Raw genomic sequence first — 55261 nt, forward strand, 5'->3', positions numbered from 1 at the left:
CCGGACTGATCGTGAGGCCGTACGCGCGTGCGTAGTGCGCGGCGATCGCCTCGCGCAGCGGTGCGATGCCGAGCGCGCTCGTATATTGGGTGACGCCGCGGCGCAGCGCGGCCGCAGCCGCTTCGACGACCGGCTCGGGCGCAGTGAAATCCGGCTCGCCGATGCCCATGTGGATAACATCGCGCCCCGAGGACTCGAGACGCTGTGCCTCCTTCATCAGTTCCATCACGTAGAAGGGCTGGATCGCGTCGACGCGTGCGGCGAGTCTGACGAGCGAATCGGTGGCGGTATTCATCGGGCGGGCAGGGCGAGGGAGGCGGAGCAAAAGAAAAAACGGGCGCATGCGCGCCCGTTCCGGACCAACGGATTCAGCCGTTGCGGCGCGCCTGCGTTTCGGCGGGGCGCAGCTTCGCGGCGAGCTTGTCGAGCACGCCGTTGACGTACTTGTAGCCGTCGGAGCCGCCGAACGTCTTCGCGAGTTCGACAGCTTCGTTGATGATCACGCGGTACGGCGTTTCGACGTGGTGCGTGAGCTCGAACGTGGCGATCAGCAGCACGGCGCGTTCGACCGGCGACAGCTGGTCGATCGGGCGGTCGAGCGACGGCGTCAGCGCTTCGACGAGCGTCGCGTGCTCGCGGATCACGCCGTGCAGGATCGCGTCGAGCAGCTCCTTGTCGGCCTTGTCGTAACCGAGCGCGCCGCGCAGTTGCGCGTCGATCTCACCGGAGGACGCGTTCGACAGCAGCCACTGGTACAGCCCCTGCGTCGCCAGCTCGCGCGATTGTCGGCGGGCGCTCTTCTTCATGCGCGCTCCTCTTCGTCGTCTTCGTCTTCCTCTTCGTCCTCGTCGTCATCGCCGAGCTGGTCGAGGGCCATCGTCAGGTTGGCCATCTCGACGGCGACGCGTGCGGCGTCACGACCCTTTTCGGTCATGCGCGCGACGGCCTGCTCGTCGTTTTCGGTCGTCAGGACCGCGTTCGCGATCGGCAGGTTGAAGTCGAGGCCGATGCGGGTGATGCCCGCGCCGCTCTCGTTCGACACGAGCTCGAAGTGGTAGGTCTCGCCGCGGATCACCGCGCCGAGCGCGATCAGCGCGTCGAACTGGCCGCTTTCCGCGAGCTTCTGCAGCGCGAGCGGGATTTCCAGCGCGCCGGGCACCGACACGAGCAGCACGTCTTCACCGGTGACGCCGAGGCGTTCCAGTTCCTCGACGCACGCGTCGGCGAGGCCGTTGCACACGGGCTCGTTGAAGCGCGATTGCACGATGCCGATACGCAGGCCGTCGCCTTCGAGATTCGGTTGGTATTGTCCGATTTCCATGATCTTGTCCGTGGTGTGGATGAACGGTTATAGGGCGAAAGCGCCGTGGCGGGTTACGCGTGGGGCGCCGGGCAGGACTTGGCTTCGGCGCCGGGCATCGGAATGAAGCCCGTGACTTCCAGGCCGTAGCCGGACATGCTGCCCAGCTTGCGCGGATTCGACAGCACCTGCATCTTGCCGACGCCGACATCGCGCAGGATCTGCGCACCGATGCCGAACGTCTTGAAATCGACCGGCCGGCGCTTGAGCGCAGCGGCCTTTTCTTCCTCGTCGAACGCCTTGAAGACGTCGATCAGGTGTTCCTTCGTGTCGCCGCAGTTGAGCAGCACGATCACGCCGAGGTCGCGCTCCGCGATCTCGCGCATCGCCGCGTCGAGCGTCCACGAGTGCGTCGACACGCCCGTCTCGAGCAGGTCGAGCACCGACAGCGGCTCGTGCACGCGCACCGGCGTATCGCCGTCCGGCGACGGCATGCCGCGCACCAGCGCGATGTGCGGCGAGCCGCTCGGCTGGTCGCGGTACAGCACCGCGCGGAACGTGCCGTGCGCGGTCTGCATCGTACGCTCGGCGATCCGCTCGATGATCGATTCGGTGCGGCTGCGATACTGGATCAGGTCGGCGATCGTGCCGATCTTCAGGTTGTGTTCCTGCGCGAACTCGATCAGGTCGGGCAGGCGCGCCATCGTGCCGTCGTCCTTGATGATCTCGCAGATCACCGCGGCCGGCGTGAGGCCCGCCAGCGCGGTGAAGTCGCAACCGGCCTCGGTATGGCCCGCGCGCACGAGCACGCCGCCTGGCTGCGCCATGATCGGGAACACGTGGCCCGGCTGCACGATGTGCTCGGGGCGCACGTCGTGCGCGACCGCCGTGGCGATCGTGTGCGCACGGTCGGCGGCCGAGATGCCGGTCGTCACGCCTTCGGCTGCTTCGATGCTGACCGTGAAGGCGGTGCCGTACTGCGTGCCGTTGCGGTAGGTCATCAGCGGCAGGTGCAGCTGCTTGCAGCGTTCCTGCGTCAACGTCAGACAAACCAGGCCGCGGCCGTACTTGGCCATGAAGTTGATCGCTTCCGGCGTGACGAATTCGGCGGCGATCACGAGGTCGCCCTCGTTTTCGCGGTCTTCTTCGTCGACCAGGATCACCATCCGGCCGGCTTTCAGCTCGGCGATGATGTCGAGCGTGGAGGCGAGCGTCATAAGGGGGCGTGAAAGAGGAAAGTGCGTATTTTACGCCAGCCGGACGACGTTTCGGCTGGCGTGGACCGCGCGCGACCGGCGAGCGCTCCGGAAAGCGCTGCGGCCGGCCTGTGCGGCAGGCCTGGCGGGCCGCCGCGCATTGGCTGCACGCGCATGCGGACGGTGGCGGGCCTGCCCGGCCGCGCGTCAGGCGTGCTGGTCGCGCCCGCCCAGGTAGTCGAGCTTGCCGAGCTCGACGCCGCTATGGCGCAGGATGTCGTACGCGGTCGTCACGTGGAAGAAGAAATTGGGCAGCACGAAGTTCAGCAGGTACGACTGGCCGGTGAACTCGATCGGGCCGACACGCATCTTCAGCACGATCTGGCGCGCCTCGCTGCCGTCGATCTGCGCGGCGTCGAAGCTTTTCAGGTAGTCGATCGTCTTCTGGATGCGGGCGTGCAGTTCGTCGAAGGTCTGCTCGACGTCCGGGTAGCTGGGGATCTCGACATCGGCGAGGCGCGCGGCGCAGCCCTTGGCCGTGTCGGTCGCGATATAGACCTGGCGGACGAGCGGCAGCATGTCCGGGTACAGGCGGGCGCCGACGAACACCGACGGATCGATCTGCTTCTCGGCCGCATGCGCCTGCGCCTTGCCGAGGATGTGCTGAAGATTGGTCAGGCCACGGATCAGGACAGGCACCGAGGCCTGATACATCGAAATGGACATGGGGACGACTCCTTGAGGAAGAGGGTGACCAATACGCGGCCGCGCCATGCGTTGCGGCGCCGGAACCGCTGTCGACGCATCTTAGCGCGGCGGCATGACCCGTGCGCGTCGTTGGCCATTCGGCCAGCTGTCGGGGTGGGCCGGCGAGCGTCGAGCGCAGGCGTCGTGGCTTCGGCCGGCGCCGCGCGGCGAGGAGAGAAATGGGGTGGGAGCAATCCGCGTCGTCGCGGCGCGATGGACGAAATGCGTCGCGCGGCGGGTTCGAGCGGCGGCCGACCGAACGAGGTGGCGTAGTGGCGGCGCCCCGGCCACGACGGGCCGAACCGCCAGTCGGTGGACCTGACGATCAGTCCTGATGCATGCCTTGCGAAGACGAGAGCATCCGCTCCACGTATCGCGCGATCATGTCGACTTCGAGATTGACCTTGTCACCGGCCTTCACATGCTGCAGCGTCGTGACCTCGACCGTATGCGGAATCAGGTTGATCGAGAACTCGCAACCGTCCGCGCGATCGTCGACCGTGTTGACGGTCAGGCTCACGCCGTTGACCGTGATCGATCCCTTGTACGCGAGATAGCGGCCGAGCTCGCGCGGCGCGACGATGCGCAGTTCGTGCGACTCGCCGACCGGCGCGAAGCGCGACACCGTGCCGAGGCCGTCCACATGACCCGACACGATGTGCCCGCCGAGGCGGTCGTGCGCGCGCAATGCCTTCTCGAGGTTCACGTCGCCGGGTGTCGAGAGGCCGACCGTACGGTTCAGGCTTTCGCGCGACACGTCGACGTCGAACGACGCATCGGTCTTTTCGATCACCGTCATGCACGCGCCCTGGATCGCGATGCTGTCGCCCAGCGCCACATCCGTGAGGTCGAGCCCGCCGGCCAGCACGGTGAGGCGCACGCCCGCGTCGGCCGACGCGCCGAGCGGCCGGATCGATTCGATACGGCCGACGGCCGCGACAATGCCGGTAAACATCGTGACGATCCCGTTCAGTGAGGGGTGTCGGACGGCGCGAAGCGCGCGAGGATCCGCAGATCGTCGCCGACCCGCTCGAACCCGTGGAACGACAGCCGCGTACGCGCGTCGAGGTTCGCCGGCGCGGCGAGGTCGAACATGCCGGCCGCATCGGCGCCCAGCAGGCTCGGCGCGAGGTAGACGAGCAATTCGTCGACGCACTGCTCGCGCAGCAGCGAGCCGTTCAGCTTGTGGCCGGCCTCGACGTGCAGTTCGTTGACGCCGCGCGCGCCGAGCGCCGCCAGCATCGCGGGCAGGTCGACCTTGCCTTGCGCATTCGCGATCGGCACGATTTCCGCGCCACGGGACTTCAGCACGTTCGCGCGCACTTCGCCGGCGGCGTCGAGCCGGCCGCAGAAAATCAGCAGCGGCGCGCCTTCGAGCAGCCGCGCGTCGAGTGGCAGGTCGAGGCGGCTGTCCACCAGGATGCGCTGCGGCTGGCGCGGCGTGTCGATGCCGCGCACGGTCAGCAGCGGGTTGTCTTCACGCACGGTGCCGATGCCGGTGAGGATCGCGCAGGCGCGCGCACGCCATGCATGCCCGTCGAGGCGCGCGGCCTCGCCGGTGATCCACTGGCTTTCGCCGGACGGCAGCGCGGTGCGGCCGTCGAGCGACGCGGCGGTCTTCATCCGCACCCACGGGCGGCCGCGCGTCATTCGCGACACGAAGCCGATGTTCAGTTCGCCGGCTTCGTGCGCGAGCAGCCCGCAGCGCACGTCGATGCCCGCGTCGCGCAGCATGCCGAGGCCGCGCCCCGACACCTGCGGGTTCGGGTCTTCCATCGCGGCGACGACCTTCGCGACGCGCGCTTCAATCAGCGCGTTCGCGCACGGCGGCGTGCGGCCGAAATGGCTGCACGGCTCGAGCGTCACATAGACGGTCGAACCGGCGACGTCATAGCCGCGCGCACGCGCGTCCTTCAGCGCCTGCACTTCGGCGTGATCCTGGCCGGCCGGCTGCGTGAAGCCTTCGCCGATCACGTCGCCGTTCTTGACGATCACGCAGCCGACACGCGGGTTCGGTGCCGTCGTATACATGCCGCGCGCGGCGAGCGCGAGCGCGCGCTGCATGTGGGCGAAATCGATATCCGAGAACATGCGCGCGGACCCGGGTCAGGCAGCGAGTGCCGCGAATGCGCGGCGCGCGGCCGCGAGCGTCGCGTCGATCACCGCGTCGTCGTGCGTGCTCGACACGAACCCGGCCTCGTACGCCGACGGCGCGAAGTACACGCCTTCGTCGAGCATCAGGTGGAAGAAGCGGTTGAAGCGCTCGGTGTCGCTCTTCGTCACTTCGGCGAAGCTGGTCGGCACGCGTTCGGCGAAGTAGAGGCCGAACATCGCGCCGATCGAGTCGGCCGCGAACGGCACGCCGGCCGCACGCGCTTCGGCCGCGAGGCCGTCGGCGAGACGCTTGGTCTGCGCGGTGAGCGCGTCGTAGAAGCCGGGCGCCTGGATCAGCTGCAGCGTCTTCAGGCCCGCGGCGACCGCGATCGGGTTGCCCGACAGCGTGCCGGCCTGATAGACGCCGCCGAGCGGCGCGAGGTGGGCCATGATGTCGCGGCGGCCGCCGAACGCGGCAGCCGGCATCCCGCCGCCGATCACCTTGCCGAGGCAGGTGAGGTCGGCCGTGATTCCGTAGTAAGCCTGCGCGCCGCCGAGCGCGACGCGGAACCCGCACATCACTTCGTCGAAGATCAGCACCGCGCCGTGCTTCGTGCACAGTGCGCGCAGCGCGTTCAGGAATTCGGGCGTGCCGCGCACGAGGTTCATGTTGCCCGCGACCGGTTCGACGATCACGGCGGCGATCTCGTCGCCGAACGCGCCGAACGCTTCTTCGAGCGCGGCGACGTTGTTGTATTCGAGGACGGTCGTATGCTTCGCGATGTCGGCGGGCACGCCGGCCGACGTCGGGTTGCCGAACGTCAGCAGGCCCGAGCCGGCCTTCACGAGCAGGCTGTCCGCGTGGCCGTGGTAGCAGCCCTCGAACTTGACGATGCGGCTGCGGCCCGTGAAGCCGCGCGCGAGACGCAGCGCGCTCATCGTGGCCTCGGTGCCGCTCGACACCATCCGCACCTGTTCGATCGACGGCACGAGCTTGCAAATTTCCTCGGCGATCTCGATCTCGGCTTCGGTCGGCGCGCCGAACGAGAAGCCGTCGGCGAGCACGTTCTGCACGGCCGACAGCACTTCCGGATGGACGTGGCCGACGATCATCGGGCCCCACGAGCCGATGTAGTCGATGTACTGCTTGCCGTCGGCATCCCAGAAATACGGCCCTTGCGCGCGTGCGACGAAGCGCGGCGTGCCGCCGACCGAACGGAATGCGCGCACCGGCGAGTTGACGCCGCCGGGAATGGTCTTCTGGGCGCGTTCGAAGAGGATCTGATTGTTGGACATGGACGAAACCTGCGAGAGAAGGGCGCGGGGGCCTGTGCACGGGCCGCGGCGCCTGGGCGGAACGATCGTCCGATTGTACCGGAGACGCGCGCGGCGAGCCCGCGGCGCGGTCTGCGGCGTATCGGCGCGCGAGGGATCGCGCGGGCCGGGAAGCAAGAGGAGGTGATTCCGCCCCGTTATCGGTCCGGCAACGGAGGCGGCTTGCGCTTGCCGGTCAGCTCGGCCCAGCGCTTCTCGAGCGGGCCTTCGACCATCGGCTTGATCACCGTGCCGGAGCTCTGCGCATCCCAGGTCTGCACCGAGTACGGATGGACGCGAAGCGCGTCGCGCGGGATCACGACGTCCTGGTGCGCGTCGACCAGCCAGTCGTACACGAAGTCGATGCACAGCCGGTAGCCGCGCTTCGTCGACGGATCGGGCACCTCGTACGGCGCGCGCGTCACGTAGCCGGAGCCGAACAGGCCCTTGGGCTCTTTCGCGACGCGATGCAGGAACACGCGGTCGCCCGGCAGGATGCCGCGCGCGAAGCCGCAGCCCCACACGTCATGCACGGCCTCGCCGGCCTTCACGCGCGCGGCGACGTCGGGCAGTTCGGGCCACGGCCATTTCTTGGGGCTCCAGATCAACAGGAAAGCGGTCATCGGTTCGGTCGGGCGTCGAATTGGTCAGACAAGAGAGGTGAGGCGCTGCAAGCTTAATCGAATTCCCGCGTGCGATCCCGCGTGGCGGGCGCCACGGCGGTACTTTTCGGCCCGCTGCACACTTACACCGCCAGCACGTAAAAAAGTTGCGCGTACAATCATGGGCCTGGGCGCACCGTTCGCGGCGCGGCCTCCCGTCTTCACCGCCACGTGCGCCCCGATGCGCGCGGGCTCCATTCCGGATACCCATGTCTCACGTCATCCGACGCCGGCCCGACGCCCGGCTGATCCTGTTGCTCGGCGCGCTCGCCGCCTGCGGGCCGATCGCTACCGACATGTACCTGCCGAGCCTGCCGTCGATCGCCGCCGGCTTCTCCGTCAGCCCCGGCGCCGCGCAGCGCACGCTGACGAGCTTCATGGCCGGCTTCTCGATCGGCATGCTGCTGTACGGCCCGCTGTCCGACACGTGGGGCCGACGCCCCGTGCTGCTCGGCGGCATCGCGCTGTTCACGCTCGCGAGCATCGGCTGCTTCGTGTCGACGTCGATCGACATGCTGATCCTCGTGCGCTTCCTGCAGGCGCTCGGCGCCGGCGCGGCGTCGGTGCTGTCGCGTGCGATCGCGCGCGACGCGCACGAGCCGACCGACGCGGCGAAGGTGCTGTCGATGGTGGCGATCGTCACCGCGGTCGGGCCGTTGCTCGCGCCGCTGATCGGCGGGCAGATCCTGCGCTTCTCCGGTTGGCGCGGGGTGTTCGTCGTGCTGGCCGTATTCGGCGCGGTATGCGCGGCGACCGCGTACCTGCGCGTGCCCGAAACCTGGCCGAAGGAGCGGCGCAAGAGCGCGGCCGTGCTCGCGTCGTTCGCGTCGTACGGGCGCATCCTGTCCGATCCCGTCGCCTGGGGGCACATGCTGTGCGGCGGGATGGCGTTCGCGTCGATGTTCTCGTACATCACCGCCACGCCGTTCGTGTACATCGAGTATTTCCACGTGTCGCCGCAGCACTACGGGCTGCTGTTCGGCCTGAACGTGGTCGGCATCATGATCGGCAACTTCGCGAACACGCGGCTCGTCGGCCGCCTCGGCTCATTGCGCATCATCGCGGCCGCGTCGCTCGTGAGCTGCATCGCGTCGCTCGCGGTCGCGCTCGTCGCGCTGACGGGGTGGGGCGGGCTGTGGTCGATCGTCGTGTGCCTGTTCTTCGTCGTCGGCGTGGTCGGGATCCTGTCCGCGAACTGCACGACCGACCTCATGCATCGCTATCCGCACAACGCGGGCGCGTCGGCGGCCGTGTTTGGCGCGATGCAGCTGGCGCTCGGTGCGCTCGCGAGCGTCGCGATCGGCGCACTCGCGGACGGCACGCCGTTCGCGATGGGCGTGACGATCGGCGTGTCGGGCGTGCTGTGTTTCGCCGGCCGCTGCCTCGTGCTGCGCTGGCACGGGCGGCCCGTCAAGGCGGGCGCCTGAATCGCGGCCTGACGGCAGCATGAAAAACGCCACCGCGCGCGCTGCGCCGGTGGCGTTTTTGTTTCGAACGCGGGAAGCGGCTGCCGCCGCGCCGCGTCAGTCCCGTGCGACGTCCTTCGCCGCCGGCGACGCACCGTGGCTCAGCCAGTCGAGCACGTCGGCCGTTTCGTCGTCGCTCGCGCGCGCCCTCGCCTGGGCGACGGCCTCGGGCAGTTCGCCGTTCGTCGACGCACGGCGGATCGCGACGCCGACCGCGAGGATGTCGATCATCAGCAAATGCAGGATCCGCGAGATCATCGACAGTTGCGACTCGCGCATCTCGATGTGGTCGGTTTCGAGCGCGACGGTCGCGCGCTTCGCGAGCGGCGTGTTGCTCGACGTGATCGCGATCACCTTCGCGCCGGCCTGCATCGCGACGTCGAGCACGCGCAGCAGCTCGGGCGCGCGCCCCGACTTCGATACCGCGACGATCACGTCACCCTTGCCGAGCAGCGCGGCCGATGCGGCCTGCATGTACAGGTCGCCGTACGCGATCGTCGGGATCCCGAAGCGGAAGAACTTGTAATGCGCGTCCTGCGCGACGATGTTCGAGTTGCCGAGCCCGTAGAACTCGATGCGCCGCGCGCCGTTCAGGATCTCGATCGCGTTCTCGACGTGCTCGAAATTCAGGTGCTCGCGCAACTGCAGGATCGCGGACACCGTGTTGTCGAGCACCTTCGCGCCGAAGTCGGTGGCCGTGTCGCCGAGATGCACCTGGCTGTGGCTCATCGGGATCGTACCGGTGAGGCCGGTGGCGAGCTTCAGCTTGAAGTCGGACAGCCCCTGGCAGCCGAGCGAGCGGCAGAAGCGGATCACCGTCGGCTGGCTCACGTCGGCCTTGCGCGCGATGTCGACGATCGGATCGTTGATGATCGAGCGCGGATGGTTCAGCGCGAGATCGGCGACGCGGCGCTCGGCCGGCGTCAGTGCGTCACGCATCTGGCGGATCCGCTCGAACACGGCCGACGATGCACCACCCGAGCGGTTCGACAGCTGCTCCGCGAGGATCGCCGATACGCCGAGGAACGCCGGGTATTCGGCGGTGATCAGGTAGGTCGGGACGTTCTCGAGGTAGTGCGTGAAGCGGCCCTTCGCCTCGAAGCGCGCGCGGAACGACGAGCGCGTGAACAGTTCGCCGAGCTTCAGCGCGACGCCGCCGCCGATGTACACGCCGCCGAGCGCGCCGAGCGTCAGCGCGACGCTGCCCGCGAACGCGCCGAGAATCCCGCAGAAGCATTCGACCGTCTCGAGCGCGAGTGCGTCGCCCGCATGGGCGCGCTCGACGATCTCGACCGTGTCGACGGTCGCGGCCACGCGCTTCTTGTCGCGCGCGGCGAGCGCGCGATAGATGATCTCCATGCCGGGGCCCGCGCACACGCGTTCGAACGACACGTGCGGAAACTTCTTGCGCGCGTACTGCAGCACCAGATCCTCGCGCTCGTCCTGCGGCGCGAACGACGCGTGACCGCCTTCGCTGCCGAGCGCGATCCAGCGGTCGTCGGCCGGAATCAGCCCCGACACGCCGAGCCCCGTGCCGGGCCCGAGCAGCCCGATCACGCTGTTCTGGCGGCGCGCGCCGCCGCCGACCTGCACGCGTTGCGCATCGGTCAGCCCCGGCAGCGCCATCGCGAGCGCGGTGAAGTCGTTGACGACGAGCAGCGTGTCGAAGCCGAGCGCGCGGCGCGTCGCCTCGATCGAGAAGCTCCAGTCGTGGTTGGTCATCGTGACCTGGTCGCCGTCGACCGGGTTCGCGATCGCGATCGCCGCGTGGTTCACGCGGCTGATCTTCACATCCTTCAGATACTTGCGGATCGCGTCGGTGATCGTCGGATAGTCGGCGCCGGGATAGACGCGAATCTGCGTGATCTCGCCCGGGCCGGTTTCCAGCGCGAAGCGCGCGTTGGTGCCGCCGACGTCCGCGAGCAGGCGCGGGCCGTCGGCATGCTGACCCGCGACGACCGCCTTACTTTGCGCACCAGTAGACATCGAGCTGGGTCCCCTTGTCGTTGGCCAGTTGGGAAATCGCGTTCTTCTGCAGCGATGCGGCCGCGGCGTCGAGCACCGCGCGTTTGCGTTCGCCCGCGATCAGCAGGAACAGCCGGTCGACGCGCTTGAGCGCATCGAGCGAGAAGCTCACGCGCGCATGCGGCGCGGCGCCGGGATGGACGGCGACGAAACGCTCGGGCGTCGTGATCGCGTGATCCCATTCGGGCGCATCGGCGAAGATCGACGCGGTATGGCCGTCCTCGCCCATGCCGAGCACCGCGACGCTCGGCACGCGGTAGTCGGCGTTCGCGTTCAGCGCGGCGACGTGCGCGTCGAGCGCGGTGCGCGTGTCGACGAGCGGCAGGAAGCGGGCAGGGGCGGCTGCATGCTGCAGCAGCGTGTCGCGCACGAGGTGCGCGTTGCTGGCTGCATCGTCCTCCGGTACCCAGCGGTCGTCGACCAGCGTCACGTCGACGCCGGCCCAGTCGAGCGCCGCCGCGTGCGACAGCGTTTGCAGGAACGGGCGCGGGCTCGTGCCGCCGGACACCGCGAGCGTCGGGCGCGCGGGGCCGGCGAGCGCGGCGCGCAGCGCATCGCCGACGGCGCGCGCGAGCGCTTCGCTTTGCGCTTCCTGGGTGTCGAAAGCGTGAATCTCGATCACATCTCCTCCGGACTGCTTTGTCTGTTCAAATCGTACGAATCGTGGGGCACGTTGCCGCGTACGGTGGCGTGCGCGGCAACGGTTTGCATCAGTTCTCTTCTTCGAGCCAGCAGGTGTCGTGCTGCGCGAGCATCGCGCTCGCCGCGGCCGGCCCCCACGTGCCCGCCGCATACGGCTTCGGCGGCTTCAGCGTGCGCGCCCATTCGTTCAGGATAGGCTCGACCCAGCGCCAGGCGGCTTCCTGTTCGTCGCGGCGCACGAAGAGGGCGAGACGGCCGTTGATCACGTCGAGCAGCAGGCGCTGGTACGCCTCCATCTGCCCTTCCTTGAAGAACTGGTCGAACGCGAGGTCGAGGTGCACGCTCGCGAGGTTCATCCCTTCGCCCGGTTGCTTCGCGAGGCAGTACAGGCGGATCGTCTCGTTCGGCTGCAGCCGGATCACGAGGCGGTTCGAGCCGGGACGCAGTGCGGTGGGCCCGAGCGCCGAATGCGGCACCGGGCGGAAATTGACGACGATCTCCGCGACGCGATCGGCAAGCCGCTTGCCGGTGCGCAGGAAGAACGGCACGCCGGCCCAGCGCCAGTTCTCGATCTCGACCTTCAGCGCGACGAAGGTTTCGGTCTGGCTGTCGGGCTTCACGCCCGGCTCGGTCGCGTAGGCCGGCACCTGCATGCCCTTGATCACGCCCGCATGATACTGGCCGCGCACGGCCACCTTGCCGATGTCGCGCGGATCGACCGGCTTCAGCGCGCGCAGCACGCGCAGCTTCTCGTCGCGCACCGAATCCGAATCCATCGAATGCGGCGGCTCCATCGCGACGATCGACAGCAACTGCAGCAGGTGGTTCTGCACCATGTCGCGCAACGCGCCCGTATTGTCATAGAAATCGCCGCGTGCCTCGACGCCGAGCTCCTCGGCGATCGTGATCTGGATGCTCTCGACCCATTCGCGGCGCCACAGCGGCTCGAACAGCGCATTGCCGAAGCGCAGCGCGAGCAGGTTCTGTACCGGCTCCTTGCCGAGGTAGTGGTCGATCCGATAGATCTGGCCTTCCGCGAAGATCTCGCCGACCGCGTCGTTGATCGCGTTCGACGACTTCAGGTCGTAGCCGAGCGGCTTTTCGAGCACGATGCGCGAGCCTTCGCTCAGGCCGACCGACGCGAGCGCCTTGCAGATCGGCACGAACAGCGACGGGCCCGTCGCCAGATAGAACACGCGGATACCGGGCAGCGATGCCACCGCGTCGCGCAGCACGCCGTAGTCTTCCGCGCGGCCGAGATCGAGGTGCACGTACTCGATGCGCTCGAGGAAGGACTTCCATGCAGCTTCGTCGAACGCCTTGCCGGCGGCCTTGGCCGCGTGCGGCTTCACGTGCGTGTCGACCCATTCGAGATAGGACGCCCGATCCGATTCATGACGCGCCACGGCGACGATCCGGCCGCTCTCCGCCAGCATGTTCGCACGGTGCGCCTCGAACAGCGCGGGCAGGATCTTGCGCATCGACAGATCGCCGGTGCCGCCGAAAAGTACGAAGGTAAAGCTGGAATCGGTATGCATGTGTCTCCGCCGGGTTGGGGGGCTGGGAAGCGGGCCGTAAAGCGATCCGTAGTGCGATAAAAATATTTTTGACACTGAATTGTAGTTTAACTACAATCCGCCGCAAGGGGTAGCACCTGGGTGAAGAAAAAAAGAAGTGCGGTCGATGAACTGCGCGAGCTTCGCCTTCGGGAACGCCTTGTGCCGAATGTTATCGGACATTGACGGCGCGCATCGTCAGCGCGACGTCGGCCCCGGGCTCGCGCCGCATCATTGCGGCGGGCCAGAAACACAAAGAGGAGACACGCCGTTGAATCTCGATTCACGCTTTCTGTAAGAGCCCGGCCGGTCATCGGCCCCGTACGCTGCATGCGTCCCGCGGCTCGATTTCCCCGTCGTTATCAAGAAGCCGGTTCCCCGTCGGGGAACCTCACGAGTTGATTCAGTCTGGAGGAGATAAGTAATGAAAGTTCGCTCGATCATGGGTGCGCTCTGCGCCGCAGGTCTGATGGCTGGTGCCGTGGCGGCGCAGGCAGCCGAGAATGTGACGGTGCTGCACTGGTGGACCTCGGGTGGCGAGTCGAAGGCCGTCGGCGTGCTGAAGGACGACGTGCAGAAGCAGGGCTACGTGTGGAAGGACTTCGCGGTCGCGGGCGGCGCCGGCGCCGCGGCCATGACCGCGCTGAAGACCAAGGTGATCAGTGGCGACTCACCGTCGGCCGCGCAGATCAAGGGCCCGCTGATCCAGGACTGGGCCGACCAGGGCGTGCTCGTCAACATCGATTCCGCTGCCGGCGACTGGAAGCAGAACCTGCCGCCGGAAATCGACAAGATCATCAAGTACAAGGGCCACACCGTCGCGGCGCCGTTCTCGGTGCACCGCGTGAACTGGCTGTACATCAACAAGGCCGCGCTCGACAAGGTCGGCGCGAAGGTGCCGACCACCTGGCCTGAATTCTTCGCGGTGGCCGACAAGCTGAAGGCCGCGGGCATCCAGCCGGTCGCGATGGGCGGCCAGCCGTGGCAGGACCTGACGCTGTGGGAAGACGTCGTGCTGTCGCAGGGCCCGGCGTTCTACAAGAAGGCGCTGGTCGACCTCGACCAGGCGACGCTGACGTCGCCGCAGATGCTGTCCGTGTTCGACACGGTGCGCAAGATCCAGGGCTACTTCGACACCGGCCGTAACGGCCGCGACTGGAACCTCGCGACCGCGATGGTGATCAACGGCAAGGCCGGCATGCAGTTCATGGGCGACTGGGCGAAGGGCGAGTTCGAGAACGCCGGCAAGAAGGCGGGCAAGGACTACGTCTGCGCGCCGGTGCCGGGCACCGCGAATTCGTACACGTTCAACGTCGACTCGTTCGTGTTCTTCCAGCAGAAGGGCGAGAAGAACGCGACGCCGGGCCAACTCGCGCTCGCGAAGACGATCATGACGCCGGACTTCCAGGAGCAGTTCAGCCTGCTGAAGGGCTCGGTGCCGGTGCGTCTCGGCGTGAAGATGGACAAGTTCGACGACTGCGCGAAGAAGTCGTATGCCGACGAGCAGACCGCGATCAAGTCGGGCGGCTTCGTGCCGTCGCTCGCGCACGGCATGGCGCAAAGCGACGCGACCGCCGGCGCGATCACGGACGTCGTGACGAAGTTCATGAACTCGCAGCAGGATTCGAAGAGCGCGGTCGCCGCGCTCGCGAAGGCCGCGAAGGTCAAGTAACGCGCGCCAGGCGCCCGGCCGGACACGCTTCATCGGCCGGGCGTTTTTGCATGTGCAGCAAACGGGCCCGCCCGCGAGCCCGTGTCGTACCCGGCGCCGGCCCGGCCTGCGTCGCCCTCGTTCCAGGAGTCGAATCAAGTGGCTGCCCCTCTTAGCGGAAACGGATCCGGCGCTGCCGCCGCACGGCGTACGTCGCCGATGTCGGCCTTCGCCGATCGCTGGATCCCGAAGCTCGTGCTTGCGCCGAGCGTCGCGATCGCCGTGGTGTTCATCTACGGCTTCATCCTGATTACCGGCTATCTGTCGCTGACCCGCTCGCGGCTGTTGCCCAACTACGAATTCGACGGCTTCGGCCGTTACACGGACCTGTTCCAGAACGACGTGTGGTGGACCTCCGCCGCGAACCTCGGCTGGTTCGGGATTCCGTTCATCGCGATCTGCGTCGCGCTCGGGCTGTTCCTCGCGATCCTGCTCGACCAGCGGATCCGCAACGAAGGCGCGCTGCGCGCGGTCTTCCTGTACCCGATGGCGCTGTCGTTCATCGTCACCGGTACCGCCTGGCAGTGGATCCTGAACCCGGGCCTCGGCCTCGAGAAGGTGATGCACGACTGGGGCTGGACGAGCTTCTCGTTCGGCTGGCTCGACGATCCGGACAAGGCGATCTTCTGCGTGGTGATCGCGGCCGTGTGGCAGTCGACCGGCTTCGTGATGGCGCTGTTCCTCGCGGGGCTGCGCGGTGTCGACGCGGAGATCTTCAAGGCCGCGCAGGTGGACGGCGCGACGCTGCCGACCATCTACCGCAAGATCGTGATCCCGAGCATGCGCCCGGTGTTCTTCTCGGTGCTGCTGATCCTCTGCCACATCACGATCAAGACCTTCGACCTCGTCGTCGCGCTGACGGCAGGCGGCCCGGGCACCTCGTCGTCGCTGCCGGCCATGTTCATGTACACGTTTTCGTTCAACCGCGGCCAGCTCGGGCTCGGCGCGGCGTCCTCGGTGATGATGCTCGCGACCGTGGTCGCGGTGCTGGTGCCGCTGATGTATATGGAATCGAGGAGCACCCGCAATGCAGCCTAAGATGACGATCAGCCGGGCAGTGATCTATGCGGCACTGATCCTGTTCGCGCTGTATTTCCTGTTTCCGATCTACGTGATGCTGTCGACGTCGTTCAAGGATCTCGACCAGCTGCGCACCGGCAACCTGCTGACGCCGCCCACCACGTGGACCGTCGACCCGTGGGTGAAGGCCTGGAGCGGGGCGTGCACCGGCGTGCGCTGCGACGGCATGAAGCCGTTCTTCCTGAACTCGCTGCAGATGGTGATTCCGGCCGTGCTGATCTCGTCGCTGATCGGCGCGTTCAACGGCTACGTGCTCACGCACTGGCGTTTTCGCGGCGCCGACGCGCTGTTCACGATGATGCTGGTCGGCTGCTTCATCCCGTTCCAGGTGATCCTGCTGCCGATGGCGCGCCTGCAGGGGATGCTCGGCCTCGCCAACACGATTCCGGGCCTCGTGTTCGTGCACGTCGTGTACGGGATCGCGTTCACGACGATGTTCTTCCGCAACTTCTACGTGAGCGTGCCGGCCGAGCTCGTGAAGGCCGCGCGCATCGACGGCGCGGGCTTCTTCACGATCTTCACGAAGATCCTGCTGCCCGTGTCGCTGCCGATCTTCATGGTGTGCCTGATCTGGCAATTCACGCAGATCTGGAACGACTTCCTGTTCGGGATCGTGTTCTCCGGCGTCGATTCGATGCCGATCACGGTTGCGCTGAACAACCTCGTCAACACGTCGACGGGCGTGAAGGAATACAACGTCGACATGGCCGGCGCGATCATCGCCGCGCTGCCGACGCTGCTCGTCTACATCGTCGCCGGCCGCTACTTCGTGCGCGGGCTGACGGCGGGCGCGGTGAAGGGGTAAGCGCGGCTTCATCCGATACGACGAACCGGCCGCGCCTCGCGCGCGGCGCATCGAAACGAACCCGACGCGGCGCCGGAGTGCGCCGCGCGAGACGAGACAGAGGATTCACAGCATGGCAAGCCTTTCCATCCGTGACGTGTACAAGACCTACCCGAACGGGGTGCCGGTCCTGAAGGGTGTCGACATCGAGATCGAGGACGGACAGTTCCTGATCCTGGTCGGCGGCTCGGGCTGCGGGAAATCGACGCTGCTCAACATGATCGCCGGGCTCGAGACCGTGACGAGCGGCGAGATCTGCATCGACGGCAAGGTCGTCAACGACCTGTCGCCGAAGGATCGCGACATCGCGATGGTGTTCCAGTCGTACGCGCTGTATCCGTCGATGACGGTGCGCGAGAACATCTCGTTCGGCCTGAACATCCGCAAGGTGCCGAAGAGCGAACAGCAGCAGATCGTCGACCGTGTGTCGCAGATGCTGCAGATCCAGCATCTGCTCGACCGCAAGCCGGGCCAGCTGTCGGGCGGCCAGCGCCAGCGTGTCGCGATGGGCCGGGCGCTCGCGCGCGATCCGTCGTTGTTCCTGTTCGACGAGCCGCTGTCGAACCTCGACGCGAAGCTGCGCATCGAGATGCGCGCGGAAATCAAGCTGCTGCACCAGCGCCTCGGCACGACGATCGTCTACGTGACGCACGACCAGATCGAGGCGATGACGCTCGGCGACCGGATCGCGGTGATGAAGGACGGCGTGGTCCAGCAGTTCGGCGCGCCGCAGGAGATCTACGATTCGCCGTCGAACCTGTTCGTCGCGGGCTTCATCGGCGCGCCGCCGATGAACTTCATCAACGGCAAGCTGGTCGAGCAGGGCAGCGGGATCGCGCTCGAAGTCGACACGGGCGTCAAGCGCGGCGCGCTGAACCTGCCGTTCGATGCGGCGAAGCTGAAGTCGCACGTCGGCCGCGAGGTGATCCTCGGCCTGCGTCCGGAGCGCATCACCGACGTGCGCCACGCGCACAACGGCGACGCGTCGCATCTGCAACCGTTCGACGTGCGCGTCGACGTGACCGAGCCGACCGGGCCGGACACGCACGTGTTCGCGCAGGTGAACGGCAAGCGCATCGTGAGCCGCGTGCATCCGGCCGCGAACCCGCAGCCCGACCAGACGCTGTCGCTGCTGTTCGACGTGTCGAAGGCGGTGCTGTTCGATCCGGCGTCGGAAGAGCGGATCGCGTAACGTCGCGCGAGCGCTGAACGAAGAAAAAAGGGCCGTCTTCGGACGGCCCTTTTGTTCTGGCGCGGCGGTTGATGCCGCAGCGGCGCTCAGTGCGGCAGCCTTACGTCGAACTTGAACGTCGCCAGCCGCGCGACGAGGATGAAGCCGGTCGCGAGCAGCACGCTGTACACCGAGTCGAACTGCAGCCACACGAGCAGCAGGTAGAACCAGCAGCCGACGAACGCGCAGGTCGCATACGGCCGCGAATCGCGCAGGATCAGCGGGATGTCGTTGCACAGCACGTCGCGGATGATCCCGCCGACCACGCCCGTGATCACGCCCATCATCACCGCGATGAAGCGCGGCATCTCGGCATCGAGCGCGATCGCCGTGCCCGAGATGCTGAAGATCCCGAGCCCGATCGCATCGGCGACGAGCAGCAATCGCTCGGCCGACAGCCGCGACAACATCCGCAGCACGAACGGCGCGAACAGCGCGAGCACGAAGATCGCGATCACGTAGTCGTCGTGCACGACCCAGTAGAACGGCCGGCGCTCGAGCAGGATGTCGCGCAGCGTGCCGCCGCCGAACGCGGTGGCGAGCGCGACGACGAACGTGCCGACCGAGTCGAGGCGGTTCTTGCGCGCCTCGATGAAGCCCGAGATCGCAAAGGCCAGCGTGGCGATCGCCTCCAGTACCGCGATCGCGAGCGTCAGCCTAGGATGCGGCACGCGGCCCCCGGTCGCCGGGTGCCGCGAACGGCTGCAGCAGCACCAGCACCGCGCCCGCGCCGCCGTCGTTGCCGCGCGCCTCGCAGAACGCGATCACTTCTTCCTTCTGCACGAGCCACGCGCGCACCTTGCCTTTCAGCACGGGTTCCTTGCCGATCGAGCCGAGCCCTTTGCCGTGGATCACGCGCAGGCAGCGCAGCCCCTTTTTGCCGGCTTCGCGGATGAACTCGGCGAGCGCGTCGCGCGCCTCGTCGCGCCGCATCCCGTGCAGGTCGATCTGCGCCTGCACGATCCACGCGCCGCTGCGCAGCTTGCGCACGACGTCGCGGCTGATGCCGGGGCGGTGGTAGTACAGCGAGTCGTCGCTGTCGAGCAATGTCTCGGGATCGAATTCGTCGGACAACGTCGCGTTCAGCACGGCTTCCTCGTCGCGCTGCGTCTGCTTCGGCACCGGGTCGGGCGGTGTGCGCCCGGCCGCCGCGCGCGGCGGCGCGTTCAGCGGACGGATCGCGCCGATCTCGTTGCGGAACAGGTTCGCGTCGGCTTCCGCCTTGCGCTCGGCCTTGGCCGTTTCGACGCGCTCGCGTTCGCGACGATCGGCTTCGCCTTGCAGCGACTTGCGCAGCGCGCCGAGGCCCGCGAGCCCCTGGCCGCGCAACGCGGCGGGATCGGGTGCGGGCGCCGGCGCAACGGGCGCGGGGTTCGCGGGACGGGCGGCGATCTGCCGCTTCGCGGGATCGCTCGGATGGGGCTGGTTCTTCGCCATGATTCGGTACGCAGGGCAGGCGCGTTCGGGCGCGCGGGCAAAAAAAAGCCGCTGCTCGGCGGCAGCGGCTTTCCGGTCAAGCCCGCTTCGCGGCAGCGGACGCCATTGTAGCGCCCGGCGGCCGAACGCTTGACGCTTACTTCTTGTCGTGCAGGCTTTCGAGGTAGCGCTGCGCGTCGAGCGCGGCCATGCAGCCCGTGCCGGCGCTCGTGATCGCCTGGCGGTACACGTTGTCCTGCACGTCGCCGGCCGCGAACACGCCCGGCACGCTGGTCGACGTCGCGTTGCCGTGCAGGCCGCTCTTCGTCAGGATGTAGCCGTCCTTCATCTCGAGCTGGCCCTGGAACAGGTCGGTGTTCGGCTTGTGGCCGATCGCGACGAACACGCCTTGCACGTTGAGATCCTGCGTCGCGCCGGTCTTCACGTTCTTGATGCGCAGGCCCGTGACGCCCGACTGCTCGCCCGTCACTTCGTCGAGCACGTGATCCCACTTGATATCGACGACGCCTTCCTTTTCCTTCTCCAGCAGGCGGTCGATCAGGATCGGCTCGGCGCGGAACTTGTCGCGGCGGTGAATCACCGTGACCTTCTTCGCGATGCCCGTCAGGTAGAGCGCTTCCTCGACGGCCGTGTTGCCGCCGCCGATCACCGCGACTTCCTGGTTGCGATAGAAGAAGCCGTCGCAGGTCGCGCAGGCCGACACGCCCTTGCCCATGAACGCTTCTTCGGACGGCAGGCCGAGATACTGCGCCGATGCGCCGGTCGCGATGATCAGCGAGTCGCACGTGTATTCGCCCGAGTCGCCGATCAGGCGGATCGGCTGCTCGTGCAGCTTCGCGGTGTGGATGTGGTCGAACACGATTTCGGTGTTGAAGCGCTCGGCGTGCTCGAGGAAGCGCGCCATCAGCTCCGGACCCTGCACGCCTTTCGCGTCTGCCGGCCAGTTTTCGACATCGGTCGTGGTCATCAGCTGGCCGCCCTGCGCGATGCCGGTGATCAGCACCGGGGACAGGTTGGCGCGTGCCGCGTAGACGGCAGCCGTGTAGCCGGCGGGGCCGGAACCGAGAATCAGGACTTTGGCGTGTTTGGGCGTGGACATGTGCGAATCCGTAAAAGGCGGCCGCGGCGGGCGGGGTAGGGCTCGCCGTACGATCCAGGTTGACCGGGATGCCGTCATAGATGGGTATCAGACGCGCATTATAAAGGCCCCGTTGCTGCGTTGCCGAACGAGAGTTTCAATCGGGGCGATAGTGTCGGGCAGCGCAACGGCCGCACACGCGGGATGGGCGGGGCACCTGGCGCACGTGTGTGGCGGGGCCTGGCGCCGGTTCTGGGGAGCGTAGCGGCGGTGCCCGACGGGGCCGGCCGGACCAGGGCGAAAGGGCCGCTGCGAAGCGCGTCCGCGGGGCCGTCCGGACCCCGGCCCTGTTATGTAACCGTCATTTACACTTGGCGGCCCGGTGCAGCGTTTACAATAAGCGGGATCGAACGACAGGCGGGCGCACGGCCCGTCCTCTTTATACGGATTCATGGCAAAAGCTCCTTATTCCGCCCAGGCACAGGCGTTGCCGCACCGGATGTCGAAGCTCCTCACGGAGATCCGCTGGATTCTCCAGGTCGCGCTCTGCGCCTTTCTGGTGATGGCCCTGCTGAGCTACAGCCGGCGCGATCCGAGCTGGACGCACGCCGCCCAGGTGGACCACATCTCGAACTGGGCCGGCCGCGTCGGCGCCTGGACGGCCGACATCATCCTGCTGCTGTTCGGCCTGTCGGCCTACTGGCTGATCGTGCCGCTCGCGCGGCGCATCGCCGTCAACTATCGCCGCATCACGCGCCACGAGGCGGTCTCGGACGAACCCGAGCGGCCGATCGGCTGGCTCACCGAAATCCTGGCGTTCGTGCTCGTCGTGCTGGCGTGCGACGGCATCGAGGCGCTGCGCATGTGGTCGCTGAAGGTGCAGTTGCCGCGCGCGCCGGGCGGCGTCGTCGGCGAGGCGGTCGCGGGCGCGATGTCGCATGCGTTCGGCTTCACGGGCGGCACGCTGCTGCTGCTGATCGCGCTCGCGATCGGCCTGTCGCTGTATTTCCGTTTCTCGTGGCTGTCCGTCGCCGAGCGTGTCGGCGGCGCCATCCTGTCCGCCGTCAACGTCGCGAAGCTGCGCCGCGAGGCCGAGCGCGACCGCAAGCTCGGCGAGGCCGCGGCCGTGCGCCGCGAAGGCAAGGTCGAAGAGGAGCGGGTGCGCATCGAGGATCACGAGCCCGTGACGATCGTGCCGCCGGTCGTCACGCCGGCGAAGTCCGAGCGCGTCGAGCGCGAGCGCCAGGTGCCGCTGTTCACCGACCTGCCGGGCGATTCGACGCTGCCGGCGGTATCGCTGCTCGATCCGGCGCCGAAGACGCAGGAAGCGATTTCCGCCGACACGCTCGAATTCACGTCGCGGCTGATCGAGAAGAAGCTGAAGGACTTCGGCGTCGAGGCGAGCGTCGTCGCCGCGTATCCGGGCCCGGTCGTCACGCGCTACGAGATCGAGCCGGCCACCGGCGTGAAGGGCAGCCAGATCGTCAACCTCGCGAAGGATCTCGCGCGTTCGCTGTCGCTCGTGTCGATCCGCGTCGTCGAGACGATTCCCGGCAAGAACTACATGGCGCTCGAGCTGCCGAACCAGCGCCGCCAGACGGTGCACCTGTCCGAGATCATCGGTTCCGAGGTGTACGCGGCCGCGTCGTCGGCGCTGACGCTGAGTCTCGGCAAGGACATCGGCGGCAAGCCGGTGTGCGCGGATCTCGCGAAGATGCCCCACCTGCTGGTAGCCGGCACGACCGGCTCGGGCAAGTCGGTCGGGATCAACGCGATGATCCTGTCGCTGCTGTACAAGGCGACGGCTGACCAGGTGCGCCTGATCCTGATCGATCCGAAGATGCTCGAAATGAGCGTCTACGAAGGCATTCCGCACTTGCTGTGCCCGGTCGTCACCGACATGCGCCAGGCCGGCCACGCGCTGAACTGGACGGTCGCGGAGATGGAGCGCCGCTACAAGCTGATGAGCAAGCTCGGCGTGCGCAACCTGGCGGGCTACAACAACAAGATCGACGAGGCCGCGAAGCGCGAGGAGAAGCTGCCGAATCCGTTCAGCCTGACGCCGGAAGATCCGGAGCCGCTCGGCCGCCTGCCGAACATCGTCGTGGTGATCGACGAACTGGCCGACCTGATGATGGTCGTCGGCAAGAAGGTCGAGGAACTGATTGCACGGATCGCGCAGAAGGCGCGCGCGGCCGGCATCCACCTGATCCTCGCGACGCAGCGTCCGTCGGTCGACGTGATCACGGGCCTGATCAAGGCGAACGTGCCGACGCGGATCGCGTTCCAGGTGTCGTCGAAGATCGACTCGCGCACGATTCTCGACCAGATGGGCGCCGAATCGCTGCTCGGCATGGGCGACATGCTGTACCTGCCGCCCGGCTCGGGGCTGCCCGTGCGCGTGCACGGCGCGTTCGTCGCGGATGACGAAGTGCATCGCGTCGTCGAGAAGCTCAAGGAGCAGGGCGAGCCGAACTACGTCGAGGGCCTGCTTGAAGGCGGCACCGCCGACGGCGACGAGGGCTCGGCCGGCGCGGGAACCGGTGAAGGCGGCGGCGAGTCTGATCCGCTGTACGACCAGGCGGTCGAGATCGTCATCAAGAACCGCCGCGCGTCGATCTCGCTCGTGCAGCGCCACCTGCGGATCGGCTACAACCGCGCGGCGCGGCTGCTCGAGCAGATGGAGCAGTCGGGGCTCGTGTCGGCGATGTCGTCGAGCGGCAACCGCGAAATTCTTGTGCCGGCGCGCGACGCGGAATGAGTCCGCGGCGCTCGCAGCGCCGGCCACCCAGGGAGAAAACCGCAATATGCAGCAACATTCGTTCGCAATGTCCCTTCGTTCGACGCGGCGCTGGCTCGGCGCGGCGCTCGCCGGCGCCTCGCTGATGCTCGCGGCGACGCACGCGTTCGCGGGCGGCACCGAGCAACTGAAGGCGTTCGTGTCGCAGGTGCGTTCGGCGAAGGGCGACTTCACGCAGCAGATCGTCAAGGCCCCGGCGAAGGGCGCGAGCGCCGCGCAGGCCGCGCCGAAGCCCACCGACAATTCGAGCGGCACGTTCGTGTTCGCGCGCCCCGGCAAGTTCATCTGGACGTACCAGAAGCCGTACCAGCAGGTGCTGCAGGCCGACGGCGAGAAGCTCTACGTGTACGACCGCGACCTGAACCAGGTCACCGAGCGCAAGCTGAACGGCGCGCTGGGCGCGAGCCCGGCCGCGATCCTGTTCGGCAGCAACGATCTCGAAAAGAATTACACGCTGCGCGATGCCGGCGAGAAGGGCGGCATCGAGTGGCTCGAAATGTTGCCGAAGGCGCAGGACACGCAGTTCCAGCGGATCGGCATCGGCTTCAAGAACGGCACGCTCGCCGCGATGGAGCTGCACGACGTGTTCGGCAATGTCACGCTGCTGACGTTTACGAACATCCAGACGAATCCGCCGCTGAAGGGCGATACGTTCAAGTTCGTCGTGCCGAAGGGCGCCGACGTGATTACCGGCTGACCGGCGCCGCGCGCTGCTGTTTCACCGACGGGCCTGCCGGCGACGGCAGGCCCTTGTTGTTTCTGGGCGCGGGCACCGGGCGCGGGCACCGGGCACCGGGCACCGGGCACCGGGCACCGGGCACCGGGCACCGGGCGCGGCGGTGCTTTCTCGCGGCTGTCATAATGTCGGGTCCGGCGGCCGGTTCGGCCGCCATTGTTTGATGTGGAGCGAGGGTTCATGTCCGACCTGTTTCAAGTCGAGCCGCGCCGCCCGCTCGCCGAGGCGCTGCGGCCGAAGACGCTCGCCGAGGTGATCGGCCAGACGCATTTGCTGGGCGAAGGCAAGCCGCTGCGGCTCGCGTTCGAATCGGGCAAGCCGCATTCGATGATCCTGTGGGGGCCGCCCGGCGTCGGCAAGACGACGCTCGCACGGCTTACCGCGCTCGCGTTCGACTGCGAGTTCATTGCGCTGTCCGCGGTGCTCGGTGGCGTGAAGGACATCCGCGAGTCGATGGAGCAGGCGAAGGACACGCTGAACCGCACCGGCCGCCACACGATCCTGTTCGTCGACGAGATCCACCGCTTCAACAAGGGGCAGCAGGACGCGTTGCTGCCGTTCGTCGAGTCGGGGCTTGTGACCTTCATCGGCGCGACCACCGAGAACCCGAGCTTCGAGGTCAACTCGGCGTTGCTGTCGCGTGCGCAGGTGTACGTGCTGAAGTCGCTGGACGACGACGAGATGCGCCAGTTGCTGAAGCGCGCGCAGGAAATCGCGCTCGACGGCCTGTCGTTCGACGACAAGGCGATCGATACGCTGGTCGGCTATGCGGACGGCGACGCGCGGCGCTTCCTGAACCTGCTCGAGCAGGCGCAGACGGCGGCCGCGTCGGCCGGCACCGCGACGATCGATGCCGAATTCGTCAGCAGCGCGATGACGCTGAACGCGCGTCGCTTCGACAAGGGCGGCGACAACTTCTACGACCAGATCTCGGCGCTGCACAAGTCGGTGCGCGGCTCGAGCCCGGACGGCGCGTTGTACTGGTTCTGCCGGATGATCGACGGCGGCGCGGATCCGAAGTATCTCGCACGGCGGATCGTGCGGATGGCGTGGGAAGACATCGGCCTCGCCGATCCGCGCGCGCTGCAGATGGCGAACGACGCGGCCGAAACCTACGAGCGGCTCGGCTCGCCGGAAGGCGAACTCGCGCTCGGGCAGGCGGTGATCTATCTCGCGTGTGCGGCGAAGAGCAACGCGGGCTACAATGCGTTCAACCAGGCGATGGCGTTCGTGAAGCAGGACAAGTCGCGCGAGGTGCCCGTGCATCTGCGCAACGCGCCGACCAAGCTGATGAAGGAACTCGGCTACGGTCATGCGTACCGTTACGCGCACGACGAGCCGAATGCGTATGCGGCCGGCGAGACGTACCTGCCGGACGGGATGCGCGAGCCGCGCTGGTACAAGCCGGTGCCGCGCGGGCTCGAATCGAAGATCGCCGACAAGCTCGCGTGGCTGCGCGAACTCGACCGCGAGGCCGGCAAGAAGGACTGACCGGGCAACGTCCGGCGCGGTCCGCGCCGGTGCCGCCACGAACGCGTCAGCGCTTGCGGGCCGGCTGCTTCTTCCAGTAGCCGAACGGCTCCTGATGGCACTCGATGTCGAGTTCGGTGACGCGGGCGTGCAGGCTCTGCTGCGCATCGGCGATCGCGAGGTTGTAGATCGCGGGCGCGATTTCCTCGACGAAGAAGTGCAGCAGTGCACCCGCCTGGATATTGCCGATCGGCTCATCCATGTTTTCTGTGAAATAGCGTTGCAGCGACGCGATCGCGCGGTCGCGTACGTCCTTCTCCAGTTCGATGGCCATCGGGTTCCTTGGGTAGCTGTGACGGGTGGCGCGTGCGTCGTTCGATGCGCTGCGGCGGGCACGCCCGGGTGTTTCGCGATCCGCGGCGGGTCGATGCCGCGCGATTTCGCGGGCGCCGACGCGCGGACCGGCAATGCGATACTGCCATGGCCGTCGCGCCACGGTCGTCGCCCGTTTGCAGCATTGTCCGTCCAGCCAGTGCCGTGGCGGCCCCGCGGTGCGTTAGAATTCCCGTCTTACACAACGATTCTCCAAGTCCTCCCATGCTCGACATCCAGTTGCTGCGCAAAGACCTCGACGGCGTCGCCAAGCGCCTCGCCGATCGCGGCTACACCCTCGACGTCGCCGCCTTCTCCGCGCTCGAAGCGGAACGCCGCGCGATCCAGACCCGCACCGAAGAGCTCCAGGCGCGCCGCAACAGCCTGTCGAAGCAGATCGGCGCGATGAAGGGGAAGGGCGAGGACACGTCGGCCGTGATGGCCGAGGTCGGCGGGATCGGCGACGAAATGAAGGCGGGAGAAGCCAAGCTCGGCGAGATCCAGGCGCGTCTGTCCGACCTGATGCTGGGCATGCCGAACGTCGCGCATGAAAGCGTGCCGGTCGGCAAGGATGAAGCCGACAACGTCGAAGTGCGCCGCTGGGGCACGCCGCGCCAGTTCGATTTCGAGGTGAAGGATCACGTCGACGTCGGCACGCCGCTCGGCCTCGATTTCGAGACCGGCGCGAAGCTCGCCGGCGCGCGCTTCACGATGCTGCGCGGCTCGATCGCGCGCCTGCACCGCGCGCTCGCGCAGTTCATGATCGACACGCACACGCTGCAGCACGGTTACACCGAGACGTATACGCCGTACATCGTGAACCCCGAGATCCTGTACGGCACGGGCCAGTTGCCGAAGTTCGCGGACGACATGTTCCGCGTCGAGAAGGGCGGCGAGGAGAACAAGGTCACGCAATACCTGATCTCCACGTCGGAAATCTCGCTGACGAACACCGTGCGCGAGTCGATCGTCGACGCGTCCGCACTGCCGATCAAGCTGACCGCGCATTCCCCGTGCTTCCGCTCGGAAGCCGGGTCGTACGGCCGCGACACGCGCGGCATGATCCGCCAGCACCAGTTCGACAAGGTCGAGATGGTGCAGGTCGTCGCGCCGGAAACGTCGTACACCGCGCTCGACGAGATGGTCGGCCATGCGGAAGCGATCCTTCAGAAGCTCGGCCTGCCGTACCGTGTGATCACGCTGTGCACGGGCGACATGGGCTTCTCGGCCGCGAAGACGTTCGACCTCGAAGTGTGGCTGCCTGCGCAGAACACCTATCGCGAGATCTCGAGCTGCTCGAACACCGAAGCGTTCCAGGCGCGCCGGATGCAGGCGCGTTTCCGCAACGCGCAGGGCAAGCCGGAACTCGTGCACACGCTGAACGGTTCGGGTCTCGCCGTCGGCCGCACGCTCGTCGCGGTGCTGGAGAACTACCAGAACGCGGACGGCTCGGTCACGGTGCCGGAAGTGCTGCGCCCGTACATGGGTGGCATCGAGCGTATCGACGCGCCGGCGCAGGCGTCGTAACGCGGCCTTCAAAGCCCTCGCAAAAAAATTTGCAGAAAGGGCTTGTCAGCTACGAAGCGATCGTCTTATAATCTTTTTCTCGCGGAAACGACCAGCCGCGAGATGCAGCAAGGAAGGAGAGGTGGCAGAGTGGTCGAATGTACCTGACTCGAAATCAGGCGTACGGTTTCCCCGTACCGTGGGTTCGAATCCCACCCTCTCCGCCAAAATACGAAGCCCCTTGATCCGGAAGGATCAAGGGGTTTTTCGTTTTGGGTTCGCGGTGCGTGCGTCGGGTCGCAAGCCGTTGCAGTGGCAACCGCTCGACCGTCGGCAATTCGGATCGTGCTGATGCGAGGGCGCCCACCGCATGCATGATCGTGCCGCGTCCTCGATACCGCCGCGCTGAATGGCAAACGCAGCGCTGAATGCCGCGATGATCGTGCCGACGCCGACCCAAGGTGGCGCTACATGTCCGGCGTGATCGCGAGGATCGTATTCGGCGTGCTGTCGATCGTCGTTGTGCGCCGCTGGATGGCGGGCCCGTGCAGGATCGCGACAATCGGGCCGCGCGCGACGCAGCCGACCTGATCGCACTGGCCGGCCTCGTTCCGTACATCCGGCCTTTACCGCATTCTTCAGCTTTAAGCCCGCGCTTCCCGCGCCGTTAACACGGGGCGGCGGCCGGCACCCGTGCCGGACCGCGTCGTTCTCCGTCGATTCAAGGTCCCATGAAGCTGAGCTACAAGATTCCCCTCGCATTTGCTGTCGCGCTGCTGCTGATGTTCTGTGGCGCGCTGTACGGTATCCACATTCTCAATCGGTCGATCGATACCTTCGCCGACGACGTGCAGACGAACGTCGGCGAGGAACGGCTCGTGTCGGCCACGCTCGTACAGTTCAAGCTGCAAGTGCAGGAATGGAAGGACACGCTGTTGCGCGGCAAGCAGCCCGGCAAGCTCGATCAGTACTGGCAGGCGTTCCAGACGCGCGAGCGGACGGTCGACACGCTCGCTGCGCAGCTCGTTCACCAGTTGCCGCCCGGTGAGAGCCGCTCGCTCGTCGAGCAGTTCATGCGCGCGCATACGGCGATGGGCGACGGTTACCGGCGCGGGTTCGACGCGTTCAAGGCTGCGGGCTTCGAGCCGTCGGCCGGCGATGCCGCGGTGGCGGGCGTGGACCGCGAGCCGGCGGCGCTGCTGGAGCGGGCCGCGAAGTCGATCGCCGACGAGAGCGCCGCGGTGTCGGCGCAGGCGAGCCGCGACGCGCAGCACGCAACCACCGCGAGCCTCGTGCTGATGCTGGTCGTGCTCGGCGTCGCGATGGTCGGCGCGTTCCTGTTCAGCCGCGCGATCCTGCGTCCGCTCGATCGTGCGGTGGCGTGCGCGCAGGCCGTCGCCGAAGGCGACCTGACGCGCGACGTCGACGCGGCCGGCCGCGATGAGATCGCCGATCTGCTGCGCGCGTTGCAGACGATGCAGACGAGCCTGTCGGGCGTCGTGCTCGAAGTGCGTACGCACGCCGAAGCCGTCGCGACGGCGAGCGCACAGATCGCGTCGGGCAATCACGACCTGTCGGCGCGGACCGAGGCACAGGCCGCGTCGCTCGAGGAGACGGCCGCCAGCATGACCGAACTCACGGGCATCGTCCGCCAGTCGGCCGAACACGCGCAGCACGCGGCGCAGCTGGCGCACGACGCGTCGAACATCGCGGCGGCGGGTGGCGGCGTGATGACGGATGCCGTCGGCACGATGAACGGTATCGCCGACAGCTCCGCCAAGGTCGGCGAGATCATCGCGGTGATCGACGGCATCGCGTTCCAGACCAACATCCTCGCGCTGAACGCAGCGGTCGAGGCGGCCCGCGCGGGCGAACAGGGACGCGGCTTCGCGGTCGTCGCGGCGGAAGTGCGTACGCTCGCGCAGCGCAGCGCCGCTGCCGCGAAGGAGATCAAGGGGCTCATCGAGCAGTCGACGAAGCGGGTCGACGAGGGCGCCGTGCTGATCGGCCGGGCGGGCGAATCGATTCACGAGATCGTCGGCGCGGTGCAGCGTGTCACGACGATCGTCGGCGAGATCTCGTCCGCGTCGCAGGAGCAGAGCGGCGGCATCCAGCAGGTGAACATCGCGGTGACGCAGATGGACGAAGCGACGCAGCGCAACGCGGCGCTCGTCGAGCAGGCCTCGGCCGCGACGCAGGCGCTGGCCGAGCAGGCGAGCGCGCTGCGGCATGCGGTGGCCGTGTTCAGGCTGCCGGAAATGGCGTGACGGCGACGGCCGTCGCGCCGGGCTTCGCTGGAACCGGAGCCGGCGCGGCGCCGGCTTTCAGCGGCGCACCGGCGCCGATCGACCCCGGTCCGTCTCCCGCAATCACGCCGCGGCCGGATATTGCGCGAGCACCCGGGCACGGATCGACGGCTTGATGTTCGATTGCGCCATGTTGCCGCCGTAGTGTGCGACGACGCGCGGATTCATCACGCGATACCAGAGCGGCGGCACGTACGCGAACAGGATCATCGTCGCGTAGCCGGCCGGCAGTTGCGGTGCATCGTCGAAATGACGCAGCGCCTGGTACGAGCGCGTCGGATTCGCGTGATGGTCGGCGTGCCGCTGCAACTGGTACAGGAACAGGTTGGTGACGACGTGATTGCTGTTCCACGAATGCTGCGGCGTGCAGCGTTCGTAGCGGCCGTTCGGCAGCTTGCGGCGGCCGAGCCCGTAATGCTCGACGTAGTTCACGACTTCGAGCAGCGACGCGCCGTAGACGGCCTGGATCACGAGGAACGGGATCACGACCTTGCCGGCCATCGCGATCGCGATGCCCCACACGACGACGGTCATCGCCCACGCGTGCAGCACCTCGTTGCGCCAGGTCCACGGCGAATGCCCGAGCCGTTCGAGGCGTGCCTTCTCGAGCCGCCACGCCGAGCGGACGCTGCCGGTCACGGTGCGCGGCAGGAACGCCCAGAACGATTCGCCGTAGCGCGCACTCGCCGGGTCCTCCGCCGTCGCGACGCGCACGTGGTGCCCGCGGTTGTGCTCGACGTAGAAGTGGCCGTATGCGACCGGCGCGAGCGTGATCTTCGCGAGCCAGCGCTCGAAGCGGTTGGTCTTGTGCCCGAGTTCGTGCGCGGTATTGATCGAGATGCCCGTCGCGGCGCCGAGCGACAGCGCGAAGCCGACGTAGTCGTACCAGGCGAGCGCATGTGTGCCGACGATCCAGACGCACACGAAGAACGCGACGTATTCGACGAGGGTCGCGAGATAGACGATCAACCGGTAGTAGCGCTCCCGTTCGAGTTGCGGCACGACGTCCTCGGGCGGGTTGTCGCGATCGTCGCCGATCAGCGTGTCGAGGACCGGGATCACGCCGAACGCGAACAGCGGGCCGAACCACCAGAACACGTGCAGGCCCGTCGACAGCGCGAGCTGGGCGGCGAGGATCGGCAGCGTGATTGTCAGCGCGCCGAGCAGCCACAGGTAACGCTTGCCATCCGACCAGCCCGAAGCCGATCCGCTGGTCATTGCCATTGTCTCCCTCCTGCCGGCCGGCCCGAGGGCGGCCGCCTGTACGGTTGTTCGAATTCTCGTTGGTCCGCGAAGCACGCGCGGCCGAGCCGGATCGTCACCCGGTTCTGCCTGTTATACGACCCATGCGCACGCTTGCCAAACTCCGGCGCTAGGCGCGCGGCTCCAAACGGACGGGCCGTGTACGGCGCAGGCAGGGAAGGGCCTGCGCACACTGATTGAAACATGCGGGGAACGCCGGATCGACCCGTACGGGCGACGGGTTTGTCAGACGGATGGCGTATCGTGACGCGTGCGGGTGTCGGCGCCACGGGGCCGCAACAAATGTTGCGACGCAATATTCGGAAGGCGGCAGGTACCCGTGATACCTATTTCCGGGGTTGCCAATCTTACGGATCATTACGGCTTTCGCGCTGAAATCCACGGGGTCCGACGGGCCCACTGCCGCGTGTCGCAAGGCAACCGCCGCCATGCGTCGAACCCGGCCGCCGCAACCGTCTTTCGGCGGCACGTATCGACCTGGTAATGCTGCACCTGCACACCCGCTGGCCGCCGGGCCGCCGGCGGTGCATGCTGCCTTTCGATTCGCGCTGTCATTTGAAAATAACGATTTGACTCATGCCCCGCTTTCGGTTGAAGCTAGTAGCTTGCTGTCCGAAGGGGGCTGTGCCTGCATGAGTTCGACCTTGACCGTTCGTCGTATCGTTGCCGACCAGGGCGGCGTGTATCGCGAACTCCGCGCCGCATCGCTGCGCGAGCCCTACGCGCCCGGCGAAGCGCCGGAGGCCGAATTGCTGAACGTCGAGACGGACGCGGCGTCGGCGATTGCCGCGCAGCGCGCCGTGTCCGACGAGTCGACGACTTTCCTGCTGTATACCGAAGGCCATCCGGCCGGCATGATCGGCGCGTATTTCGACAATACGCCCGATCGGCGCGCGTTCGTCAGCGAGCTGTGGGTGGCGCACGCGGTGCGTCATCTGCGCGGCGGCGTGCTGCTGCTGGAGACGGCCACCGCATGGCTCGCCGAGCGCGGCGCCCAGGACGTCTACGCCTGGATTGCCGATGCGAACCGCAACGCGATCCGCTTCTACGAGCGGGCGGGTTTCGGCAACACCGGCGAACACGCACCGATCGCACGGATGCCCGGCGCGATGAAATCGCTGTACGTGTCGCAGGTGAAGCACTGACGTGACGTCAGAACGCGGGCCGCACGGCGCGATGAAGATCCGGTCGCCCGCCTGCCTGCCCGCTTGCCGGTTGCGCGCCCGCCCGGGTCGCCGCCACCCGGTTCCCCAAAAATAATGGCCGCGCGCGTGGACGCCTGTAAAATACGCAAAAAATTTTTGCAGAGTGTCCATGTCGCTTAAAAAATCGCCATTCTTCGAGCTGCGGAGCGGATCGGTCGATACGTTGCTGTTCACCGTGAAGACGACCGATCTCGATGCGTTGCGTACCGAACTGGTCAAGCGCTTCGAAGCGACTCCCGAGTTTTTCGCCGACGATGTCGTCGCGATCGACGTCCGCCGCCTGGCTGACGGCGAACGCGTCGCGCTGGCGGACATCCGCCAGATGCTGAACGACGTGCGGATGCGCCCGGTGGGCGTCGTCGCGCTGGCCACGCAGGGCTGGGCGGGGGAAGCCGGCCTGCCGTTGCTCGAGGCGCGCGATCGCCGCGCGCCGGCCGCGAAGCATGCCGACGAAGCGGAACCGGTGCCGGCGCCCGTCGCGGAAACCGCCGCCGCTCCGGCAGCCGAACCGGCGCAGGAGCCCGCACCGACGCTGTTGCACGCGGGCGGCCAGACGCTCGTGATCGACCGGCCGTTGCGTTCGGGGCAGCAGATTTACGCGAAAGGGGACCTCGTGGTGCTCGCGCCGGTCAGTCACGGCGCGGAGATCATCGCGGAAGGCAATATCCACATCTACGCGCCGTTGCGCGGCCGCGCACTCGCGGGCGTGCACGGCAATCACGACGCGCGCATTTTCTGCACGTGTCTCGAGCCGGAACTGATTTCGATCGCGGGTATCTATCGAACGACCGAGAACCCGTTGCCCGCCGAAGTACTGGGCAAATCGGTGCAGATCCGGCTCGAAGAGGAAAAACTGATGATCGAACCGCTGCGCCTGACGTAAAACACGCGGTGCGCTCCGGATCGATCGGCTCTCATTGACGAACACAGGGTATTGGGTAAATGGCAAAAATCATCGTGGTGACCTCGGGCAAGGGCGGCGTGGGCAAGACGACGACGAGCGCGAGCTTTGCGTCCGGTCTCGCGCTGCGCGGCCACAAGACGGCCGTGATCGACTTCGACGTCGGCCTGCGCAACCTCGATCTCATCATGGGCTGCGAGCGCCGCGTGGTGTACGACCTCGTGAACGTGATCCAGGGCGAAGCGAACCTGAACCAGGCGCTGATCAAGGACAAGAAGTGCGAGAACCTGTTCATCCTGCCGGCGTCGCAGACGCGCGACAAGGATGCGCTCACGCGTGACGGCGTCGAGAAGGTGCTGAACGACCTGGTCGCGATGGACTTCGAATACATCGTCTGCGATTCGCCGGCCGGTATCGAGGCGGGCGCGCTGCACGCGATGTACTTCGCGGACGAAGCGCTGATCGTCACGAACCCGGAAGTGTCGTCGGTGCGTGACTCGGATCGCATTCTCGGCATCCTGTCGTCGAAGACGAAGCGCGCGACCGAAGGCAAGGATCCGATCAAGGAACACCTGCTGATCACGCGCTACAGCCCGAAGCGCGTCAGCGAAGGCGAGATGCTGTCGCTCGAGGACATCAGCGAGATCCTGCGCATCAAGCTGATCGGCGTGGTGCCCGAGTCGGAAGCCGTGCTGCATGCATCGAACCAGGGTCTGCCGGCCGTGCATATCGACGGTACCGACGTTGCGGAAGCGTACAAGGACGTCGTCGCGCGTTTCCTCGGCGAAGACAAGCCGCTGCGCTTCACCGATTACCAGAAGCCGGGCCTGCTGCAGCGCCTCTTCGGCAGCAAGTAACGGAGGCCGCCCATGTCCATCCTTTCGTTTCTCCTCGGTGAGAAGAAGAAGTCCGCATCGGTCGCGAAGGAGCGCCTGCAGCTCATCATCGCGCACGAGCGCGTCGGCGGCCGGCCGCCGGCCGATTACCTGCCGGCGCTGCAGAAGGAGCTCGTCGCGGTCATCTCGAAGTACGTCCATATTTCTGACGATGACATCCGCGTGAGCCTCGAGCGCCAGGACGATCTCGAAGTCCTCGAAGTGAAGATCGAGATCCCGCAAGCCTGACCGTTGCAGGTATCCCTCCGCACGGCGGCACGCGCCGCCGTGCGCGTCTTACGCCCTGTTGCACCTTCGGGCATGCCGTAACACGGCGTCTGTCGGCCGTAATCGCCCCTTCCGCATTGAACGAATAACGCTCGCGTAACTTGTTCAACCAGGAGGTTGTGATGGCTGTCTCTACCGTTCAACGTCGTATCGTTTCGCTCGCATTGCTTGCCGCGAGCCTGTCAGCCGTCGTCGCGCCGCTTGCCGCGCATGCGGACGAGATTCTCGTCGGCACCCCCGTGATCGCGCCGCAGGGCCGCGTGGTCGTCGCCGAGCCGGTCGCCGTGCGCACCGAGGAAGTCGTGATCGTCGCGCCGAACGCGCCGCCGCCGGTGCGCTACGAGGTCGTGCCGGCCTCGCGCGTGGGTTACGTGTGGGATCGTGGGCACTGGCACTGGGAGCATGGCCGCTACGTGTGGATCGGCGGCCACTGGGAAGCCGAGCGCGTCGGCATGCAATGGGTGCCGGGCCATTGGGACCAGCGCGGTCCGAACTGGTTCTGGACCCGTGGCCACTGGGCGTGATGGAGGCGGCCGATGAAACGAACCGCAATCGCCATCGCGCTCGTCGCGATCACGCTGGCCGGATGCATCGTCGTGCCGGCGCGGCCCGTGTACTACCGGCCGGCGCCCGTCGTGATCTACTGAGCGTCGCGCGAGCCGGGCTGCGCGGGGCCGTTCGTCCCGGCTGCGGCCGGCTCGTCGTCGTGCGGCGCCGATGCATGCGCTGTGCCTTCGGCCGGCGCGGCGGCGGGGGACGCGTCGTCGCCCTTGTCGCCTTCATCGCGCAGCGTGTCGAGCGGATCGGCGGGCGCCGCGGCCGCATCCTGCGGCTCGGTGACGCCGGTTGCCACCGTCGCGCTTGCCGCGGTTGCCGCAGCCGGTTCGGCGGCCGCGACGGGCGGCGCGAGATAGCGCAGGGCGAGCGTTTCATAGAGCGGTGGTGCGAAGAAGCGCGACACGCGGCTCGACACCAGCGCGGTGGCCATCAGCGAAATCACGAGCGCGTGACCGTTGATCGTCTCCATCACGATCACGAACGACGTGATTGGCGACTGCGTGACGGCTGCCATGTAGCCGACCATCGCGAGCGCGATCAGCATCGGCAGGCTCATGTTGCTGAACACGATGTGCAGCAGGTTGCCGAACCCGGCGCCGATCGACAGCGACGGCGCGAAGATCCCGCCCGGGATGCCCGGCAGGTACGACGCGACCATCGAAATCATCTTCAGGAACGGATAGAACACCGACTGATGCTGGCTGCCGTCGAGCAGGCCGCGCGCTTCGGCATAGCCGCTGCCGAAGGTCGTGCCGCCCGATACGAGGCCGACGACGGCGATCGCGAAGCCGCACAGCGCGGCGAACGCGATCGGCCGTTCGCGATACAGGCCGAGCAGTTGCGCGGGCAGCCAGCGTCCCGTGTTGAGCAGCAGCCAGCAGAACAGGCCGCCTGCGATCCCCGTGACGATCGCGGTGACCAGCACGGCGAGCGCCAGCAGTTTCGGGAAATGGGGGCCAGCATCGATCGTGCCGAAATACGTGTAGTTGCCGTTCAGGCCGAGCGCGACCACACCGGCGAGGATGATCGCGGTGATCAGCACGCCGCTGGCGCGCGCGGAGAAACTGCGCGTCAGTTCCTCGATCGCGAACACGATCCCGGCGAGCGGCGTATTGAACGCGGCCGACAGCCCGGCCGCCGCGCCGGCGAGCACCAGCTGGCGTTCGATCTGCGCGTTCGAGCGCGGGTAGAAGCGTCGCAGGTTGAACATCAGCGCCGCGCCGACCTGCACGGTCGGCCCTTCGCGTCCGATCGTGAAGCCGCCCAGGATGCCGAGGAACGACACCAGCACCTTGCCGAACAGGATGCGCAGCGTCAGCAGCCGGGAGCCGAACGCACTCGGGCGCGCATGCAGTGTCGCGATCACTTGCGGGATGCCGCTGCCCTCGGCGCCGCGGAAGAAGCGGCGCGTGATCCATACCGACACCGCGGCGATGGCCGGCGTCAGCAGCAGCGGCAGCCACGCGGCGTGATCGCGCATCGTGCGGAAGGTTTCGTAACCCCAGTCGATCAATCGCGCGTAAAGTACGGCCGCGAGGCCGACGACGATCGCACCGAGCCAGAAAACGCCGTACTGGCGCCAGATCCTCAGCGAACGACGGGTGAGGGCGGGAAACAGGGCGGGAAGAGCGGGGCGTGGCATCGGCGCGGGCCGGCAGGCAAAGATCGAATTATAAAAAGAACCGGATGCGGGCGGGGAGCGAGAATGTTCCCGAAAGGAGATGCATTTTGTTGCAAAAGTAATTTCACGTAATGTCTGCGCATGTAACCATCGTGAGCATGCCAAATTGACTGGCTTATCCCCACACATCGTGAAACGTATCCTCATCGTGAAAGTGACGTCGCTCGGCGACGTTGTCCAGACGCTGCCCGTCGTCGCGGATCTGCATCGCGCCTTTCCCGGCGTAACGGTCGACTGGGCAGTAGATGAATCGTGCGCGGAGGTCGTGCGCTGGCATCCGGGCGTCAGCCGTGTCCTGTGCGCGCCGCTGCGCCGCTTCAAGAAGATGCGCAATCGCGGCGACCTGAAGGCGATCACGGCATCGATCGGCGCGCTGCGGGCGCACCGCTACGATGCGGTGATCGACCTGCACGGCGTCTACAAGAGCGCGATCATTTCGGCGCTCGCGCGTGCCGCGCGACGCGTCGGCTACCAGACGCAGGATCTCGGCGAAACGGGCGCACGCTTCGCGTATTCGCATCGTTTCGGTCCGCGGCCGGACTGCGACGCGTGGCACGGGATGCGCGTGAGCGCCGGCGAGGCGCTCGGCTACGCGCCCGAGGGTATTGCCACGTACGGCATCGTCCCGCCGCGGGACGTGAACCTGCCACCCGCCGTGACCGATGGCGCCCCATTCATGCTGCTGTTCCATGCGACGTCCAACCCCGACAAGAAATGGCCGGCCGACCGCTGGGCCGCGCTCGCCACGCAGATGATGGCGCGTGGCGTACGCGTGCTGTTGCCGTGGGGATCGGCTGCCGAGCATGACGATGCGCAGGACATTGCCGCACGCGCGCTGGGTTCGGTCGTGCTGCCCGCGATGACGGTGCGCGAGCTCGGCGCGGCGCTCGGCCGGGCTGCGCTCGTGGTGGGGGTCGATACGGGGTTCGTACACATGGCGCACGCGCTGCAGCGGCCGACCGTGATGATTTTCGTCGCGACGTCGCGCCACCATTGCGGGATCGGCGGCGCGCCGAATGCACTGTCGATCGGCGAGCCGGGCACGATGCCGTCGGTCGACGAGGCGCTGGACGCGATCGATACGGTCGGCCCGGCCTACGGCGCGCTGCGCGCGCGGCTGACCGCCTGACGAGGCGGGGTGCGCCGGTTCAGGCGAGCAGCGCCTCGACCGTGACGACGGCGGCGACGGCCGCCAGATTCGCCAGCAGCGCCTCGAACACGAGGCCGCGCCACGTCTGCGGCCGGAAGCGCATCGCGAGCAGGATCGCGCCGCCCAGCGCAAGCGCGAGGATCAGGACGAGATCGGCATTGCCGAGGCGGATGTTCATGGCGGCGGCTCCTTCGGGGCGGGATCCTGGGGGCGCGCAATGGCGCACCCAGGATCGAGTATAGGCAGCGCCGACCGCCGCACAACCCGGGTCGCCCCGGAGTCTCAGACGAGCGATGCGTCGCGCGTTTCGCGCATCAGCAGCACGCCGATCAGGCTGATTGCCGCCGCAACCGATACATAACCGCCGACCCACGACAGCCCGCCGCGCGCCGCCAGCAGTTGCGCGATATACGGCGCGATCGACGCGCCGAGGATCCCGCCGAGGTTGTACGCGACGCCCGCGCCCGTGTAGCGGACGTTGGTCGGGAACAGCTCCGGCAGCAGCGCGCCCATCGGCGCGAACGTCACGCCCATCAGGAACAGCTCGATCGTCAGGAACAGCGCGACGAGCGGCATCGAGCCGCTGCCGAGCAGCGGCTCCATCGCAAAACCCGACAGCAGCGCGGCGATCGCGCCCACCACGAGCACCGGCTTGCGGCCGAAGCGGTCCGATGCCCATGCGGACAGCGGCGTCGCGAGCCCCATGAACACGACCGCGAAGCACAGCAGGCCGAGGAAGCTCTGGCGCGGAATATGCAGCGTCGACACGCCGTACGACAGCGAGAACACCGTCGAGATGTAGAACAGCGTGTAGCAGACGACCATCGCGAGCGCACCGAGCAGCGTCGGCCGCCAGTGTTGCGTGATCAGCGTCGCGACCGGCACGCGCACGCGCTCGTTGCGATCGAGCGCGGCCTGGAACGCGGGCGTTTCGGTGATCTTGAGCCGCACGTACAGGCCGAGCGCGACGAGTACCGCACTGACCAGGAACGGGATGCGCCAGCCCCAGCTGCGGAACTGCTCGTCCGACAGCGACAGCGCGAGCGCGAAGAACAGCCCGTTCGACATCAGGAAGCCGACCGACGGCCCGAGCTGCGGGAACATCCCGAACCAGCCGCGCTTGCCCTGCGGCGCGTGCTCGGTCGCGAGCAGCGCGGCGCCGCCCCATTCGCCGCCGAGGCCGATCCCCTGGCCGAAGCGCAGCACGCACAGCAGCATCGGCGCGAGCGCGCCGATCGCGTCGTAGCCGGGCACGAAGCCGATGGCGGTGGTGGATACGCCCATCACGAGCAGCGATGCGACGAGCGTCGACTTGCGGCCGATGCGGTCGCCGAAGTGCCCGAACAGGAACGAGCCGATCGGGCGTGCGATGAACGCGATGCCGAACGTGACGAAGGCGGACAGCGCCTGTGCGGTCGCCGAGCCGTGCGGGAAGAACACGGGGCCGATGACGAGCGCGGCGGCCGTTGCGTACACGTAGAAATCGTAGAACTCGATTGCGGTGCCGATGAAGCTGGCGAACACGATGCGCCGGTGGCTGACGGCGCCGGCCGAACCGGTTGCGTGTGCAACGGCCGGGGGAGATGCGGACATGGATGTCTCCGTTTTGTCGTTGGGGCGGTCGGCTGAGCGTGCGGTCGGGCAGGCGGATGCCTGCCGGGGGCAGCCGAGCGGATGATGCGGTGGCGGCGTGGACGCGCGCCGGGGCGCGGACGTCACCCGCCGGTCGACGATGGAGACGGGTACGTCGCCGCCGCCCGGTGCCGGCGTGGTCGGCTCGCATGCCGGGTGGGGCGCGCGAACGCGCGCGCGGCGTGATGGCCGCGCGATTGCGGAAAATTATAGCCAGCGCCGCCGCGCACCGCCAATCGCGGGGCGGCGACCGCTCAGTCGATCGATTGCGCCTGCGCCGACGCGGTGCTTTGCAACTGGAAGTGGCCGTCGTCGTTGAAGAGCCAGCCTTCCATCATTTCGAGCCGGCCGTTGCCGTCGAGCAGTCGCGACGGCGGCGGCGGCAGCGGCGCCGAGCGGCGCAGCGACGCGAGCGCGAGTGCTTCCGCTTCGCTGTCGCCGTTGCTGCGATAGACGGACGCGTTGACGAGCCGGCCGCTGCCATCGACGGTGAAGGCCACGACGACGAGCGAGCGGAGCATGGCCTGGGGTACGCCGTGCAACATGCCGGACGGATTGCGTTCGGCGACACGGTGCGCGACTTCGACGCGGTACTGGTCGAGGTTGCCGCTGCGGGTGATCGACGGAATCGTCAGGATCGAGTGCAGCGACGGAGGCGGCGTGATCGTGCACGCCGCGAGCATGGCGACGACGACCAGCGCAACTGCACGCAGCCGGTCGACATGCAAACGGGGAAGTGGGCGCATGGGAGGCTAGCCGGAAGTGACTATAAAAAAATGATAGGCGCACGGACGCGAGCCGATATCGGGAGAAACGCATAACGGGCGATGCCGGATGATGCGATCGCTGATGACAGAAGGCGTGCGCTCGCGCATCGCGATGTGACGTGACATATGACGGCACGCTCGCGTGGCTGCCGCACGTGTGCATCCCGGCGTGCGTGTTGCAAGGTTGAAAGAAACGCGAGGGACGCGTGTGGCACGCAGGCGCGTGGCGATGGTCCGGCGCGAGCGCGGCGGGTTGCCGCAGGCAGCACCGCGGCGGCGGCCCGCGCCATCTTCGGCGATGCGTGCCGCCCGGTTCAGAAGCCGTGCGTCACGAGTGACAGGATCGACAGGTCGGGGTGCGTGCCGTCGATGATGCTCTTGCCGATGTGCACGGCTTCGTGGACGGCTTCATCGAGGCTCGCGAAGCTTTCCTCGCCGTCCGCATGGAAGGGCACCGCGTGGCCGGGCAATGCGGGATTCGCACCCGGATGGCACACGTAACCGGTGTAGGTGTAGCGCGTGTCGTTGCCGGGCACGACGGCCGGCACGACATGGATCTCGAAGCCTTCGTAATCGACGTGCTCCGCCGGTGTCGACAGTTCGGTCATGGCGATCTCCGTGTACCGCACGCAGGGGTGGCGCGCACGGCATCGAGTACGCGGCGGCGGTCGTGTCGCCGTGTTGATCGAATTCTAGGTGATCGAGCGGCCGGCCGGGAGGATGGCTTCGGGCGCGGTGCGATGCGATGGCGGGCCGTTGCCGGTGCCCGCAGCTCAGGTGCCGCGCGAGGGCCGGCGCGAACGCCCGTGCCGTTTCGGCGGACGGGCTCGCGCGCGGCGCTGCATCATTGCTTGCAGCGCGCGTCCTTGCGCTGCACGACGATGATCACCGGGTATTTCTGGCCGTGGTCGAGTTCCACACGCGCCACGACGGTCAGCGTCGCCGGATCGGAATCGTCGTACACGCTGACCTGTTCATTCCGGAGGTAGGTCACGCCGGTGCAGTTCGACGTGCGTCCATCGTCGCCCACCTTGCACTGGAGGTCGTTGTCCTTCAGGTAGTTGTACGGCGACGGGCTCGCGAGGTATTCGCTCAGGCCGCGCGGCGAACCGCCGACGCCGCTCACGTAGGCGATCGCGCACGACGCTTGCGCGTCGCTGCCGGCGGCGGTGTCGGCCGACGCCTGCGTGCTGACGGCAACCAGCAGCGCGGCAAGCGACGAGACGATGAAGGGCTTCATGACGTGGGTTTCCCGTTTCGCGAATCGGAGCGCCGGATTGTAGCGGCATCCGGCTCGACGTGTCGGAACGTGGGGGACGGGCGTGCGCGGACCAACAAAAAACCCCGTCATTCGGTGAATGGACGGGGTTTGGCGAACTTCCTGGCGGAAGCGGTGAGATTCGAACTCACGGACAGTTTCCCGTCGCCGGTTTTCAAGACCGGTGCCTTAAACCGCTCGGCCACGCTTCCACACGAGGCGGCATTGTAACCGAAATGCCGCGAGGTTCATCCCTTCAATCGTCGCGCAGGAACAATTCCTGCAGGTCGTTGAGGAAACGCTGGCCCAGCGGCGTCGGCGCGATCTGCGCGAAATCGCGCGCGATCAGCCCGCGCCGTTCCGCTTCCTGCAGCGCCGGCTCGATCGTGCTCATCGGCAGGCCCGTGCGTTCGGCGAAGCTGTGTACGGGGAAGCCCTCGACGAGCCGCAGCGTGTTCAGCATGAACTCGAACGGCAGGTCGCGCGCGCCGACTTCACGCTCTTCCTGCACGGCCGTGCCGGCCATCGCCTGCTCGATGAAGGTCGCCGGGTGCTTGTAGCGTGCCTGCCGCAGGATCCGGTTCGGGAACGACAGCTTCGTGTGTGCGCCCGCACCGATCCCGAGATAGTCGCCGAAGCGCCAGTAGTTCAGGTTGTGCTTGCACTGATGATTCGGCTTCGCATATGCGGACACTTCGTAGCGTCCGTAACCGGCCTCGGCCGTGCGCGCGTGAATCCATTCCTGCATGTCGGCCGACGCGTCGTCGTCGGGCACGACCGGCGGGAACTTCGCGAACAGCGTATTCGGCTCGAGCGTGAGGTGATACAGCGACAGATGCGGCGGCGCGTACGACAGCGCGGTCTCGATGTCGGTGCGGCATTCGTCGAGCGTCTGGTTCGGCAGCGCGAACATCAGGTCGAGGTTGAAGTTGTCGAAGTTCTTCGCGGCGATCTCGACCGCGGCGCGTGCCTGCGTGGTGTCGTGAATCCGGCCGAGCGCCTTCAGGTGCGCCTCGTTGAAGCTCTGGATCCCGACCGACAGGCGATTCACGCCGCTGGCGCGGAACTGCGCGAACTTCGCGGCCTCGAACGTGCCCGGATTCGCCTCGAGCGTGATCTCGGCGTCGGCGTCGAGCGGCAGCAGCGCACGCACGTCGGACAGCATCCGGTCGAGGCCGGCCGCCGACAGCAGGCTCGGCGTGCCGCCGCCGATGAATACCGTATGCACCTGGCGGCCCCACACGAGCGGCAGCGCCTGCTCGAGATCGGCGCGCAGCGCGTCGAGATATTCGGTTTCCGGAAACCGTTCGCCCTTCCATTCGTGCGAATTGAAATCGCAGTACGGGCACTTGCGCACGCACCACGGGAAATGCACGTACAGCGCGAGCGGCGGCAGCGACGTGAGCCGCACCTGGCCGGGCGACGTGAAGGTCGCGACGACGCGCGCGCCGGTTTCCGCGGCCTGGCTCATGCGGCCTCCGTTGGCGAACGGGTATCGGGCGTGCTCATGCTTCCTCCGCGAGCCGCGCCAGCAGCGCCTTCAGCGCCAGCGCGCGATGGCTGTGCGTGTTCTTCACGGCCGGCTCGAGTTCGGCGGCCGTCGCGCCGAGCGACGGCAGGTAGAAATACGGGTCGTAGCCGAATCCGTGCTCGCCGCGCGGCGTATCGACGATTTCGCCCGCCCAGCGTCCTTCGGCGAACAGCGGTTCGGGGTCGTCCGCGTGGCGCACAAGCGCGAGCACGCAGCAGTAGTATGCGCGCCGGTCGTCGACGCCGCGCAGCTGCTCGACGAGATACGCGTTGTTCGCCGCGTCGCCCTTGTCACGGCCCGCGCGCTGCGCGTAGCGCGCCGAATAGACGCCCGGCGCGCCGCGCAGCACGCGCACGCACAGGCCCGAATCGTCGGCGATCGCCGGCAGCCCGGTGAGCCGCGACGCGTGGCGTGCCTTCGTCAGCGCATTCTCGATGAAGGTGCCGAACGGCTCCTCCGCTTCGGGCACGGCAAGGTCGCCCTGCGGGACGATCTCGATGCCGACCGTCGAGAACAGCGCGGTGAATTCGCGCAGCTTGCCGGCGTTGTTCGACGCAAGAACGATGCGCGACAGCGGCGCGATGGTGTGGTCGTCCGGCATGTCAGGCGCCCAGCACGTCTTTCTGGCGCTGCACGAGCTCGGCGATCCCGCCTTGCGCGAGGTCGAGCAGCGCGTTCATCTCGGCGCGCGAGAACGGCACGCCTTCGGCCGTGCCCTGGACTTCGACGAAACCGCCGGCGCCCGTCATCACGACGTTCATGTCGGTGTCGCACTGCGAATCTTCCGCGTAATCGAGATCGAGCACGGGGGCGCCCTGGTACACGCCGACCGAGATCGCGGCGACGTGGTCGGTGATCGGCGAGCGCGTGAGCTTGCCGGCCGCGATCAGCTTCGACACGGCGTCATGTGCGGCGACGAACGCGCCGGTGATGCTCGCCGTGCGCGTGCCGCCGTCGGCCTGGATCACGTCGCAGTCGATGTGGATCGTGCGCGGGCCGAGCGCTTCCAGGTCGAACACCGCGCGCAGCGCGCGGCCGATCAGGCGCTGAATTTCCTGCGTGCGGCCGGTCTGCTTGCCGCGGGCGGCTTCGCGGTCGCTGCGCGTATGCGTCGCGCGCGGCAGCATCCCGTATTCGGCGGTCAGCCAGCCTTGCCCGCGGTCGCGCAGGAAGTCGGGCACGCGCTCGGAGACGCTCGCGGTGCAGAGCACCTTGGTGTCGCCGAATTCGACCAGCACCGAGCCTTCGGCATGTTTCGTGTAGTGGCGCGTAAGGGCGACCTTGCGCAGTGCGTCGGCGCGGCGGCCGCTCGGGCGGGAAACGGAGGACGTCATGTGGGAATCGCGGAACGAGAGGAAACCCCGATTTTAGCGCCGAACGGCGGGCGTGCCCGGCGGGGTGGTCCGCAAAAATGGGATAATGCGCGCTTCCCGCCCCGCGCTTTCCGATGCGCCGGGCGCCTCGGCATATCCCCGCCCGCGAGGGCACCCAGACGGCGAGACGAACCATGATCTACAGCATGACGGGCTACGCGAGCGCGACGCGCGAACTCGCGACGGCCACCGGCAACGGCGGCACCAGCGTGTCGGTCGAACTGCGCACCGTGAACTCGCGCTTCCTCGACCTGAATTTCCGGATGCCGGACGACGTGCGCGCGTGCGAACCCGCGCTGCGCGAAATGCTGATGAACAAGCTGTCGCGCGGCAAGGTCGATATCCGCATCAACCTGCAGCGTGGCGAGCAGAGCATCGGCGCGGGCGCGCTGAACCAGTCCGCGCTCGGCCAGCTCGCCGAGCTCGAGCGCGCGGTGCTCGACTCGTTCCCGGGCGTCGGCCGCCTGCGCGCGGGCGAGATCCTGCGCTGGCCCGGCGTGATCGCCGAGAGCGGCGTGTCGGCTGACGCGATCCGCGAGGCGGTGCTCGCGTGCGGCAAGGAAGCGATCGGCGAGCTCGTCGTCGTGCGTTCGCGCGAAGGCGCGCAACTGGCGACGATGCTGCTGTCGAACGTCACCGAGATGGAAGCGATCGTCGCGCGCATCACGCCGCTCGTGCCGGAGCTGATCGCGAAGCACCAGCAGAAGATCGTCGAACGGCTGCAGGAGGCGCTCGGCATCGCGGCGCCCGAAGGCAGCTCGACGATCGTCACGCGCGAGGAAGCCGCGGAGCGCATTCGTCAGGAAGTGACGATGTACGGGATCCGGATCGACATCGCGGAAGAGCTGTCGCGGCTCACCGCACACCTGAACGAAACGCGCCATGTGATCGAGAAGGGCGGCCGCGTCGGCAAGCGTCTCGACTTCATGATGCAGGAACTGAATCGCGAAGCGAACACGCTCGGCTCGAAGGCGGCGGCGAAGGAACTCGCCGACGCATCGATGGCGCTCAAGCTGTTGATCGAGCAGATGCGCGAGCAAGTGCAAAACCTGGAGTAAAGCAACATGACGGAATCTCATCGCGACGCTCACGCGTCGCATTCGCTGCACGGCGGCGTCTATCCCGGCAACCTGTTCATGGTCGTCGCGCCGTCGGGCGCCGGCAAGTCGACGCTCGTGAATGCGCTGCTGTCGAAGGACAGCGACATCTGCCTGTCGATCTCGTACACGACGCGCAAGCCGCGCCCGGGCGAGCAGGACGGCCAGCACTATCACTTCACGACGGTCGAGGATTTCCGCACGCGTCACGCGGCGCACGAATTTCTCGAGAGCGCGGAAGTGCACGGCAACTACTACGGCACGTCGCGCGTCTGGATCGAAGAGCAGATGAAGAACGGCCACGACGTGCTGCTCGAGATCGACTGGCAGGGTGCGCTGCAGGTGAAGAAGCAGTTCCGCAACGCAGTCGGCATCTTCATTCTGCCGCCGTCGCTCGACGCGCTCGAGGAGCGCCTGAAGAAGCGCGGCCAGGACGAGCCGAACGTGATCACGCGACGCCTGCTGGCCGCCGGCAGCGAGATCGCGCACGCGTCGGAAGCGGAATACGTGGTGATCAACGAGAACTTCGAGCGTGCGCTCGCGGAGCTCGAATGCATCGTCGCGGCCACGCGCCTGCGCTTTGCTTCGCAGTACGCTCGACACACGGAGCTGTTCATCGAGCTCGGCATCCATCTGCCCCACGCGGAATGACGCGGGGGACGAGGGACATAAGGTAGAATAAGGACTATATTCAGAAGGAATTACCAACATGGCTCGCATTACCGTCGAAGACTGCCTGAAGCAAATCCCGAACCGCTTCGAACTGGCGCTCGCCGCCACCTATCGCGCGCGGCAGCTCGCGCAAGGCCATACGCCGAAGATCGAAAGCCGCGACAAGCCGACCGTCGTCGCGCTGCGCGAAATCGCTGCCGGTCAGGTCGGCGTCGAGATGCTGAAGAAGGTGCCGGTGTAACGCGCATCCGGCCCGTTCCAGCCATGTAATCCACGCGCGCAACGACTCGACCTGGAGGCGAATATGAGCACCACCCCATCGTCCGCCTCCGCGGATTCGACCACCGAAGCCCCGGCCCAGTCGCCTGCGCGCCAGTACATCGACGCGGTCCTCGAACAGTCCTTCCGGCATCTGTTCGGGCCGACCGCCACACCGGAGCAGCCGCGCAAGCACGGCGTCGTTTCGATCGCGAAACTGACGGCCGTGCTTGCCGAGTATCTTCCTCCGGAAGAAATCAAAGAGGTCAAGGCGGCGTTCCACTTCAGTGACGAAGCCCACCTCGGTCAATATCGCCAGAGCGGCGAACCCTACATCACCCATCCCGTCGCCGTTGCAGAAATCTGCGCCGGCTGGAAGCTCGACGCGCAGGCCGTCATGGCCGCGCTCCTGCACGACGTGATGGAAGACCAGGGGGTGACCAAGAGCGAGCTGGCCGAACGGTTCGGCCCGAAGGTCGCCGAACTGGTCGACGGCCTGTCGAAGCTCGACAAGATGGAATTCCGCAGCCGCGAGGAAGCGCAGGCGGAAAACTTCCGCAAGATGCTGCTCGCGATGGCACGCGACGTGCGCGTCATTCTCGTCAAGCTCGCCGATCGCCTGCACAACATGCGCACGCTCGGCGCGGTGCCGATGGAAAAGCGCCGCCGCGTCGCGCGGGAAACGCTCGACATCTACGCGCCGATCGCGCACCGCCTCGGGTTGAACAACACGTATCGCGAGCTGCAGGACATGAGCTTCGCGAACTTCAACCCGCATCGCTACGCGACGCTCGAGAAGGCCGTGAAGGCCGCGCGCGGCAACCGCCGCGAAGTGATCAGCAAGATCCTCGAAGCCGCGCAGCGCGCGATGGCCGATGCGAAGATCGACGCCGAGATCACCGGCCGCGAAAAGACCATCTACAGCGTGTACCGCAAGATGCGCGACAAGCAGCTGTCGTTCTCGCAGGTGCTCGACGTGTACGGCTTTCGCGTCGTCGTCGACAGCCCGCTCGACTGCTACACGTGCATCGGCGCGCTGCACGCGCTGTACAAGCCCGTGCCCGGCAAGTTCAAGGACTACATCGCGATCCCGAAGATCAACGGCTATCAGTCGCTGCACACCACGTTGGTCGGCCCGTTCGGCGCGCCGATCGAGTTCCAGGTGCGCACGCGCAAGATGCACGAGATCGCCGAGGCGGGGGTCGCCGCGCACTGGCTGTACAAGAACGGCAGCGCGGATCTCAGCGATGTGCAGAAGCGCGCGCATCAGTGGCTGAAGTCGCTGCTCGACATCCAGAGCGAAGCCGGCGATTCGAGCGAATTCCTCGAGCACGTGAAGATCGACCTGTTCCCGGATGCGGTCTACGTGTTCACGCCGAAGTCGAAGATCATGGCGCTGCCGCGTGGCGCGACGGCACTCGATTTCGCGTATTCGATCCACAGCGATCTCGGCAACCAGTGCGTCGCCGTGAAGATCAACAACGAGCTGCTGCCGCTGCGCACCGAGCTGAAGAGCGGCGACATCGTCGAGGTGATCACGGCGCCGTATTCGAAGCCGAACCCTGCGTGGCTCGGCTTCGTGCGTACCGGCAAGGCGCGCTCGGCGATCCGGCACTACCTGAAGACGATGCGCCTGAACGAATCGGTGCAGCTGGGCGAACGGCTGGTCGACCAGAGCCTGAAGGGCTACGGTCTTGCACTGGCCGATGTCGAGCCGGAAGTGTGGGAGAAGCTCGTGCAGTGGACGGGCAACAAGAGCCGTCAGGAAATCTTCGCGGACATCGGCCTCGGCCGACGCGTGGCCGCGGTGATGGCCAAGCGCATCGAGGTGCTGATGAGCGGCCGCGATGCGGACGACGATCTGCCGAAGTCCGAGCGGCATCCCGCGCACCACGCGCCGCCGGTCGTGATTACCGGCACCGAAGGGATGTCCGTGCAGTTGTCCGCCTGCTGCCGGCCGATTCCGGGCGACGCGATCATGGGCTACATCGGCATCGGCCTGGGGATGGCGATTCATACGACCGATTGCCGCGTGGCGCAGCGGATCCATCGCCGCGATCCGGGCCGCTGGATCGACGTCGAATGGGCGCCGCAGCCGGGCCGCCTGTTCGATGTCGCGGTGAAGGCGCTCGTGAAGAATGCGAAGGGCATCTTTGCACGCGTGGCGGCGGACATCACGTCGGCCGATGCGAACATCGTGCATATCGCGATGGACGAGGATCTGACGCACGAATCGACGGTGCTGCGCTTCGTGATCCAGGTCAGCGACCGCGTGCATCTCGCGAACGTGATGCGACGCGTGCGAACCAATCCGGATGTGATGCGGATCATGCGCGAGCGTTCGACCGACGACGGTGCGCATGCGCGCCACGACGGCGGCATGCGCATCGAGCGCGAGCGGCAGGATTATTGATGCCTGGCCCGCATGGGCGATCGATCGACGGCGGCCAATGGCCGCCTTTTTCATTTGTGCTGGAGGAGGCGTGAACGTGCGGCGTGGTCGACGTTCTTCCGAAAAAAGGCGCCACGCAACCGGACGTTGCTATGTCGTGAGCAGGGAAGGGAAGGCAGAAAAGAAAAAGGGCTTTCCCGGAGGAAAGCCCTTTTAAGGTGGCGCGGCTGGCAGGATTCGAACCCACGACCCCTTGGTTCGTAGCCAAGTACTCTATCCAACTGAGCTACAGCCGCACGCAAAACGGTACTTCTCAACTGTCGGAACCTTCTGCGATGGGAAGGTTCCCAAAAAAGTGGCGCGGCTGGCAGGATTCGAACCCACGACCCCTTGGTTCGTAGCCAAGTACTCTATCCAACTGAGCTACAGCCGCACGCAACAACAAGACTTCTACTGCTTCGAACTGAAAGGGCCTTCGGTTGGGAAGGCCCTCGAAAAAGTGGCGCGGCTGGCAGGATTCGAACCCACGACCCCTTGGTTCGTAGCCAAGTACTCTATCCAACTGAGCTACAGCCGCACGCAGAAGCGGAAGTATAGCAGGGTTGTATAAAAAGGGAAGCCTTATTCGCAAATTAGGTGCCATGACCTTGCCGGGGCGCCCTTCGTGTACCCTTGGAGCATCAGTCATCCATGTTGAATCTGCATCATGAACAAGGCGTTTGTCAAAGAGTCGGACGGTGACGACGACGATCTGGACCAGGTCCAGCCCGCGATCCCGGCGGGCTCGAAGAACTACATCACGCCCGCCGGCCACAAGCGGCTGAGGGACGAACTGCTGAACCTGATCGACGTCGAGCGTCCCGAGGTCGTGCGCCTCGTGTCCTGGGCCGCGTCGAATGGTGACCGGTCGGAGAATGGCGACTACATCTACGGCAAGCGGCGGCTTCGCGAGATCGATCGCCGCATCCGCTTCCTGACGAAGCGGCTCGATCTGGCCGAAGTCGTCGATGCGAGCCGGCAGGAGAATGTCGACCAGGTGTTTTTCGGCGCAACGGTCGACTACGAGACACCGGACGGCGAGGATCACACGATCACGATCGTCGGGATCGACGAGGTCGATCTCGATCATGGCTGTGTCAGCTGGATTTCGCCGGTCGCGCGCGCACTGATCAAGGCGAAGATCGGCGATACCGTCATGCTGATGACGCCGGCCGGCCCGCAGCCGATCGACGTGCTCGACGTCCGTTACCCGGCGCCGGGCAACGCCTGAACAGCGCACGGCGCAACCCGGCAAAGAAAAAGCGCCCCGATGGGGCGCTTCGTCATCCGGCGTGCGGCGGAAATGCCGGTCGCTCAGAAGCGATGGCGCAGGCCGGCCGTGACCGCGATCTGCTTGTTGGTCGATGAAGCACCGCCGAGGCCGTTGACATAGGCGCCGATGCCCAGGCCGTCCGTGCTGACGCGCTGATACACGCCTTGCACGTACACGTCGGTCCGCTTGGACAGTGCATAGTCGGTCTGCAGGTTGAACTGATTCCAGCCCGGATGACGGCCGTCCAGGAAGCCGGCGGTGTACGTGTACGACCCGGCCAGCGACAAGGCCGGCGTGAGTGCGTAGCGCGCGTTCACTTCGTAGTTGTTGAAGCGGGCGAACGTGCCGTCGAGACCCAGGCCGCTCGACACGCCCGAGGCACCCGCAGAGATGCCGAGCGCCCGGTTCACGCGCGTTTGCGTGAAGACGAAGCCGGCCGTCGCGGGGCCGAACGTGTAGTTCAAGCCGCCGCCGAACACGCGCTGCCGCTTGCCGACGAACGTGTTGTCGCCTGCTACCGCGCCGCCGCTGTTGGTGACCGCAGCCGACGTGAGGCCCGAGATGTCATTGTTCAACTGCAGATAGCCAGCGCCGATATTGAAGCCGGCGTAGCTATACGACACACCCGCACTGTATGCGCGATTGTTCGAGAACTGGTTGCTGTTCGAGAAGCCGTACAACGCGCCGAACTTCAGGCCGCCGAAATTGACGCTCGTGTACTTGACGGAGTTATTGATCCGGAACGAATTGTTCAGGTTGTCGTTATCGAACGGGTGGGCAAACTGGGTGCCGCCGAATTGCGTACCGGTCAGCGACAGCGGCCCGATGTAGTCGACGACGCTATCGTATTGGCGACCGAGTGTGACGGAGCCGAATTGGTCCTGAGACAGGCCGACGAACGCCTGGCGGCCGAATTCGCGGCCATTCTGGCCGAGCGTGCCGTTGGCGATGTTGAAGCCGTTTTCCAACACGAAGATTGCTTTCAGGCCCCCACCGAGATCTTCCGTACCGCGCAGGCCCCAGCGGCTGCCGTTGATCTGACCGCTGCGTTCCGACCATGAGCTGTGGCCACCCTGGTTGTTCGTGTAGGTGATGCCTGCGTCGATCAGGCCATAGAGCGTCACGCTGCTTTGGGCGTGAGCTGCCGTAACGAATACACCCGACAACGCGGTGACGATCAGGGTTTTTTTCATGGATCTGTCTCCAAACAGGATGATGTCGATCGAACCTGCTGCGGACTGGCATGTTGTGCTTGACGTTGCGGCCGGTCCGGCAGAGCGGCGGTGCGCTTATCGAAAAGCCATCTGCAGTGTACGGAGTGCGTGGAGCGGGGGAATGATGCGCTTTAAGCAATAGTATATTTTGGAATCCGCAAAGATTGACAATGCGGCGCAAACGATTGTCCATCAAGGGTTTGCGGCGGTGCAGCGAAGAAAAACAGCGATCAGGACTACGTAGCGGGCGTTGCGCGAGCGCGACAAACGGTCAGCAGGAGGCGGGGGTGGCCGTGATCCGATTATTGACACATCGGCAATAGAGGTTTGTGTGGAGCATGGCTAATGAAAGGTTGTTCTCTCGCTATACTGCGATCTCTGCTTTCCGAAGCAGACTTTTTCGTTGACGGAAAAGATCTCCAAACCTTTGTCGGCGCGACTTCCCAGTCGCGCTTTTTTTTTGCCCCGTCGGTCCGCGCGCTATTGCGCTAACGAGCGCCGCTTGCGCTTGGCCGCGGGTGCGGCCTCCTTGGCTTCATTGGGGGGCGGCGTGTATGTCCAGTCTTCCATCACGTAGTGACGGGCATCGAGGGGCGACGAGAGCAGGTTCTGCCAGTGATCGCCGTGCCAGGTCGTATCGAATTCGGTGTCGCACGGCGCTTCGCGCGAGGACGCTGACTCGGCCAGGGCGCGGGACTTGCGGTGTACGCGCCCGAGCCGGCTCGCGAAGCGCTTGATTCCGTCCAGCCACATGACCTTCTCCTTCCTTCCGACGTTAAGTCAGCATCGCAATGTCCTCGGGTTTCCGCAACCCGGAAAAAACCCGAGGAATTTACCGAGCCGATTTGTCCCCGGTAGGATTTTCTCGGACAAGATTATTAATGCTCCGATCCCGGTAATGTTGACAGGTTTTTGATGCGAATCAATTAATCAAAGGCGGCAGTGTACCGATTCCAGTGGTATTAGCGCTTTTTTGATAAAACGATCGTCAAAAATTTCCTTGACGCACCCGGATTGTCCAATTTATAAAGTCAGCACTCCGTCCTCGGGCGGCGTGCTGGTGCTGGTGCAGGTGCTGGCGCAATGTTTCGGGATTTCGGGAAACGGCTATAAAAATAGCTTTTTTGGATCTAATCGAGTGGGGAACGAAGACATGGATACCGGTATCGTGAAATGGTTTAACGATGCTAAAGGTTTCGGCTTTATTACGTCGGACAATGGCGGTGAAGATTTGTTTGCACACTTTTCCGAAATCAAGATGGACGGCTTCAAGACGCTGAAGGAAAACCAGCGTGTTTCGTTCGACGTGAAAGTCGGGCCGAAAGGCAAGCAGGCAGCGAATATCCAGGCGGTCTGACGCGCCACGCATTGCCGATCACGTCCGGCCCCCGCATCGCGGGGGCTTTTTGTTTTGCGGGGATGGAACATTCCGGTTCGGGCTGGCCGCGAACCCGAATGCCGGTGCATACTCACGGAAGCATCGTTTCCCAGTCTTTTCATGTCTGATTCCCCCCGTCCGTCCGATCCCGCCAGCGAACAGCCGCTCGTTTTCGTCGACCTTGAAACCACTGGCGGTTCGCCCGCCGAACACCGCATCACCGAAATCGGCGTGGTCGAAATCGGCCCGTTCGGCGTGTCGACATGGACGACGCTCGTCGATCCGGGGCAGCCGATTCCGCCGTTCATCCAGCAACTGACGGGCATTTCGGACGAGATGGTGCGCGACGCGCCGTCATTTGCGTCGCTGGCGCCGGCGTTGTTCGAGCGGCTCGACGGCAAGCTTTTCGTCGCGCACAACGCGAGCTTCGACCGTGGCTTCCTGCGGGCCGAATTCGAGCGGGCCGGCTTCGCGTTCAATCCCGATGTGCTGTGTACGGTGCGGCTGTCGCGAGCGCTGTTCCCGCGTGAGTCGCGGCACGGGCTCGATGCGTTGATCGAGCGCCACGGCCTCGTGCCGGCTGCGCGCCACCGGGCGCTGGCGGATGCCGACCTGCTGTGGCAGTTCTGGCGCCTGTTGCACGACATCGTGCCGCTCGAGCGGCTGCGCGACCAGATCGCGCGCACGACGCGCCACTTCCGTCTGGGCGGCGACCTGACCGAAGCCTGGCTCGATACCGCGCCGGCCGGCTGCGGTGCGTACGCCCTGTTCGGGGAAGATGATGCGCCGCTGTATGTTGGCCGCAGCGTACGTGTGCGGCAGCGGCTGCGCGCGCTGCTGACGGGCGAGCGCCGTTCGTCGAAGGAAATGCGGCTGGCGCAGCAGGTGCGGCGGGTCGAATGGCGCGAGACCGGTAACGAGCTGGGGGCGATGCTGGCCGAGGCGCAATGGATTGCCCGGCTGCGGCCGTCGTACAACCGGCGCCCCGCGGCCGACACCCGTGCCGGCGCTGCACCCTGGCCGTTCGAAGGTGCGGTCGCATTCGAGGCGAGCGGCGAGCGCCGTCTGTTTCATGTGATCGACGGCTGGCGCTATCTCGGCGCGGCGGAATCGCTCGACGCGGCCGCGCAACTCGCGGCCGACGGGACGGACGGTGCGTTCGAGCCCTTCACCCACCGCCTGCTGCAGACGCATCTCGCACGCGGCCTGCAGCTGATTCCGCTCGCCGCGCTCACGCCTGCGGGGCAGGCGGGTTAGTCAGGTGGGGTCGAGCGACCCGCGCCCGCTGTCGTCAGCCGATCGCGCTTGCGCCGCCGGCCGAGCAGACGTGCGACAGCGCAGTGTCGAGTGCCCGCGTTTGCGTGGCGTCGTAGCGCGTGAGCGTCTTCCAGTTGGCGATGCTGCGCGCGAGCCGCGCCTGGCAATCAGGCGCATCCCGTAGCGGTGCAACCTGCACGAGCCCCGCGAGCATTTTCTGCGTCAGCCGGTCGAGCGCCGGGCGCGTGCTGGTCGCGAGATCGGGCGGCGTGCCTTCCGGTGGCCGTGTCGCGCGCCAGGTCGCGAACAGCGCGTTCTGCACATCCTTGCTCGCGGTGATCTGATCCTCGAAGAACGTCCGTGCGAACGCGGGATCGATGCCGGCCTGTGCCGCACGCTTCTCGACCGACACGAGCAGTTCCGCTTCGCGCGGCCGGTCCTCGATGGCCTTGTGATTCGCCCATTTCCATCGAGCGACCGGTTCGGCGAGCGCGAGGCGCTGCGACGCGAGCGCGACGATATTGGTGAGGGCGGTGTCGTCACCGTCTGCCTTGGCGATGCGCGGGGACGAAAGGAGGGCGACGCCGAGCGCGGCGACAGCGAGGCTGGCACGAATGGCTTGCTTCATCGGAACGATCGGGAGAGCCGGGCGGGCCGGACATGGAAAACCAGAAGGATAGACGAAGACAGTCGCGCGGCGTAGCGCAGCGACCGGAGAATCAGCAGGCGAGCTGATCCGGCACCGTCAGGCTGTTGCGGCCCGGGTGCGAGGCGAATTGCGCGCGAGGCGCAGTGATGAACCGCACGATAGCGATGATCGACACGTGGCGGTTACAGAACCGAACAGGCGTTCACTTCGGCGAGTACAGCTTGTGCTGCTCGTCGAAGAATGCCCGTACGTGGTCGGGCAATTCGGCGAGGAATTCCACGCCGACGGGTTCCGGATCCGGGCTCATCACTTGCTCCGGCGGTGGCATGCGGGTTGGTCTTTCGTCCATGGTCATTTCTCCAGCAGGTTCGATGATTATCAACCTCGTGCTTGGATTTATGCCAGTGGCGAATCGTTAGATTTTGTCTCTGTTGTATTAACGGCACATGCGCTCTGACGCGCGCTGCGATGCCGACTATTGCATCGTGCGGAATCGGCGACACTCGGGCCGGTTGTTATACTTGCGCGCACTTTTTCTGGACCGCGATGAAACGAACGACGCGATGGATCGGCCTCGTATGGCTGGCGCTGGTACTGAACGTACTGTCGCCCGTCATCGGCTATGCGCGTCTTGCATCGAGCGGCTCCGGCGAGCTCACGCTTGAGTTGTGCAGTGCAGCGGGCGCCCACCAGGTCGTGCTCGCGCAAGCGGGCGGCGATCACGATACGTCGTCGTTCGACCATGCCGGCGTGCCGCACTGCGTGTACTGTCCCGGCTTCGCGGCGAACGTGGCGCTCGGGTCGAGCCTGCCCGCACTGCCGGGCTTCGTGCGGACGTTTGCTTATCGCGCCGCCGCGCCGGCCATTCCCGATTTCCCCCGCAAGGGCATCCGTCTCGCGCAGCCTCGCGCCCCGCCTGAAAACGCTCCGATCTGATTGATATCGTCCGCGCGCCCCGATGGCGCGCGTGCCGTCCG

Annotated in this window: 54 protein-coding genes and 5 tRNA genes (1 of these 59 running past the window's edge); 25 read left to right on the plus strand and 34 right to left on the minus strand. The window is 66.6% G+C overall.

Annotated elements, in window-relative coordinates; genetic code table 11:
* The 9 genes from CFB82_RS05020 to CFB82_RS05060 all read right to left on the minus strand — a co-directional run.
* A protein-coding gene (locus CFB82_RS05020; RefSeq protein WP_039371039.1) for a pyridoxal phosphate-dependent aminotransferase crosses the window boundary here: on the minus strand, window positions 1-295 show its beginning. It extends 902 nt beyond the left edge of the window; only the first 295 of its 1197 coding nucleotides appear in the window; its start codon is at window positions 293-295; its stop codon lies beyond the left edge, outside the window.
* A gap of 73 nt (window positions 296-368) precedes the next feature.
* On the minus strand, window positions 369-806 hold the full coding sequence (gene nusB / locus CFB82_RS05025) for a transcription antitermination factor NusB (RefSeq protein WP_021157083.1): 438 nt from the start codon (window positions 804-806) through the stop codon (window positions 369-371).
* The gene (gene ribH, locus CFB82_RS05030; protein WP_011351235.1) at window positions 803-1321 is read right to left on the minus strand and encodes a 6,7-dimethyl-8-ribityllumazine synthase; all 519 of its coding nucleotides are present in this window, start codon (window positions 1319-1321) and stop codon (window positions 803-805) included. The genes nusB and ribH overlap by 4 nt, the downstream gene beginning before the upstream one ends.
* Before the next feature lie 53 nt (window positions 1322-1374).
* Window positions 1375-2517, minus strand: a complete 1143-nt coding sequence (gene ribBA / locus CFB82_RS05035; protein ID WP_069247361.1) for a bifunctional 3,4-dihydroxy-2-butanone-4-phosphate synthase/GTP cyclohydrolase II — start codon at window positions 2515-2517, stop codon at window positions 1375-1377.
* A 186-nt stretch (window positions 2518-2703) separates the two neighbouring features.
* Window positions 2704-3222, minus strand: coding sequence for a DUF1993 domain-containing protein (locus tag CFB82_RS05040; protein WP_069247362.1), 519 nt, complete (start codon window positions 3220-3222; stop codon window positions 2704-2706).
* 346 nt (window positions 3223-3568) lie between these two features.
* Window positions 3569-4198 (minus strand): riboflavin synthase, encoded by a 630-nt coding sequence (locus tag CFB82_RS05045; RefSeq protein ID WP_069247363.1) that lies wholly within the window; start codon window positions 4196-4198, stop codon window positions 3569-3571.
* A 14-nt stretch (window positions 4199-4212) separates the two neighbouring features.
* Window positions 4213-5334, minus strand: coding sequence for a bifunctional diaminohydroxyphosphoribosylaminopyrimidine deaminase/5-amino-6-(5-phosphoribosylamino)uracil reductase RibD (gene ribD / locus CFB82_RS05050; protein ID WP_069247364.1), 1122 nt, complete (start codon window positions 5332-5334; stop codon window positions 4213-4215).
* A 15-nt stretch (window positions 5335-5349) separates the two neighbouring features.
* Window positions 5350-6633, minus strand: coding sequence for a glutamate-1-semialdehyde 2,1-aminomutase (gene hemL / locus CFB82_RS05055; protein WP_014897811.1), 1284 nt, complete (start codon window positions 6631-6633; stop codon window positions 5350-5352).
* Window positions 6634-6809: 176 nt separating this feature from the next.
* The gene (locus CFB82_RS05060) at window positions 6810-7274 is read right to left on the minus strand and encodes a hypothetical protein (protein ID WP_069247365.1); all 465 of its coding nucleotides are present in this window, start codon (window positions 7272-7274) and stop codon (window positions 6810-6812) included.
* 248 nt (window positions 7275-7522) lie between these two features.
* On the opposite strand from CFB82_RS05060, the gene CFB82_RS05070 reads away from it, so the two are divergent.
* Complete coding sequence (locus tag CFB82_RS05070; protein ID WP_069247366.1) at window positions 7523-8740, plus strand: Bcr/CflA family multidrug efflux MFS transporter; 1218 nt, start codon at window positions 7523-7525, stop codon at window positions 8738-8740.
* Window positions 8741-8836: 96 nt separating this feature from the next.
* On the opposite strand, the gene CFB82_RS05075 is transcribed toward CFB82_RS05070, so the two are convergent.
* The 3 genes from CFB82_RS05075 to zwf all read right to left on the minus strand — a co-directional run bounded on the left by CFB82_RS05075 (window position 8837) and on the right by zwf (window position 12984).
* Window positions 8837-10765 (minus strand): bifunctional transcriptional regulator/glucokinase, encoded by a 1929-nt coding sequence (locus tag CFB82_RS05075; protein ID WP_069247367.1) that lies wholly within the window; start codon window positions 10763-10765, stop codon window positions 8837-8839.
* Entirely contained in the window at window positions 10743-11426 is a 684-nt protein-coding gene (pgl, locus tag CFB82_RS05080) for a 6-phosphogluconolactonase (RefSeq protein WP_069247368.1), read from the minus strand. The genes CFB82_RS05075 and pgl overlap by 23 nt, the downstream gene beginning before the upstream one ends.
* A gap of 88 nt (window positions 11427-11514) precedes the next feature.
* Entirely contained in the window at window positions 11515-12984 is a 1470-nt protein-coding gene (zwf, locus tag CFB82_RS05085) for a glucose-6-phosphate dehydrogenase (protein WP_069247369.1), read from the minus strand.
* Window positions 12985-13426: 442 nt separating this feature from the next.
* On the opposite strand from zwf, the gene CFB82_RS05090 reads away from it, so the two are divergent.
* From CFB82_RS05090 to CFB82_RS05105, 4 genes are all read left to right on the plus strand, one after another.
* Window positions 13427-14674 carry an ABC transporter substrate-binding protein gene (locus tag CFB82_RS05090; RefSeq protein ID WP_069247370.1) on the plus strand — a complete coding sequence of 416 codons (1248 nt, stop codon included), beginning with the start codon at window positions 13427-13429 and terminating at the stop codon, window positions 14672-14674.
* 138 nt (window positions 14675-14812) lie between these two features.
* Window positions 14813-15751: a carbohydrate ABC transporter permease gene (locus CFB82_RS05095; protein WP_069247371.1), complete on the plus strand. Its 939-nt coding sequence runs from the start codon at window positions 14813-14815 to the stop codon at window positions 15749-15751.
* On the plus strand, window positions 15741-16598 hold the full coding sequence (locus CFB82_RS05100) for a carbohydrate ABC transporter permease (protein WP_011544828.1): 858 nt from the start codon (window positions 15741-15743) through the stop codon (window positions 16596-16598). The genes CFB82_RS05095 and CFB82_RS05100 overlap by 11 nt, the downstream gene beginning before the upstream one ends.
* Before the next feature lie 112 nt (window positions 16599-16710).
* On the plus strand, window positions 16711-17829 hold the full coding sequence (locus CFB82_RS05105) for an ABC transporter ATP-binding protein (RefSeq protein WP_046545128.1): 1119 nt from the start codon (window positions 16711-16713) through the stop codon (window positions 17827-17829).
* A gap of 86 nt (window positions 17830-17915) precedes the next feature.
* Here the strand turns inward: CFB82_RS05105 and CFB82_RS05110 are convergent, their stop codons facing one another.
* The 3 genes from CFB82_RS05110 to trxB form a co-directional block, all read right to left on the minus strand.
* Entirely contained in the window at window positions 17916-18539 is a 624-nt protein-coding gene (locus CFB82_RS05110) for a trimeric intracellular cation channel family protein (RefSeq protein ID WP_027788121.1), read from the minus strand.
* Window positions 18526-19305 (minus strand): Smr/MutS family protein, encoded by a 780-nt coding sequence (locus tag CFB82_RS05115; protein WP_069247374.1) that lies wholly within the window; start codon window positions 19303-19305, stop codon window positions 18526-18528. The genes CFB82_RS05110 and CFB82_RS05115 overlap by 14 nt, the downstream gene beginning before the upstream one ends.
* Window positions 19306-19441: 136 nt before the next feature.
* On the minus strand, window positions 19442-20404 hold the full coding sequence (gene trxB / locus CFB82_RS05120) for a thioredoxin-disulfide reductase (protein WP_069247375.1): 963 nt from the start codon (window positions 20402-20404) through the stop codon (window positions 19442-19444).
* Window positions 20405-20834: 430 nt separating this feature from the next.
* Here trxB and CFB82_RS05125 point away from each other — a divergent pair, with 430 nt between their 5' ends.
* The 3 genes from CFB82_RS05125 (at window position 20835) to CFB82_RS05135 (ending at window position 25410) form a co-directional block, all read left to right on the plus strand.
* Entirely contained in the window at window positions 20835-23144 is a 2310-nt protein-coding gene (locus tag CFB82_RS05125) for a DNA translocase FtsK (RefSeq protein WP_069247376.1), read from the plus strand.
* A gap of 46 nt (window positions 23145-23190) precedes the next feature.
* Window positions 23191-23880, plus strand: coding sequence for an outer membrane lipoprotein chaperone LolA (gene lolA, locus CFB82_RS05130; protein WP_069247377.1), 690 nt, complete (start codon window positions 23191-23193; stop codon window positions 23878-23880).
* A 219-nt stretch (window positions 23881-24099) separates the two neighbouring features.
* A complete protein-coding gene (locus CFB82_RS05135) occupies window positions 24100-25410 on the plus strand; it encodes a replication-associated recombination protein A (RefSeq protein ID WP_069247378.1) in 1311 nt (436 codons plus the stop codon).
* Between the two features lie 46 nt (window positions 25411-25456).
* Here the strand turns inward: CFB82_RS05135 and CFB82_RS05140 are convergent, their stop codons facing one another.
* On the minus strand, window positions 25457-25723 hold the full coding sequence (locus tag CFB82_RS05140; protein ID WP_047850576.1) for a DUF2164 domain-containing protein: 267 nt from the start codon (window positions 25721-25723) through the stop codon (window positions 25457-25459).
* Between the two features lie 263 nt (window positions 25724-25986).
* On the opposite strand from CFB82_RS05140, the gene serS reads away from it, so the two are divergent.
* From serS to CFB82_RS05155, 3 genes are all read left to right on the plus strand, one after another.
* Entirely contained in the window at window positions 25987-27288 is a 1302-nt protein-coding gene (serS, locus tag CFB82_RS05145; RefSeq protein WP_069247379.1) for a serine--tRNA ligase, read from the plus strand.
* A 115-nt stretch (window positions 27289-27403) separates the two neighbouring features.
* Window positions 27404-27494 (plus strand) — tRNA-Ser (locus tag CFB82_RS05150).
* Window positions 27495-27998: 504 nt separating this feature from the next.
* On the plus strand, window positions 27999-29534 hold the full coding sequence (locus tag CFB82_RS05155) for a methyl-accepting chemotaxis protein (RefSeq protein WP_069247380.1): 1536 nt from the start codon (window positions 27999-28001) through the stop codon (window positions 29532-29534).
* 102 nt (window positions 29535-29636) lie between these two features.
* On the opposite strand, the gene CFB82_RS05160 is transcribed toward CFB82_RS05155, so the two are convergent.
* Window positions 29637-30797 carry an alkane 1-monooxygenase gene (locus CFB82_RS05160; RefSeq protein ID WP_069247381.1) on the minus strand — a complete coding sequence of 387 codons (1161 nt, stop codon included), beginning with the start codon at window positions 30795-30797 and terminating at the stop codon, window positions 29637-29639.
* 671 nt (window positions 30798-31468) lie between these two features.
* Between CFB82_RS05160 and CFB82_RS05165 the strand changes: the two genes are divergently transcribed.
* From CFB82_RS05165 to CFB82_RS05185, 5 genes are all read left to right on the plus strand, one after another.
* Window positions 31469-31981 carry a GNAT family N-acetyltransferase gene (locus CFB82_RS05165; protein WP_027788116.1) on the plus strand — a complete coding sequence of 171 codons (513 nt, stop codon included), beginning with the start codon at window positions 31469-31471 and terminating at the stop codon, window positions 31979-31981.
* A gap of 169 nt (window positions 31982-32150) precedes the next feature.
* Complete coding sequence (minC, locus tag CFB82_RS05170) at window positions 32151-32924, plus strand: septum site-determining protein MinC (protein WP_069247382.1); 774 nt, start codon at window positions 32151-32153, stop codon at window positions 32922-32924.
* A 59-nt stretch (window positions 32925-32983) separates the two neighbouring features.
* Window positions 32984-33799: a septum site-determining protein MinD gene (gene minD / locus CFB82_RS05175; protein WP_046545140.1), complete on the plus strand. Its 816-nt coding sequence runs from the start codon at window positions 32984-32986 to the stop codon at window positions 33797-33799.
* Between the two features lie 12 nt (window positions 33800-33811).
* Window positions 33812-34066, plus strand: coding sequence for a cell division topological specificity factor MinE (minE, locus tag CFB82_RS05180; protein ID WP_006476634.1), 255 nt, complete (start codon window positions 33812-33814; stop codon window positions 34064-34066).
* A 161-nt stretch (window positions 34067-34227) separates the two neighbouring features.
* Entirely contained in the window at window positions 34228-34629 is a 402-nt protein-coding gene (locus tag CFB82_RS05185) for a YXWGXW repeat-containing protein (protein ID WP_069247383.1), read from the plus strand.
* 116 nt (window positions 34630-34745) lie between these two features.
* Here the strand turns inward: CFB82_RS05185 and CFB82_RS05190 are convergent, their stop codons facing one another.
* Window positions 34746-36305 (minus strand): chloride channel protein, encoded by a 1560-nt coding sequence (locus tag CFB82_RS05190; RefSeq protein ID WP_089483549.1) that lies wholly within the window; start codon window positions 36303-36305, stop codon window positions 34746-34748.
* A 169-nt stretch (window positions 36306-36474) separates the two neighbouring features.
* Between CFB82_RS05190 and waaC the strand changes: the two genes are divergently transcribed.
* Window positions 36475-37473, plus strand: coding sequence for a lipopolysaccharide heptosyltransferase I (waaC, locus tag CFB82_RS05195; RefSeq protein ID WP_069247385.1), 999 nt, complete (start codon window positions 36475-36477; stop codon window positions 37471-37473).
* 19 nt (window positions 37474-37492) lie between these two features.
* Here the strand turns inward: waaC and CFB82_RS05200 are convergent, their stop codons facing one another.
* From CFB82_RS05200 to rph, 9 genes are all read right to left on the minus strand, one after another.
* Window positions 37493-37672, minus strand: a complete 180-nt coding sequence (locus tag CFB82_RS05200; RefSeq protein ID WP_039343411.1) for a hypothetical protein — start codon at window positions 37670-37672, stop codon at window positions 37493-37495.
* 104 nt (window positions 37673-37776) lie between these two features.
* Window positions 37777-39087 carry an MFS transporter gene (locus CFB82_RS05205; RefSeq protein ID WP_069247386.1) on the minus strand — a complete coding sequence of 437 codons (1311 nt, stop codon included), beginning with the start codon at window positions 39085-39087 and terminating at the stop codon, window positions 37777-37779.
* 293 nt (window positions 39088-39380) lie between these two features.
* Window positions 39381-39872 (minus strand): energy transducer TonB family protein, encoded by a 492-nt coding sequence (locus CFB82_RS05215; protein ID WP_069247387.1) that lies wholly within the window; start codon window positions 39870-39872, stop codon window positions 39381-39383.
* A gap of 335 nt (window positions 39873-40207) precedes the next feature.
* Window positions 40208-40501, minus strand: a complete 294-nt coding sequence (locus CFB82_RS05220; protein ID WP_069247388.1) for a hypothetical protein — start codon at window positions 40499-40501, stop codon at window positions 40208-40210.
* 236 nt (window positions 40502-40737) lie between these two features.
* Window positions 40738-41133 carry a hypothetical protein gene (locus CFB82_RS05225; RefSeq protein WP_069247389.1) on the minus strand — a complete coding sequence of 132 codons (396 nt, stop codon included), beginning with the start codon at window positions 41131-41133 and terminating at the stop codon, window positions 40738-40740.
* A 142-nt stretch (window positions 41134-41275) separates the two neighbouring features.
* Window positions 41276-41363: transfer RNA gene (locus CFB82_RS05230), tRNA-Ser, on the minus strand.
* 44 nt (window positions 41364-41407) lie between these two features.
* The gene (gene hemW / locus CFB82_RS05235) at window positions 41408-42622 is read right to left on the minus strand and encodes a radical SAM family heme chaperone HemW (RefSeq protein WP_069247390.1); all 1215 of its coding nucleotides are present in this window, start codon (window positions 42620-42622) and stop codon (window positions 41408-41410) included.
* 34 nt (window positions 42623-42656) lie between these two features.
* Window positions 42657-43283 carry an RdgB/HAM1 family non-canonical purine NTP pyrophosphatase gene (gene rdgB / locus CFB82_RS05240; RefSeq protein ID WP_027788105.1) on the minus strand — a complete coding sequence of 209 codons (627 nt, stop codon included), beginning with the start codon at window positions 43281-43283 and terminating at the stop codon, window positions 42657-42659.
* Between the two features lies 1 nt (window position 43284).
* The gene (gene rph / locus CFB82_RS05245; protein WP_069247391.1) at window positions 43285-44016 is read right to left on the minus strand and encodes a ribonuclease PH; all 732 of its coding nucleotides are present in this window, start codon (window positions 44014-44016) and stop codon (window positions 43285-43287) included.
* Window positions 44017-44189: 173 nt separating this feature from the next.
* Here rph and CFB82_RS05250 point away from each other — a divergent pair, with 173 nt between their 5' ends.
* The 4 genes from CFB82_RS05250 to CFB82_RS05265 all read left to right on the plus strand — a co-directional run bounded on the left by CFB82_RS05250 (window position 44190) and on the right by CFB82_RS05265 (window position 48495).
* Window positions 44190-45113, plus strand: a complete 924-nt coding sequence (locus CFB82_RS05250) for a YicC/YloC family endoribonuclease (protein WP_069247392.1) — start codon at window positions 44190-44192, stop codon at window positions 45111-45113.
* A gap of 6 nt (window positions 45114-45119) precedes the next feature.
* Window positions 45120-45803 carry a guanylate kinase gene (gene gmk / locus CFB82_RS05255; protein WP_069247393.1) on the plus strand — a complete coding sequence of 228 codons (684 nt, stop codon included), beginning with the start codon at window positions 45120-45122 and terminating at the stop codon, window positions 45801-45803.
* A gap of 58 nt (window positions 45804-45861) precedes the next feature.
* Entirely contained in the window at window positions 45862-46065 is a 204-nt protein-coding gene (rpoZ, locus tag CFB82_RS05260; protein ID WP_006025620.1) for a DNA-directed RNA polymerase subunit omega, read from the plus strand.
* 63 nt (window positions 46066-46128) lie between these two features.
* Window positions 46129-48495 carry a RelA/SpoT family protein gene (locus tag CFB82_RS05265; protein WP_069247394.1) on the plus strand — a complete coding sequence of 789 codons (2367 nt, stop codon included), beginning with the start codon at window positions 46129-46131 and terminating at the stop codon, window positions 48493-48495.
* 198 nt (window positions 48496-48693) lie between these two features.
* Here CFB82_RS05265 and CFB82_RS05270 read toward each other — a convergent pair.
* The 3 genes from CFB82_RS05270 to CFB82_RS05280 form a co-directional block, all read right to left on the minus strand.
* Window positions 48694-48770 (minus strand) — tRNA-Arg (locus tag CFB82_RS05270).
* A gap of 60 nt (window positions 48771-48830) precedes the next feature.
* Window positions 48831-48907: transfer RNA gene (locus tag CFB82_RS05275), tRNA-Arg, on the minus strand.
* Window positions 48908-48974: 67 nt separating this feature from the next.
* A tRNA-Arg gene (locus CFB82_RS05280) sits at window positions 48975-49051 on the minus strand.
* 129 nt (window positions 49052-49180) lie between these two features.
* Here CFB82_RS05280 and greB point away from each other — a divergent pair.
* Window positions 49181-49744, plus strand: a complete 564-nt coding sequence (gene greB / locus CFB82_RS05285; protein ID WP_069247395.1) for a transcription elongation factor GreB — start codon at window positions 49181-49183, stop codon at window positions 49742-49744.
* A gap of 83 nt (window positions 49745-49827) precedes the next feature.
* On the opposite strand, the gene CFB82_RS05290 is transcribed toward greB, so the two are convergent.
* Window positions 49828-50979, minus strand: a complete 1152-nt coding sequence (locus CFB82_RS05290) for a porin (RefSeq protein WP_069247396.1) — start codon at window positions 50977-50979, stop codon at window positions 49828-49830.
* Window positions 50980-51480: 501 nt separating this feature from the next.
* On the minus strand, window positions 51481-51753 hold the full coding sequence (locus tag CFB82_RS05295; protein WP_069247397.1) for a hypothetical protein: 273 nt from the start codon (window positions 51751-51753) through the stop codon (window positions 51481-51483).
* A gap of 400 nt (window positions 51754-52153) precedes the next feature.
* Between CFB82_RS05295 and CFB82_RS05300 the strand changes: the two genes are divergently transcribed.
* Entirely contained in the window at window positions 52154-52357 is a 204-nt protein-coding gene (locus tag CFB82_RS05300; RefSeq protein ID WP_011351289.1) for a cold-shock protein, read from the plus strand.
* A gap of 141 nt (window positions 52358-52498) precedes the next feature.
* Window positions 52499-53635, plus strand: a complete 1137-nt coding sequence (locus CFB82_RS05305; protein WP_069247398.1) for an exonuclease domain-containing protein — start codon at window positions 52499-52501, stop codon at window positions 53633-53635.
* Window positions 53636-53669: 34 nt separating this feature from the next.
* Here the strand turns inward: CFB82_RS05305 and CFB82_RS05310 are convergent, their stop codons facing one another.
* Window positions 53670-54263: a chorismate mutase gene (locus CFB82_RS05310; RefSeq protein ID WP_069247399.1), complete on the minus strand. Its 594-nt coding sequence runs from the start codon at window positions 54261-54263 to the stop codon at window positions 53670-53672.
* A 223-nt stretch (window positions 54264-54486) separates the two neighbouring features.
* Window positions 54487-54633, minus strand: coding sequence for a hypothetical protein (locus tag CFB82_RS43125; RefSeq protein WP_006756195.1), 147 nt, complete (start codon window positions 54631-54633; stop codon window positions 54487-54489).
* A 197-nt stretch (window positions 54634-54830) separates the two neighbouring features.
* Between CFB82_RS43125 and CFB82_RS05315 the strand changes: the two genes are divergently transcribed.
* Complete coding sequence (locus CFB82_RS05315) at window positions 54831-55220, plus strand: DUF2946 domain-containing protein (RefSeq protein WP_069247400.1); 390 nt, start codon at window positions 54831-54833, stop codon at window positions 55218-55220.
* Window positions 55221-55261: the final 41 nt, after the last annotated feature.

This window comes from Burkholderia sp. HI2714 (genome assembly GCF_002223085.1).
In the GTDB taxonomy this organism is placed as follows: domain Bacteria; phylum Pseudomonadota; class Gammaproteobacteria; order Burkholderiales; family Burkholderiaceae; genus Burkholderia; species Burkholderia lata_D.

What these genes read in the sequence shown, in the direction of transcription:
- zwf (WP_069247369.1), bottom strand. Translation starts at nt 12,984, where the DNA reads ATGCATACCGATTCCAGCTTTACCTTCGTACTTTTCGGCGGCACCGGC.
- minC (WP_069247382.1), top strand. Translation starts at nt 32,151, where the DNA reads ATGTCGCTTAAAAAATCGCCATTCTTCGAGCTGCGGAGCGGATCGGTC.
- CFB82_RS05295 (WP_069247397.1), bottom strand. Translation starts at nt 51,753, where the DNA reads ATGTGGCTGGACGGAATCAAGCGCTTCGCGAGCCGGCTCGGGCGCGTA.
- CFB82_RS05250 (WP_069247392.1), top strand. Translation starts at nt 44,190, where the DNA reads ATGATCTACAGCATGACGGGCTACGCGAGCGCGACGCGCGAACTCGCG.
- CFB82_RS05105 (WP_046545128.1), top strand. Translation starts at nt 16,711, where the DNA reads ATGGCAAGCCTTTCCATCCGTGACGTGTACAAGACCTACCCGAACGGG.
- CFB82_RS05300 (WP_011351289.1), top strand. Translation starts at nt 52,154, where the DNA reads ATGGATACCGGTATCGTGAAATGGTTTAACGATGCTAAAGGTTTCGGC.
- CFB82_RS05165 (WP_027788116.1), top strand. Translation starts at nt 31,469, where the DNA reads ATGAGTTCGACCTTGACCGTTCGTCGTATCGTTGCCGACCAGGGCGGC.
- CFB82_RS05225 (WP_069247389.1), bottom strand. Translation starts at nt 41,133, where the DNA reads ATGAAGCCCTTCATCGTCTCGTCGCTTGCCGCGCTGCTGGTTGCCGTC.
- rdgB (WP_027788105.1), bottom strand. Translation starts at nt 43,283, where the DNA reads ATGCCGGACGACCACACCATCGCGCCGCTGTCGCGCATCGTTCTTGCG.
- CFB82_RS05315 (WP_069247400.1), top strand. Translation starts at nt 54,831, where the DNA reads ATGAAACGAACGACGCGATGGATCGGCCTCGTATGGCTGGCGCTGGTA.
- lolA (WP_069247377.1), top strand. Translation starts at nt 23,191, where the DNA reads ATGCAGCAACATTCGTTCGCAATGTCCCTTCGTTCGACGCGGCGCTGG.
- greB (WP_069247395.1), top strand. Translation starts at nt 49,181, where the DNA reads ATGAACAAGGCGTTTGTCAAAGAGTCGGACGGTGACGACGACGATCTG.
- hemW (WP_069247390.1), bottom strand. Translation starts at nt 42,622, where the DNA reads ATGAGCCAGGCCGCGGAAACCGGCGCGCGCGTCGTCGCGACCTTCACG.
- ribD (WP_069247364.1), bottom strand. Translation starts at nt 5,334, where the DNA reads ATGTTCTCGGATATCGATTTCGCCCACATGCAGCGCGCGCTCGCGCTC.
- hemL (WP_014897811.1), bottom strand. Translation starts at nt 6,633, where the DNA reads ATGTCCAACAATCAGATCCTCTTCGAACGCGCCCAGAAGACCATTCCC.
- CFB82_RS05040 (WP_069247362.1), bottom strand. Translation starts at nt 3,222, where the DNA reads ATGTCCATTTCGATGTATCAGGCCTCGGTGCCTGTCCTGATCCGTGGC.
- CFB82_RS05090 (WP_069247370.1), top strand. Translation starts at nt 13,427, where the DNA reads ATGAAAGTTCGCTCGATCATGGGTGCGCTCTGCGCCGCAGGTCTGATG.
- CFB82_RS05265 (WP_069247394.1), top strand. Translation starts at nt 46,129, where the DNA reads ATGAGCACCACCCCATCGTCCGCCTCCGCGGATTCGACCACCGAAGCC.
- CFB82_RS05290 (WP_069247396.1), bottom strand. Translation starts at nt 50,979, where the DNA reads ATGAAAAAAACCCTGATCGTCACCGCGTTGTCGGGTGTATTCGTTACG.
- nusB (WP_021157083.1), bottom strand. Translation starts at nt 806, where the DNA reads ATGAAGAAGAGCGCCCGCCGACAATCGCGCGAGCTGGCGACGCAGGGG.
- rph (WP_069247391.1), bottom strand. Translation starts at nt 44,016, where the DNA reads ATGACGTCCTCCGTTTCCCGCCCGAGCGGCCGCCGCGCCGACGCACTG.
- CFB82_RS05190 (WP_089483549.1), bottom strand. Translation starts at nt 36,305, where the DNA reads ATGCCACGCCCCGCTCTTCCCGCCCTGTTTCCCGCCCTCACCCGTCGT.
- CFB82_RS05185 (WP_069247383.1), top strand. Translation starts at nt 34,228, where the DNA reads ATGGCTGTCTCTACCGTTCAACGTCGTATCGTTTCGCTCGCATTGCTT.
- CFB82_RS05205 (WP_069247386.1), bottom strand. Translation starts at nt 39,087, where the DNA reads ATGTCCGCATCTCCCCCGGCCGTTGCACACGCAACCGGTTCGGCCGGC.
- CFB82_RS05070 (WP_069247366.1), top strand. Translation starts at nt 7,523, where the DNA reads ATGTCTCACGTCATCCGACGCCGGCCCGACGCCCGGCTGATCCTGTTG.
- CFB82_RS05305 (WP_069247398.1), top strand. Translation starts at nt 52,499, where the DNA reads ATGTCTGATTCCCCCCGTCCGTCCGATCCCGCCAGCGAACAGCCGCTC.
- serS (WP_069247379.1), top strand. Translation starts at nt 25,987, where the DNA reads ATGCTCGACATCCAGTTGCTGCGCAAAGACCTCGACGGCGTCGCCAAG.
- CFB82_RS05115 (WP_069247374.1), bottom strand. Translation starts at nt 19,305, where the DNA reads ATGGCGAAGAACCAGCCCCATCCGAGCGATCCCGCGAAGCGGCAGATC.
- minD (WP_046545140.1), top strand. Translation starts at nt 32,984, where the DNA reads ATGGCAAAAATCATCGTGGTGACCTCGGGCAAGGGCGGCGTGGGCAAG.
- ribH (WP_011351235.1), bottom strand. Translation starts at nt 1,321, where the DNA reads ATGGAAATCGGACAATACCAACCGAATCTCGAAGGCGACGGCCTGCGT.
- CFB82_RS05045 (WP_069247363.1), bottom strand. Translation starts at nt 4,198, where the DNA reads ATGTTTACCGGCATTGTCGCGGCCGTCGGCCGTATCGAATCGATCCGG.
- ribBA (WP_069247361.1), bottom strand. Translation starts at nt 2,517, where the DNA reads ATGACGCTCGCCTCCACGCTCGACATCATCGCCGAGCTGAAAGCCGGC.
- CFB82_RS05135 (WP_069247378.1), top strand. Translation starts at nt 24,100, where the DNA reads ATGTCCGACCTGTTTCAAGTCGAGCCGCGCCGCCCGCTCGCCGAGGCG.
- CFB82_RS05220 (WP_069247388.1), bottom strand. Translation starts at nt 40,501, where the DNA reads ATGACCGAACTGTCGACACCGGCGGAGCACGTCGATTACGAAGGCTTC.
- CFB82_RS05310 (WP_069247399.1), bottom strand. Translation starts at nt 54,263, where the DNA reads ATGAAGCAAGCCATTCGTGCCAGCCTCGCTGTCGCCGCGCTCGGCGTC.
- CFB82_RS05160 (WP_069247381.1), bottom strand. Translation starts at nt 30,797, where the DNA reads ATGGCAATGACCAGCGGATCGGCTTCGGGCTGGTCGGATGGCAAGCGT.
- rpoZ (WP_006025620.1), top strand. Translation starts at nt 45,862, where the DNA reads ATGGCTCGCATTACCGTCGAAGACTGCCTGAAGCAAATCCCGAACCGC.
- minE (WP_006476634.1), top strand. Translation starts at nt 33,812, where the DNA reads ATGTCCATCCTTTCGTTTCTCCTCGGTGAGAAGAAGAAGTCCGCATCG.
- CFB82_RS05155 (WP_069247380.1), top strand. Translation starts at nt 27,999, where the DNA reads ATGAAGCTGAGCTACAAGATTCCCCTCGCATTTGCTGTCGCGCTGCTG.
- CFB82_RS05100 (WP_011544828.1), top strand. Translation starts at nt 15,741, where the DNA reads ATGCAGCCTAAGATGACGATCAGCCGGGCAGTGATCTATGCGGCACTG.
- CFB82_RS05140 (WP_047850576.1), bottom strand. Translation starts at nt 25,723, where the DNA reads ATGGCCATCGAACTGGAGAAGGACGTACGCGACCGCGCGATCGCGTCG.
- gmk (WP_069247393.1), top strand. Translation starts at nt 45,120, where the DNA reads ATGACGGAATCTCATCGCGACGCTCACGCGTCGCATTCGCTGCACGGC.
- CFB82_RS43125 (WP_006756195.1), bottom strand. Translation starts at nt 54,633, where the DNA reads ATGGACGAAAGACCAACCCGCATGCCACCGCCGGAGCAAGTGATGAGC.
- trxB (WP_069247375.1), bottom strand. Translation starts at nt 20,404, where the DNA reads ATGTCCACGCCCAAACACGCCAAAGTCCTGATTCTCGGTTCCGGCCCC.
- CFB82_RS05060 (WP_069247365.1), bottom strand. Translation starts at nt 7,274, where the DNA reads ATGACCGCTTTCCTGTTGATCTGGAGCCCCAAGAAATGGCCGTGGCCC.
- CFB82_RS05215 (WP_069247387.1), bottom strand. Translation starts at nt 39,872, where the DNA reads ATGCGCCCACTTCCCCGTTTGCATGTCGACCGGCTGCGTGCAGTTGCG.
- CFB82_RS05125 (WP_069247376.1), top strand. Translation starts at nt 20,835, where the DNA reads ATGGCAAAAGCTCCTTATTCCGCCCAGGCACAGGCGTTGCCGCACCGG.
- CFB82_RS05200 (WP_039343411.1), bottom strand. Translation starts at nt 37,672, where the DNA reads ATGAACATCCGCCTCGGCAATGCCGATCTCGTCCTGATCCTCGCGCTT.
- CFB82_RS05075 (WP_069247367.1), bottom strand. Translation starts at nt 10,765, where the DNA reads ATGTCTACTGGTGCGCAAAGTAAGGCGGTCGTCGCGGGTCAGCATGCC.